Source organism: Streptomyces sp. B6B3 (assembly GCF_039871525.1).
GTDB lineage: Bacteria > Actinomycetota > Actinomycetes > Streptomycetales > Streptomycetaceae > Streptomyces.
In genome coordinates this window covers 57672-102176 of the sequence record NZ_JBDPLU010000027.1, presented here as the reverse complement: position 1 = coordinate 102176, position 44505 = coordinate 57672, and the positions used below count along the sequence as shown (strand labels likewise).

The following is a 44505-nucleotide window of genomic DNA, read 5'->3' as shown; positions in this document are numbered from 1 at the left end:
CACCCCCCGCGAAACCCGCCACCCGCTGGTCCGTGGGCAGTTCGGCGGCGTCGGTGCTGCCCACATCCAGGGCGGTCCGGCCGAAGTACTGCTGGTAGTCGGCGACGTGGCGAGACCGCAGCTCGTCATATGACCGGTCGCCCGCCGCCAGCAGGGGGTCGAGCGCACGGCCGTTCTGGTCGCCGGTCAGGTCCTGGTAGCTGGTGTAGTTGCTGCCGATCGAGACCAACAGGGTCACGTCGTCGGCACCGCTGACGGTCAGGGTCCCGTTCGCGCTGGTGACCGTGCCGCCGGTGTTCCGCACGGTGGCCAGTGCCCGGAACCGCACCTGCCCGGTGACTCCCTCCCAGTTCCCCGTGCTTCCGTCCAGCCCGATCGTCAGCGGGTCCGGCGAGTGGTCGGAGCTGGACTGAGGGCTGTCGAAGGCCGCCGAGAACGAGATGCGGCCGGCGGCGTCGGCCGTCAGCCGGATCACGATGACCTGGTCGGCGGCGCTGGCGAAGGTCTCCCGGGTGTAGGTGACGCCGTCGCGGGTGAAACGGGTCAGGGCCACGGCGGTGGTGAGGTCGAGCTCCCGCCGGTAGTCACTGGCCGCCCCGCCGGAGGGGAACGTCAGCACCAGGTCGCCGACCGTCTGGTAGGGCAGTTCGCCGAGCGGATCGCCCATGAAGCTGCCGTCGATCAGCGACTGGGCACCGCCCCAGTCCCCGGCGAACACCCGGCGTCTGATCTCCTCCAGGTTGCCCAGGCCGTTGGGGTTGGCGGGGTCGTACGGCCCGCCGGCCCAGATCGTGTCCTCGTTGAGCTGGAGCCGCTCGGCGGCGACGCCGCCGAAGACCATGGCACCCAACCGGCCGTTGCCGATCGGCAACGCCTCCAGCCATTCGGTCGCCTCGCCGGGGTACCACAGGCGCAGCTGATGCTCCTGGAGAGGCCGGCCGGTGCTGGTCGTGTCCGCGGGGGAGACGCCGGGTTCCGCGGTGTGCTCGGCCGTCGGCATGGCCGAGGCCGTACCCGTGGCCGCACCGACGCCGGCCACGCCGGCGGCGGAGAGGGCCAGGAAGTTCCTGCGATTCGTGCGTGGGGACATCGACGACTCCTCTGTCGGGTGGCGCGTCGGAATCGGTGCAGGACTGCGGGGCACGAGCCGGTCGGAAGCCGGGGCCGGGTGGTCGGACCTCTCGGCCTCGCGACAGACGTGTGAGGGCGCCCGCCCAGGGCCAGCCGCGGGTCGCTGGAGGGTCGACAAACTGACCCTGGGAGGCACCTCCGCCGTACCGCTGCGGTTCGCCGGCTCCGAATGCCGAGACGGCTCCCCCGGGCGGCCAACCGCACCGGCACGACGAGTTGTTGGAGCGCGTGACTACTCCATGACCGATTCCCAGCTGGTCCCGTTGGCGGTGGCGCCGGCGGGGAGGCGGTCGCGGGCGGCGGTGTCGCCGTACAGGCTCCACCGGAACCAGTCGAGGAAGGTGTTCTCGGTCTGGGCGTAGGTCGGGAAGCCCGGGACGAGGTACCCGCCGTGGTCCGCTCCGAGGTGGGTGAGGAACGCCTTGGGCGCGGCGAGTTCCGAGTACGCCTGGCGGGCCGAGGAGATCTGGCAGGTCGGGTCCTGGTCGCCGTGGATGAACAGCACGTTGGCGAACGCGCTGGTGGGGTTGCCCATGTCCACGCAGGCGATGGGTACGGCGGCGGCGATCCGGTCGTCCGGCCAGGCGCTGACCAGGCCGTGGGTGGTCATGCCGCCCATGGAGTGGCCCGAGACGCCGACACCGGCCGCCGTGTCGATGTGCCCGGCGAGCGGGTCGCCCGAGGCGTTGTTCAACGCCAGCGTCTGGGTGATGACCTCGGAGACGTCCCTGGACCACTCGCCGCCGTAGACGCTCCCGATGTTGGTGTTGTCCGAGAAGGACGGGGCGGGGCAGATGAATCCGGCGGAGGCCAGGCCGTGGGTCTGGGACGCGTAGCAGTCGGAGTTGCAGCCCATGCCGTGGCTGAACTCGGCGATGGGGAACACGCCGTCGGCGACGGGGGCGTTGGGGATCGGGTCGCCGCCGGGGCTGCCGGCCGTCGGATAGAACACCTTGGTGAACAGGCTGCGCCCGCCGCGGGACCAGGAGTACTCCCGTACTCCGATCGCGAAGGGCTGGGTGGGTGCCTGCCCGGCACTGCGGAACGCGCGTGCCTGCACCGGCGCGGCGCCGACCAGGGCCGCGCTCATGCCGACCACGCCGGCCGCGCCGAGACCCAGGAGCGTGCGTCGTCGCATCGTCATGGGTGACTCCTTCATGTGTGGGGGGATGCGTCACTCCGTGAGGCTCCGGCTGCCGGAGGCCCGAACCCACGAGAGCGTGTCAGCGACCGTCGTCGGAGTGGGTGACCACGACCACGCACCGCGGGCGTGAGCGGAAACGACGTGCGGAAACGAGCATGGCGACTCCGTGGCGGCTCTGCCGGAGGGCCCATCCACGGGAGCATCGCCTGTCCATGGTGTCCGGCACGGTGGCGTGTGGGGGGACCTCACCGGAACGAAAAACTGATGGTGCGCGTGCGTGTCGTGCCATGGCCTGTGGGACGGGCACAGGTCGGTACGACCAGTTCCGCACGACCGGCATATCGAACGCCGACTGACTGGTCGCACCGCCAGGATGCTAGACCCTCCGGGCAAGAGTCAACATACGTCGTACGGATTTTCTCCCAAGTCGCCTTTCCCTGGCCAATTTTGCGACCAGACAGGGGCAAACCCCACTGCAGCCCCGACATTACGGTACGCGTGCGCCCACGATGACTCTGACCCGTCATACGTCCTATTGCAGTTCGTTGGCCTTCGTGGTTTCGTTGGGGCGAGCAGGGGCGCTGCGAATCGGAGTTGTCATGGCCATGGACGTGGCCCGACGAAGGATCCCGGACCCGCGGGACATGAGTGCCGCCAGACCGCGTAGCTCACGCCGTCGGTGTCGGCGAAGCCGCCGGCTCACCGCGGGCCGACACCACGAGCTGCGGCCGGCGGGCCACGCGCACGCGGGCCGACGGGGCTGTCCCGCGGGCGACCGCAGACCCTCCCGACAGGTCGGGAGGAACACTCCCGCCGCCTGAGCTCAGCGGCCCGCGCCTCGCCGCACCGCGCTCGGTACCAACCCCCCACATCGCGCCCCCACGCCCCCGGCAGGCCCACGGCCGGTCACGCGGTGCGGTCAGGAGCCGCGGCGCCGTCACTCAGACCACCACTCCGGACAGGGGTCCTCCCCCTGTCTCCCCCACCGGAAGAAAGAGGTTCCACGTGATCAGCAGTTCGCCCATGCGGCGCGGGCGCCGGCTCGTCCGGCTCTCGGTCGCCGTCGTGGTGACCGGCGGGCTGGCGGCGGCGGGCGTCGTCATGTCCACCGGCTCCGCCACGGCCCAGGCCGACACCCTCGGCGCCGCCGCGGCCCAGAGCGGCCGGTACTTCGGTGCCGCCATCGCCCCCAACTTCCTCGGCGAGGCCGACTACGCGTCCACGCTGAACACCGAGTTCAACAGCGTCGTGGCCGAGAACGCCATGAAATGGGACGCCACCGAGCCCAACCAGGGCCAGTTCAGCTTCAGCGGCGGTGACGCGATCGTCGCCCACGCGCAGAGCCAGGGCATGTCCGTGCGCGGCCACACCCTGGTCTGGCACGCCCAGCAGCCCGGCTGGGTCCAGGGCCTGACCGGCGACAGCCTGCGCCAGGCGATGGTCGACCACATCACCGGCGTCGCCAGCCACTACGCCGGACAGATCTACTCCTGGGACGTGGTCAACGAGGCGTTCGAGGAGGACGGCAGCCGCCGGCAGTCCAACCTCCAGCAGCAGATGGGCGACGGCTGGATCGAGGAGGCGTTCCGGGCCGCCGACGCCGCCGATCCCGACGCCAGGCTCTGCTACAACGACTACAACCTGGACGGCGTCAACGCCAAGAGCGACGGGGTCTACGCGATGGTCGAGGACTTCCTCGCCCGCGGCGTGCCCATCGACTGCGTGGGCATCCAGACCCACCTCAGCCAGGACTCCGACCTCAGCACCTACCAGGAGAACCTGCAGCGCTTCTCCGACCTCGGCGTCGACGTGGAGATCACCGAACTGGACGTCGGCGGCTCCGGTAGCGCGCAGGCCGACGTCTACCGGACCGTCACCGAGTCCTGCGTGGCCGTCGCCCGCTGCACCGGCATCACCACCTGGGGCATCACCGACAAGTACTCCTGGCGCGGTCAGGACACCCCGCTGCTGTTCGACGCCAACTACCAGAAGAAGGAGGCCTACACCGCCGTGTTGGAGGCGCTGAACGCCGCCGGCGGTGCCAGCGGCGAACGGGACGACCAGCCCGACGCGGCCGCGTACGACCAGATGGCACGGCGGGAGAGCGTCCCGGTCCCCGGCCTCGTCTGAGCCCCGAACCGCGACCATCCCAGTCACCAGGGGCGGGCCACCCGCGTCCGCCACGCGGCGGTGCGTCCCGCCCCTGGTGCCCCGGCCGTCCCGCTCCCCCACCCCAGCCGTCCGGCCACCGTCACGCGCCGTCCCGGCGCTCGGCCGGCGTGAAGAAACAGGTGACCACCCGTCACCTGAGAACAGCCACCAGAGAACCCTTCTGAAAGGAAGGAACGCAATGAGCCGCACCAACCCCCCACGGCACCGCCGAGGTCGGCGGCCCGCGCTGTACGCGGGCGCGCTGGTATCCGCGGTCGCCCTCACCGCGGGCACCCTGAGCCTCGCCTCTGCCGACGAGGGCCCGGTCACCTTCGAGCGGGTGGACAACCCCTACCAGGGCGCGGGCGTGTACGTGAACCCCGACTGGTCCGCCAACGCGGAGGCCTCGGGCGGGTCCGCGGTCGCCGACCAGCCCACCGGAGTGTGGCTGGACCGGATCGCGGCCATCACGGGCGGCTCCGCCGGCAACAGCACCGGCCTGGAGGAGCACCTGCAGCGCGCCGTGGAGCAGGCCAACGGCGAGCCGTACGTGTTCCAGATGGTCACCTACAACCTGCCAGGCCGTGACTGCTCGGCCCTCGCCTCCAACGGCGAACTCGGTCCGGACGAGATCGACCGGTACAAGACGGAGTTCATCGACCCGATCGCGGAGATCGTCGGCGAGTACGCCACGGCGAACCCCAACCTCCGCATCGTGAACATCGTCGAGATCGACTCGCTGCCGAACCTCATCACCAACACGGGCTCCGCCGAGACGGCCACCGACGAGTGCAACGAGATGCTCGACAACGGCAACTACCAGGAAGGCGTCTCGTACAACGTCGGCACGCTCGGCGAGTACGAGAACGTCTACAACTACCTGGACGCCGGCCACTGGGGCTGGCTCGGCTGGGACACCAACTTCCAGCCGGCCGCCGACCTGTTCAACGAGGTCATCAACACCGCCCCGTCCAGTCCCGACAAGGTCGCGGGCATCGCGGTGAACGTCGCCAACTACGGTTCGCTCGAGGAGCCCAACTTCTCGATCGACGAGACGATCGGCGGCACCCCGGTCCGCCAGTCGGAGTGGATCGACTGGAACCAGTACACCAACAACACCGACTTCGGCCTGGACTTCGCCGCCGCGGTGGATGGTAACCACGGTCTGATCATCGACACCTCGCGCAACGGCTGGGGTCCTGAGCTCCCGGGTCCCGGCCCGGAGACCAGCGTCGACGAGTACGTCAACGAGGGTCGGGTCGACCAGCGGATCCACACCGGCAACTGGTGCAACCAGTCCGGTGCCGGCCTCGGTGAGCGGCCGCAGGCCGCGCCCGCCTCGGGTATCGACGCCTACGCCTGGATCAAGCCCCCGGGGGAGTCGGACGGCTCCAGCGAGGAGATCCCGAACGACGAGGGCAAGGGCTTCGACCGGATGTGCGACCCGACGTACGAGGGCAACCCGCTCAACCAGAACCACATGTCCGGTGCCCTGGGCGGAGCCCCGCTCTCCGGCCACTGGTTCGAGGCGCAGTTCCAGGAGCTCATGGAGAACGCCTACCCGCCCCTGTGATCTCCGCGATCGGCTGACAGAGCCTGGCTGAACCCGACGGAGGTCCGAGGATCCCCGCGCCACTCGCCTCCGGTGTCCCAGGCACCGGGGGCGAGACGCGTCGGATGCCACGCACCTGATCCCGCGTGACCCGCCCCCGCGCGCTCGCCGGCGTCTTCCGAGGGTCACCCGACGGCCTGTGTCCTTCCTCGCCTCCACAGGCCGTCGCACCGGTGGCCCGACAGGGGACGCGGGCCTGCCCAGAAGGCTGACCCAGAAGGAAGGGAAGACCATGTCCCATCTCCCCACCACACCCACGACCGGCGAGGGCCGATTCACCGCACCCGGCGCCCGTTCCCACCGCCGCCGGCGCCGCGCCCTGGCGGCCACGCTCGCCGCCCTCGTCGCCGTGCCAGTCGCGGCGCTGACGTCCGCGGCGGCCGAGCCCGACGCGGGGCCGGCGGCCGAGCCCGCTCCGTTGGCCGCCGCCGACTTCAGGGGCGTGAACTGGGCCATGCCCGGCGACAACTTCACCGACGGACCCGTCGTCCCCGAGGGACTGAGCGAGTCCGACAGCTACGACACCGTCAAGGCCAAGGCCGCCGCCGTCATCGAGGGCTTCGCGAGCACGATCGACGCCAACACCGTCCGGCTGCCCATCAACACCCAATCCGTCCCGGGCACCGCCTGGGGCGACCGCTACGCCGGAGCCGTCGACGCCGCCACCGAGGCCGGCTTCAACGTGATCCTCTCCTACTGGGAGGACGGCGCTTCCTCCGGCGGAAGGATCGTCGACACGGAGGCCTTCAACGCGATGTGGGACGCGGCCACCACCCGGTGGGAGTCCAACAGCCGGGTCCACTTCGAGCCGATGAACGAACCCCACGGCTACAGCGCCGGCGACTGGGCCAACATCGCCGCCACCTGGATCACCGACCGCCCGTCGATCCCCGCGGAGCGCGTCTTCGTCAGCGGTTCAGGATTCAACCAGGACGTCACCGGCGTCTGCGCCGACAGCCGCCTCGACGGGACCTACCTCTCGCTCCACTCGTACACGTTCTTCCACGGCGAGATGACCTACGACCAGTGGATGAGCACCCTCGCCGCCCGGATCGGGAACTGCGGATCACGCACCGTCCTGGACGAGTTCGGCGCCCCGACGGACGACGGCCGCAACTACAACGACGCCAACAGCACCGACAACTTCGTCCGCTACATCCGCGCCGCCACCGACACCGTCCGCAACCACGACATGGGCGCCGTCTACTGGCCCGCCCTCGGCGGCAAGCACACCCAACGCCCCGACTACGACTGGTACTCCCTCTACGCCCTCGAAGGCAGCGGCACCAACCTGACCCTCCGCGTACGCAGCACCAGCATGGTCGACCGACTCCACCACGCCTGGGGCATCTGACAACCCACGGCAACCACACCCCACACGGCCTGACCAACGCCCAAGCCCCCGCCCAACTCCGCCGAACGCCGCCGGGCACCCGTGCCGCGCCACGCCTCGGCACAGCGGTGCCCGGCGGTCCCGGCCCGTCCACGTTCGAGGGGATCGTCGAAGTGGTTGTCGAAGCGCTTCGACGCTAGTGGGAGCCTCGCCCGCGCCCCCGGGCCATCCGACAGCGGCCCGAAGCCCCCAGGCCCTGTCCGGCGGATCTTCGCGGGCCCGCGACTCCCCCAGACTCCGTCCGGGAGGTGCCCCCATTCGTACGAGTGGCGATCCGGCGCCTTGCGACGCACGGCGTCATGGGGGCACCTCCCAGGCCTCAAGGGCCTGGGGAGCCGCAGGCTGACCCTCCCCCAGCTTGGAAAGCTGGGAGGTGCCCCCATCGATCCACCGGACAGGACCTAGTCCTGCCGGTCGCATCGCGACCGGACCGGCTCATCCCACTTCTGCCTCAGGGCTTGTGCGCCCCGCGGTTCCGCCCTACTCTCGCCGGAATCGAAGCGCTTCGATCACTCATATGACGTCTGTCGCGCCTGCCGTCGGTTCCGTCGCCGAACGGCATGGAGCACCACGGCGGACGCGGCCGATCGGTTCACCCGTCACTCTCGCCACCGTCGACGGGCGTCACCCGTCTACCCCCACAGAAACGGGACGACTTGTGAAACCTCGAAAGCACAGGCTCCTGATCGCCCTCGTGGCGGTCCTCCTCGGTCTCGCGGCGCTGCCGGCGACCGCCCTGGCCTCGAAATCGGGCGACGAGACGGCCCCGAGGCCGCAGGAGATGTCCGCGGCGCAGGAGACGGTCGCGGCGATGCAGCCGGGCTGGAACGTGGGCAACACCATGGACGCCATCCCCGACGAGACGTCGTGGGGCAACCCGCGGATCACCCGTGAACTGCTCGCCGCCGTACACGAACAGGGCTTCAACAGCATCCGGCTCCCCGTGACCTGGACCGACCACCAGGGCGGGGCACCGGACTACACGATCGACCAGGCCTGGCTGGACCGGGTCGAGGAGGTCGTGAACATCGCCCTGGACGAGGGCCTGTACGTCCTGCTCAACACCCACCACGACTCCTGGCAGTGGATCCACCAGATGCCGGCCCAGCACGACACCGTGATGGCCCGCTACACCGCCACCTGGACCCAGATCGCCGAGAGGTTCCGTGACGCCCCACCGGAGCTGCTGTTCGAGAGCGTCAACGAGCCGCAGTTCGAGGGCAGTTCCGGCGAGGCGCAGGAGCACGAGCTGCTGGACGAGCTCAACACCAGCTTCCACTCGATCGTGCGCGACTCCGGCGGCACCAACGCCACCCGCGTCCTGGTCCTGCCGACCCTGCACACCAACGCCGACCAGGACAAGCTCGACCCCCTGGCGGACACCATCGCCGCCCTGGACGACCCCAACATCGCGGCGACCATCCACTACTACGGCTTCTGGCCATTCAGCGTGAACATCGCCGGCTACACCCGCTTCGACGCGGAGTCACAGGCCGACCTCACCGGCTCCTTCGACCGGGTCCACGACACGTTCGTCTCCCAGGGCATCCCGGTGATCCTCGGCGAGTACGGCCTGCTCGGCTTCGACAAGAGCCTCGACACCGTCGAGCGCGGGGAGATGCTGAAGTTCTTCGAACTCTTCGGCTCCTACGCCCGCCAGAAGCAGATCACCACCATGTGGTGGGACAACGGCCAGCACCTCGACCGCGACTCGTTCGCATGGCAGGACCCGGCCCTGTTCCAGCGGATCGAGTCGAGCTGGACCACGGACTCCGCCACGGCCTCCACCGACCAGGTCTTCGTCCCCGCCGGCGAGCAGCCCACGGACGCCACGGTCACGCTGAACCTCAGCGGCAACACCCTCACCTCCATCGCCAACGGGTCGGAGACGCTCACCGAGGGCCAGGACTACACCGTCAGCGGTGACCAGCTGACGATCACGGGCGCCGCGCTGGCCCGCCTCACCGAGGGCCAGGGCCACGGCGTCAACGCCACGCTGTCGCTGCGGTTCTCCGGCGGGCTGCCCTGGGACGTGAACGTCATCACCTATGACACCCCCGTGCCGCAGGACGCCACCGGCACCACCAGTTCCCTGGCCATCCCGACGGCGTTCAACGGCGACCGGCTGGCCACCATGGAGGCGGTCTACGCCGACGGCACCAACGCCGGCCCGCAGAACTGGACGTCGTACAAGGAGTTCGCCACCACGTTCGCGCCGGACTACGCCGCCGGCCGGATCACCCTGACCGAGGCGTTCTTCGCCGAAGTCACCGACAACTCCACCGTCAACCTGACGTTCCACTTCTGGAGCGGCGAGACCGTCACCTACACCCTGACCAGGTCCGGCAGCACCATCACGGGCACCGCGACCTGATCCCCCATGCGCCGGGCCCGGCGATCCACCTGGACGGGATCGCCGGGCCCGGTCCTTCTCGCCTTCTCGCCATGTGTCTTCCTCCCCGACCACCAGGCCCGGGAGGTCAGCCGGACCCCAGGGCCGCAGGCCCGGGATCCGCTCAAACAACCAGTTCGGCGTCAGCTACCAGTGACGACGTGTGGCTCCGGCGATATGCGAGAACGCCGGAGCCACACGAAGGGCGGCCAGTGGAGAGCGTGCGCGGCGAGAAGGTGCCCGGCCCTGGCGCCGGCGCGGTGCGCCGGCGCCGAGGCGGCTGTCACACGATTCTCGTCAGTACCCGAAGATCATCTTGTAGGCGACCTCCGGCAGGAACTGCCCGGCCGTGGAACCCCCTCCGACACCGCAGTCGCCGTCGGACTCACCGGGGGTCTTGATCCACAGCAGCATCTCGGCGCCGTTGCCCCCCTCCTGGGTGGGTGTGCCGATCTTCCGGCCGCCGGGGTTGCACCACTCGCCGTTGGCGCCGTTGCCGTTGCGGCTCGTGTCCACGACGAACGGCTTGCTGTAGCCGTGGCGCTGGCTCAGCACCTGGTTGACGCTGCCGGCGTAGGAGGCGTTCTCCGCGGTGGGGAAGTAGTTCGAGACGTTGAGGGAGAAGCCCCTGGCGAGGCTGAGCCCCGAGGCGTTGAGGCGATCGGCCATGGTCGAGGCGTCGACCCAGCCGGGGTTGCCCGCGTCGAGGTAGACCCAGGCGTTCGGCGCCTTGGACCGGAACTGCGAGAGGGCGTTGGTGAGCATGTTCTGGCGCTCGTTGATCTGGTCCTGGGTCATGCAGTTGTAGTCGCCCAGGGCGTCGGGTTCGAGGATGACGACGGCCGGTCGGCTGCCGATTCCGCTGGCGAAGGCGGAGATCCAGTTCGCGTACTCGGACGGGGACGCGGCTCCGCCTCCCGAGTGCCCACCGCAGGCGTCGCGGCCGTACATGTTGTAGGCGACGAGGATCGGCAGCTTGTCGGCGGACTGGGCCGCGCCGACGAAGGAGCCGGCGGCGGAGCCGATGTCGCCGCTCCAGGAGCCGAACCAGCGGGCCGCCGGGACGTTGGCGATGGAGTTGCGGATGGCGGAGGCCCGCCCGTCACCGGGGTTGGCTGCCGACCAGACGGCGGGGCTGGAGTTCGGGTCGACGTAGAAGCCGCTGGTCATGGCGAGCGGGTCGGGCGCCGCCTGCGCGGACGGCGACGAGCCGAGGAACAGTGGCAGGGCGAGAAGCCCCGCCACCGCCCCGCGTAGCAGTGTGCGCATCGATGTACCTCATTCGTGGGGAGGGAAGCGCCACGCGGCTCTCGTCCCGAGCCCGCGAGGCGGGGTGCGATGGCGCCGGGCCGCGGCACCAGGGCGTGTCGGACGCCGAGGGCCGAGAAGGCCGAGATTTGGGAGCGCTCCCAGCTCGCTGGGGCGACCCAAGGGGGTACGTCGGTATGGTGTGTGACCTGTTGAGCGCTGTCAAGACATGAAACACGCCGCCCTTCGCTCGCCTTCGGGAAGCCGTCAAGACCACCGAAACTGGAAGCGCTTCCACGCCCCGGGAGGTAGCATCTCGGCATCCACAGCGAGAGGGGGCCCGCCGTCCATGACAGACGTGCCGCGCCGGCAGCCCACACTGGACGAGGTGGCCGAGCGGGCCGGCGTCTCACGTTCCGCGGCCTCCCGGGCGCTCAACAACGCCCCGCACGTCAGCCGCGCCAAGCGCGAGGCGGTCCACCGTGCCATCAGGGAGCTCGGCTACGTGCCGAACACCACGGCACGGGCGCTGGCGACCCGCCAGCGGGGCGCGGCCGCCCTCGTCATCTCGGGAGAGACCCCGTCGATCTTCGCCGACCCGTTCTTCGCCAGGGTGATCGTGGGCGCCTCCGCCGCCCTGGAGGAGGCCGACCTGCACCTGATGCTGTGTCTGGCGGCCGCCGACCGCGGCCGACGGCGGCTGGAGGAACTGCTGCGCGCCCGAGGCGTCGACGGCGTCATGCTGATGGCCGTGCGGGAGAACGACCCGGTGTTGCACATCGCCCGGGAGACGGAGCTGCCCGTGGTCTTCGGCGGGCGCCCGGCGGGTTACGAACCGCCGTGGTACGTCGACGCCGACAACGTGGGTGGCGCACGCCAGGCCACGGAGCACCTGCTCGCCCGCGGCCGGAGGCGGGTGGCCCTGATCTGCGGGCTGCTGGACACCGAGGTGAGCCGTGCCCGCCACCGCGGCTACCGGGAGGCCATGATCCTGGCCGGGCTGGAGCCCTTCGCCCCGGAGATCGGGGACTTCACCGAGCCCAGCGGGGCCAGCGCCATGGCCGAACTGCTGAAACGGCACCCGGACGTGGACGGGGTGTTCGCGGCCAACGACAACATGGCGGCCGGCGCCCTCCGCGCGCTGCGCGGCGCCGGCCGGGTCGTCCCCCGCGACGTCGCCGTCGTGGGTTTCGACGACCTCGACATCGCGCGGATCGCCGAACCGTCGCTGACCACGGTGCACCAGCCCATCGAGGCGCTGGGCCGCGAGACGGCACGCATGCTCGTCGCGCTCATCGCCGGCGAGGCACCCAGTCCGCTGATCCTGCCGACCCACCTGGTCAGTCGCTCCAGCAGCTGACCAGGTGGGAAAGCGTGGCAGGAACTTCTGTGAGAACGTATGACGACTGATGGGAGCCAACGATGCTGGCAGCCAGAGGAGTTGGAACGCATGGTTGAGAGCCACGGCGAGCCGGGAACGGGCGAGGCGCACGACTGGAGCTGGGCCACCGCCGACCCCGAGCACGTGCCGCCCGAGGTCGACACCAGCAAGCCGAGCATCGCCCGGGTCTACGACGCGGCGTTGGGTGGCAAGGACAACTACGCGGTGGATCGCGCGGTCATCGAGGAGGCCCTGAAGATCTCCCCCGCTCCGATCGGGGCGGCACGTGCCAACCGCGACCTGCTCATCCGCGGCGTGCGCCACCTCGCCCGCCAGGGGATCGACCAGTTCCTCGACCTCGGCTCGGGTCTGCCGTCCGCGCAGAACACCCACCAGGTCGCGCAGGCGGAGAACCCGAACGCGCGGGTGGTCTACGTCGACAACGACCCCATCGTGCTCGCCCACGGCCAGGCCCTGCTGGCCCGCAACGCCAGCACCCGGGTCGTCACCGCCGACCTGCTCGACGTGACCGACGTGCTCGACCATCCCGATGTCGTCGGCTTCCTGGACTTCTCCCGCCCCATCGGCCTGGTGATGCTCTCGGTGGTCCACCACATCCTGGACGAGGAGGACCCGGTGGGCGTGGTCAACGCCTACAAGGCCCGCATCGCCCCCGGCAGCTACCTCTTCCTCTCCCACTTCTGCGACAGCTTCCCCGAGGCACGCGCCCTGAAGGACGTCCTGCTGCGCGCCATCGGCCGGGGCCAGATGCGCGGCACCGAGGAGATCACCGCCTTCTTCGACGGCTTCGAGCTCCTCGAACCCGGCGTGGTCCCGACGCCCCTGTGGCGCCCGGACACCCCCGTCACCCAACCACTGGACGACAGCGGCCTCCTCATCGCCGGCGGCATGGCCCGCAAACCATGAGTGGGTGTGCGGTCGGGATCATGCGGGAGCGGCGAGAGGAAGTGTGACGCGGTGAGTGTCAAGACGGGGGTCCGGTCGGTGAGTTACTCCGGGCTGCGTGCGGGGAGTGGGCCTCTGGCCTGGGGGCAGCGCGACATCTGGAACAAGATCGGGAATCTCGGTGAGCTGGGGAGCCGGTTCAACCTGGTGTGCGCCGTGGACGTCCCCGACGGCACGGCCGTCGAGAGTCTGCTGGCGGCCGTGGTCGGGATGGTGGAGCGCCACGAGTCGCTGCGTACGCGCTTTTCCGTCGGGCCGGACGGCGAGCCGCGACAGGAGCTCTCCGCGGACGGTGAGATCCCGGTCGGGGTCCGCACGTTGGAGCGGGTGGACACCGCCGCGGTCGCCACGGCATGCGCCGAGATGCAGGGCCAGAGCATCGAGCTCGATGATGTCCCCCTGCGCGTGGAGATACTCACGGACGGCACGGCCCCCCGGTCGCTGATCGTCTGCGTCTCGCACCTGCTCTGTGACGGGGTCGGCCTGGCGGTGCTCCGCCGTGAACTGAGCGACTTCCTGAGCTCCGGCGCGTTCCCGCGAGACGACGGGGCGGCGCGCCCGCAGCCACTGGACCGGGCGGCCTTCGAGCAGTCCCCCGCGGGGCGGCGCGTCAACGAACAGGCGCTCGCCTACTGGCGGTCCCAGGTGGAGCGCTACCCCGCGAGGCTGTTCCCCCCGCCCTCGCACACCGAGTCCGTTCCCCGGTACCGCTCGGGCGTGGTCCGGTCCCCCGTCATCTCGGCGGTGCCCAAGCTGACGGCCCGGCGTCACAGGGTGTCGCCCAACGCGGTCGGCGTCGCGGTCTGGGCCCTGCTGATCGGACTGCTCGCCGAGTCCGACCGCAGTGTGCTGCACCTCATCTGCGCCAACCGCGCCCGCCCCGGGGACAGGCAGGCGGTGGAACAGCTCGCGCAGTGCGTCCCGATCGTGATCGACCTGGACCACGGCTCCTTCGCTGAGCTCTTCCGGGACGTCCACCGGCAGTGCATCAAGGCCTACAGCCACGCCATGTACTGCCCGGTCCAGGCCGGACGCGTCGTCACCGACCTGGCTCCGCCCGGGACGCATCCCGACCGTTCGCGCTGTCTGGTCAATCCCCTGTTCGGCGTCTTCGACCCGTCCCCGGGCGGCGCGGACCTGCCCCCGGACGGCGCGGACGCCTCCCTTCCGGCCATGGCGGCGTCAGCCACGGTCGAGTGGTCCGGCGGGACCTCGCGCGACGACGTCACCGGCTTCGTGCGCCTGGGCCCGAACGACGAGGCTCTCCTCCAGGCCGACACCCGCGTCTTCCCCCCCGACCTCATCGAACAGGCGCTGCGCGCCGCGCCGGAACTCCTCGTCGCGGGATACCGGGACGACACACCACCCGCGGACGCCGCGCGGCGCGCGCTGACCGGCTGACGGCCGGCCGGCGGACGGCCACCGCCTCCCCTCGGTCAGGGCCGGCCCTGTTCAGCGGGTCGGGCTCAGGTGCAGGAGGCAGGCGGAGGGTGCCGCGGGGAGCGTGACGGTCAGTCGTCCGGAGGTCGGGTCCCAGCTGGCCGGCGTGGCCGTGCCGGTGGCCGTGCCGGTGGCCGTGCCGGGGTCGGGGAAGAGCTGGGTGACCTCGGCGTCCCGACCGGCCAGGGTGGGGAGCGGCAGTTCGGTCCGTTCCCGGCCGCCGCGGCGCCAGACGGCGAGGAGCAGTCCCTCGGTGTCGTCCAGGCCGAGGGCCGCCCAGTCGTCGTACCAGCCGGGCAGGCCCAGCGGCCAGCTCGGCAGCGTGGTGGGCAGCCGGTGGCGCAGGCCGCGGTACACGGTCAGGGCGCGGGCGACCAGTGCGCGCTGTTCGGCGTCCAGGAGGTCGATCCGGCCGCTGAGGTGCACCCGGCCGAGCAGCGAGCTGACCATGGTGAAGGCGTTGAGCTCGGGCGGGTAGTCGGGTTGGGGGTAGGCCCACACGGCGGCCTGTTCCGGGGTGACGCCCGAGGGCGCGGCGGCGGCGATGGGGGCGTAGCACAGCGGGTCCTGCTGGTCGCTGGTGGACTGCAGGGTGGCCCGGGCCAGCAGCGCGTAGTCCATGCGCATGCCGCCGGAGGAGCAGTTCTCCAACACCAGGCCCGGATGCCGGTCCAGCAGCCCGTCCAGCCAGGCGAGGAACGCCCGGTTGTGGCCCAGCAGCCCCGCGCCGGGCGCCTGGCCGCCGGTGTCGGTGCCGGGTCCGGTGGTGATGTTGTAGTCCAGCTTGAAGTAGCCCGCGCCGTGGTCGGCGACCAGCCGGTCGACGACCTCGTCGAGGTGGGCGATGGCGGCCGGGTGGCGGAAGTCGAGCTGGTAGCGGTCCCGGTGGACCACGCGCCGCCCGTCGCGCAGGAAGAACGCCTCGTCCGGGAGCCGTTGGGCGGTGGGGCTGTTGACGCCGACCACCTCCGGCTCCAGCCACAGGCCGGGCACCATGCCGGCGTCCCTGATCCGCCCGGTGATCTCCGCCAGGCCGCCGGGGAAGCGCAGGTCCGACTCGCGCCACTCGCCGACCGTGGACCACCACCCGGCGTCGTCCGCGTACCAGCCGGCGTCGATGACGAAGTACTCCGCGCCCAGCTCGGCCGCCGCGTCGATCAGCGGCAGCAGCTTCTCCCGGGTCGGGTCGCCCATCAGGCAGTTCATGTAGTCGTTGAAGATCACCGGCAGCCGCTCGGTGTCCGGATGCGGCCGGCGGATCGCCCGGCGGTGGGTGGTCAACTGCCGCAACGCGCCCTCAAGGCCCCGGTCGGAGGCGGTCACCGACACCGGCACCGTACGAAAAGCCTCCCCGGGCGCGAGCGTGGCGGACCAGGAGTGCTCCGCCTCGGCCGGCCCCGACAGCCGGACGTGCACCGCGCCCCGGTCATCGTCCAACGACCAGGTCCACGCCCCGTTGTGCTCGATCTGCCACGCCCACGTGTGACCCGAGACGGTGTCGGTGACCGCGCCCATCGGCAACTGCCCGCCGCTGGAACGGCTGTCCGGCATCACCGCCCGATACGCCACCTGGGTGCAGCCCAGCCAGTGTCCGGGGCCGTCGTCGACCAACCCGAGCTGCTCCAGGCTGAACTCCTGCCAACGCAGCTCCGACACCCAGGCGTTGAACGGCAGATGCACCCGCAGGTCACGATGGAGGCGCTCCGCCGTCACCGGCACGTTGAGACTCGCCGCGTGCCGCAACGTGACCGGCCGAGTCCCGTCGTTGACCACGTCGTTGAACGCCTGGACCGTCGCCGTGCCAGGACGGTGCCGCAGTGTCGTGGCCACCACCAGACCCGTCACCGGATCCCGCTGCTCGATCACCAGATCCCGGACACCGTCCTCCCCCACCATCTCCCGGTGACCCACAAGCCGCAGCCGGGAGGCGGTCAGCCACTCGCTCTGCCGCGGCGAGGCGCCCTCCCCGGTGTGCCGCTCGGCGTCCGCGGCCAACTCCACCAGGGCGCTGCCCGCCGGACGCACCCCCGGATCAGCCACCCCCTCGTGGGCCAACCGCTTGACCACCACCGGCCCGTCCTGCGGAAGATCCAGCTCCAACAGCAGCGGCCCCGCCCGCCACACCAACGGATCAGTGGCAGGGGCATCGGTAAAGCGACTCACAGCGTCCTCCGGGACGATGGTGCGGACGAACAGTCGGGCAGGTCAGCGCCCGCCCGGACAGACAACCATGCCACGGCCGGCGGAACTATCCCGGCCCGCGGCTCAGTCCGGACGCCTGGGCGTCCGGCGCTCGGTGCCGCCCGTGGCGGGGTCAGGCTCCGCTGGACGGCGCGCGTGGGCGAGTTCCTCGTTGAGTGCCTGCAGGAAGTCGGCGACGACGGCGAGTTCCTCGTCTGAGAAGCGGGCCTGCGCGGCCCTGGTGCTGCGCGAGAGGGGTTCGAAGTGGCTGCGCGCGAACTCGCGTGCCGCCGGCAGGTAGTGCAGATGGACGACCCTGCGGTCGGCGGCGTCCCGGGACCGGGCGATGTGGCCGGCGCGCTCCAGCCGATCGAGGCAGGCGGTCACGGCCCCCGAGGTCAGGTCGAGTTCCTCCCGCAGGCGACTCGGGGTCATGGCCGTCCCGTCGCGGGCCGGGCCGTCCATGATCGCGGCCAACGCGTGAACGTCGGTGGCGTGCAGGCCCTGGGCGTTGGCGAAGACGTGCGCGAGGCGATTGACCTCCGCGTTGAGTCGGCGCAGCTGCACGGCGAAGAACCGCAGGTCGGGCCCTGCGGCCGGGGCCTCGGGCGAGTGCGCTTCGGAGGTCATGCGCCGATCCTAATATGCCTCAATGATCAAGATACTCAATCGTTGATATATATTGCGGTGCGCACGCGCCCGTAACGTCGACCGGGGACCGGGGACCACCATGAACCGCACGAGCCGACCCGCCCGATGGCTGATTCCGTTGCTCCTGGTCATCACCTGGCTGGTCCTGGGCGGAGTCTTCGGCCCCTACGCCGGGAAGCTGGGCGAGGTGTCAACCAACGACCAGGCCTCGTTCCTCCCGCGGAGCGCCGAGTCGACCCGGGTCATCGAGGCGCAGGAGGCCTTCGACCAGGAGGAGACCCTGCCGGCGATCGTCGTGTGGCTCGCGGACGACGGCGAGGTAACCCCGGCCCAGCGAGAGGCCGCCACCGCCTCGCTGGCCGAGCTGAGGTCCGCCGAGTGGGTGATGGACAGCCCCACTCCCGCGCTGCGCGCCGACGACGGCATGGCGCTGCAGGGCGTCGTCCCCCTGAGCCCCGAGTCGGGGGACGAGCTCGCCGCCGTGCTCGACCAGATCCGCGCCGGCGCCGAGGCGGTCGACGGAACCACGGTGCACATCGCGGGCCCCGCCGCCTCCCAGGCCGATCTGTCCGACGCCTTCGCCGGCATCGACGGTCTGCTGCTCGGCGTCGCCCTCGCCGCCGTCCTCGTGATCCTGCTGCTGGTCTACCGCAGCGTCCTGCTGCCGTTCACGATCATCATCAGCTCGGTCCTCGCCCTCGGCATCGCCTGCGCCGTCGTCTACCTCCTCGCCGACGCCGACGTCGTGCGCGTCGACGGCCAGGTGCAGGGCATCCTCTCCATCCTGGTGATCGGCGCCGCCACCGACTACGCGCTGCTGCTCACGGCCCGCTTCCGCGAGGAACTCGGCCCCGCGAACCCCTGGGCCGCCGCCGTCAAGGCCGTCCGAACCTCCTTCGGGGCCATCGCCGCGAGCGCCGCCACCGTCGCGATGGGCCTGCTCGCCCTGCTGATCAGCGACCTCACCAACAATCGCGCCCTGGGCCCGGTGGGCGCGATCGGCATCGCCTGCGCGGTCATCACCACCGTGACGTTCCTGCCCGCCGTCCTGGCCCTGGTCGGCAGGGCCGCGTTCTGGCCGGCCCGCCCCCGCGCCACCGAACAGGAGACCGGCGGCCACGGCCTGTGGCGCCGCGTCGCCCACTGGGTCGACACCAGGCCCCGACAGCTGTGGGCCGGCACCATCGTGGCCCTGGCCGTCGGCGCCGCCTTCTTCCCCACCCTCAGTTCCGACGGGGTGCCGCTGGACGAGACGTTCGTCCACGACGCCCCCTCGGTCAGCGCCCAGGAAGCCCTCAGCGAGCACTTCCCCGGCAGCTCGGGGCAGCCGGCCGTGATCATCGCCGCCGCCGACCGCGCCGACGAGGTGGTCGCCGCCGCCCGGAACGTCGAGGGCGTCGCGAGCGCCGCGCCCGTGACCGCCGAAGGCCGTCCCGGAGGTGGGGAGCCCTTCGTCGTCGACGGGCTGGTCCGCGTCGACGCCACCCTCGCCGCGAACCCCGACAGCGACGCCGCCAGGAGCACCGTCCGGGACCTGCGGACCGCCCTGGCCGAGGTCGAGGGCGCGGACGCCCTGGTCGGGGGCTACACCGCCCAGCAGTACGACACGCAGCGGACGGCGGAACGCGACCGGCTCGTCATCATCCCCGTGATCCTCGTGATCATCCTCGCCATCCTGATGATCCTGCTGCGCTCGGTTCTGCTGCCGCTCCTGCTGGTGGCCACCGTCGCCCTCAACTACCTGGCCACGCTCGGCATCGCCAGCCTCGTCTTCCAGCACGGGTTCGGTTTCAGCGGCACCGACGCCTCCGTGCCGCTGTACGGGTTCGTCTTCCTCGTCGCGCTCGGCGTGGACTACAACATCTTCCTCATGTCGCGAGTCCGCGAGGAAACCCTGCGCCACGGCACCCGCCAGGGCGTGCTGCGCGGCCTGATCGCCACCGGTGGCGTGATCACGTCGGCCGGCGTGGTCCTCGCGGCCACGTTCGCGGCGCTGATCGTCATTCCCCTGGCCTTCCTGGCCCAACTGGCGTTCATCGTCGCCTTCGGGGTGCTCCTCGACACCATCGTCGTGCGGTCGCTCCTCGTCCCCGCCCTGGTGCGGGACATCGGCCACCTGACCTGGTGGCCGGCCGCGCCGAGAGGTGACCGTGGCGACGGTGCGGGCCGGGGTGGGGTGGACGTAAGCCGTGGCTTACCCGGCTTGACCGGCCGCCTTGCCGACAATCAGAGTTCCCCTGGCTAGCCGAGCACTCACGTCCTTTCCCCACATTCCCACCCGGAGGTCATGGTGAGTGAGCATCGTCCCGCCCGCAGGAGCATTCTGAAGGCCGTCGGCGGGATATCCGCGGCAGCGGCAGTCGGCGGCGGGAGCATTCTGCTGACGGCGTCGTCGGCCGGCGCGGCCGACGACGGATTCGGGCTGCACATCGTGGATCGCGGCGAGAGCGACCCCAGGATGTGGTACTACCGTTTCGCGACCGACGCGATCGAATGGGACCCGGCGATCAACGTCCTGCTCCCCGACGACTACCACACCAGCGGGCGCGCCTACCCCGTCCTCTACCTGTTCCACGGCGGCGGCACCGACCAGGACTTCATCTCCTGGGACCGGGTGGGCATCCGCGCCTGGACCGCCGGCAAGCCGATCATCGTCGTGATGCCCGACGGCGGCCACGCGGGCTGGTACTCGAATCCGGTCAGCTCCAACGTCGGCCCGCGGAACTGGGAGACCTTCCACATCGACCAGATGCGCCCGTGGGTCGAGCAGAACTTCCGAACATTCGCCGAATACGACGGCCGCGCCGTCTCGGGATTCTCGATGGGCGGTTTCGGGGCGCTGAAGTACGCGGCCAAGTATCCCGACCTCTTCGCCGCCGTCAGCGCCCATTCGGGACCGCCGAGCCTCCGGCGCGATTTCGGTGCGGTCGTCCACTGGGCCAACGTGAGCTCCGCCGCGGTCGAGCTCGGCGGTGGCATGGTCTACGGCGCGCCGTGGGACGAGGCGAGGGTCAGCGCCGACAATCCGGTCGAGAACATCGAGAGCTACCGCGACAAGCGGGTCTTCATGGTCGCCGGCGACAGCCCCAATCCGGTCGACCCGTTCGACGTGCTCAACGAGTCCGAGGTGCTGGCCGGCCAGCGGGAGTTCCGGGCGCTGCTCGGGGAGGCCGGCATCCCGCACGAAGGGCTCGAGGAGCCCGGCGGACACGTCATCCGCGAGGACGTGTTCCGCACCGACCTCGACGGCATCATCGGCCGGCTGCGCAAGGCGTGAACGCCGCGACGGCGGCGCGGGACGGCGGCTGATCCGCCGAACGTGACGCCCGTGGCCCGTCGCCCGTCACGGCGGGCCCGGGCGGCGGGCGTCGCGGACCGCACTCGGGCCTCGGTGGTCGAGTTGACACTCCTCGCTATCTTGACGTGAAGACAACTGGTGTTTAGCATCCGGAGAGCCTCACATTTCGCTCCCAAACTCGTATCTCTCGGTAGTCCGCACTCCTCCGGCCACCGTGCCCGCGGCTTGTTCGACGCGTCTCCCTAGTTCCTGGGCTTCCCGTTCCCGGGTGTTCCCGGGGCGGTTCCCCGGGTGACGTGAGCGAGATCCGTCCGCCGCGGCACCGCCCTCGTCACCCGCCGGTCGGGTGCGGTCCACGTGGGAAAGGGCGGTGTCATGAGCCAGCCGGGCCCCCAACGCCTGGGCATCGTCGCCGAGTCGACCCCCGGCGAGACCCGCGTGGCGGCCACCCCGTCAACCACGCGTCAGCTGCGCGCGCTCGGCTACGAGGTGGTGGTCGAACCGGGCGCCGGGACGGCGTCCGGCTTCTCCGACGCCGCCTACGTGGCGGAGGGCGCCCAGCTCGGCGACGCCTGGACGAGCGACGTCGTGCTCAAGATCAACGCGCCGGACGACGCCGAGGTCCGCCGTCTGCGGGACGGGGCCACCCTGATCGGCCTCCTCAGTCCGGCGCTCAGACCCGAGCTCATCGAGTCCCTGGCCGACCGGTCGTTGACCGCGCTCGCCCTGGACGCGGTGCCGCGCATCTCGCGCGCCCAGTCGATGGACGTGCTCAGCTCCATGGCCAACATCGCGGGATACCGGGCGGTCATCGAGGCGGCCCATGTCTTCGGCCGGTTCTTCACCGGACAGGTCACCGCGGCCGGAAAGGTGCCGCCAGCCAAGGTCCTGGTGGCCGGCGCCGGGGTGGCGGGCCTCGCCGCCATCGGTGCGGCGGTCAGCCTGGGCGCGGTCGTGCGCGCCACCGACCCACGCCCCGAGGTCGCCGACCAGGTCCGCTCGTTGGGCGGCGAGTACCTCGCCGTCGAGCCGGCGCGGGAGGCGCAGGCGGCGAGCGGCGACGGCTACGCGAAGGCCACCTCGGCCGAGTACGACCGGCGCGCCGCCGAGCTCTACCGGGCGCAGGCCGCCGAGGTCGACATCGTCATCACCACCGCGCTGATCCCCGGCCGCCCCGCGCCCCGGCTGCTCACCGAGGCGGACGTGGCCGCGATGAAACCGGGCAGCGTGGTCGTGGACATGGCCGCCGCGCAGGGCGGCAACGTGGCGGGCACGGTGCCGGGCCGCGCGATCGTCACCGACAACGGCGTGACCCTCATCGGCTACACCGACCTGCCGGGCCGCCTGCCCGCCCAGGCGTCCCAGCTCTTCGGCACCAACGCGCTCAACCTGCTGAAGCTCCTCACGCCGGACAAGGACGGGCGGCTCGCCCTGGACTTCGACGACGTCGTGCAGCGGTCCGTGACGGTCGTCCGCGACGGCGAGAAGACCTGGCCGCCGCCGCCCGTGAGCGTCTCGGCCGCCCCCACCCAGACCCCAGCCCCGGCCGCCGCGCCCGTGCGGCGGACGTCGCGTTCCACCGCCGCCGTCAGGTACGGGGTGGCCGCCCTCGGGGCCGTGGGACTCTTCCTGCTGACCGCCTTCTCGCCGCCGCAGCTGATCGGGAACTTCACCGTCTTCGCGCTCTCCGTCGTGATCGGCTACTACGTGATCGGAAAGGTGCACCACGCGCTGCACACCCCCCTGATGTCGGTCACCAACGCCATCTCCGGGGTCGTCGTCGTGGGCGCGCTGCTCCAGATCGGCCACGCGGACACGACCGTCACGGTGCTGTCCTGCATCGCGATCCTGCTGGCCAGCATCAACATCTTCGGGGGTTTCGCCGTGACCCGCCGCATGCTCAGCATGTTCTCGAAAGGCTGAGGAACGATGACCGCCACCACGGCCGCCGACGCGGCCTACATCGTCGCCGCACTGCTGTTCATCCTGAGCCTGGCCGGCCTGTCCAGGCACGAGACGTCCCGTTCGGGCGTCGTCTTCGGCATCGCCGGGATGGCCATCGCCCTGGCCGCAACGGTCGGCCTCGCCTCCCGCAGCATCGCCGCCACCGGCGTCACGCTGCTGCTCGCCGCGTTGGCCGTGGGCGCCGCCCTGGGCATCTGGCGGGCCAGGCGCGTCGAGATGACCGCCATGCCGGAGCTCATCGCGCTGCTGCACAGCTTCGTCGGCGCCGCGGCCGTGCTCGTGGGCTGGAACGGCTATCTGGAGGTCGAGCACTCCGGCAGCGCGCAGACCGCCGTCGCCGAGGAGCTGCTGCGCATCCACCACGCCGAGGTCTTCATCGGCGTCTTCATCGGCGCCGTCACCCTCACCGGCTCCGTGGTCGCGTACCTGAAGCTCGCGGGCCGGATCGCGTCCCGGCCGCTGATGCTGCCGGGGAAGAACGCCCTCAACCTCGGCGCGCTGGCCGCGTTCGGCGTGCTGACCGGCTTCTTCGTCGCCCAGCCCTCGCTCGGTCTGCTGATCGCGGTCACCACCCTCGCCCTGCTGCTCGGCTGGCATCTGGTCGCCTCCATCGGCGGCGGCGACATGCCCGTCGTGGTCTCCATGCTCAACAGCTACTCCGGCTGGGCCGCCGCCGCCTCCGGCTTCCTGCTGAACAACAACCTGCTGATCGTGACCGGCGCGCTGGTCGGCTCCTCCGGCGCCTACCTCTCGTTCCTCATGTGCAAGGCGATGAACCGCTCGTTCCTGTCCGTCATCGCCGGCGGCTTCGGCCTCGAGGCGCCCGCCGGGGCGGACGCCGAGACCGGCGAGCACCGGGAGACCAGCGCCGCCCAGACCGCCGACCTGCTGGCGGGCGCCTCGTCCGTCGTCATCGCCCCCGGCTACGGGATGGCCGTCGCGCAGGCCCAGTACCCGGTCGCCGAACTCACCCGCCTGCTGCGCGAGCGCGGCGTGACCGTGCGCTTCGCCATCCACCCGGTCGCCGGCCGCCTGCCAGGACACATGAACGTGCTGCTGGCCGAGGCCAAGGTGCCCTACGACATCGTCCTGGAGATGGACGAGATCAACGACGACTTCCCCGGCACCTCGGTCGTCCTGGTCATCGGCGCCAACGACACCGTCAACCCGGCCGCGGAGGAGGACCAGACCAGCCCGCTGGCCGGCATGCCGGTGCTGCGCGTGTGGGAGGCCGAACACGTCGTCGTCTTCAAACGCTCCATGGCCCCCGGCTACGCGGGCGTGCAGAACCCCCTGTTCTTCCGCGACAACAGCGAGATGCTCTTCGGCGACGCGAAACAGCGCGTGGAGGAGATCCTGCACGCGCTGGGCCCCGCCCCCGCCACACCCGACGAGCCGGACGGCCGCGAACTCGTCTCCACCCGGAGGAGCTGACCCCGCACCGCTCCCCCGCACCGCTCCCGCGCACCGCGCTACCGCCAGGTCGCGGTGTCGGGGTCGAGGCCGTGGGCGCGGGCGCTGGCGTCGATGACGCGCCGGAACCACGCGGCCAGGCCGGCGCGGATGCCGTCGTAGTGCGCGGCGAATCCGGGATCATCCTCGAACATGCGGCCGAGACAGACCTGCATCTCCCGGGTGAGGGGAAAGTACGAGGCGAAGACCTCGCGGTGCCGCTCGACGAGGTGGTTCGCCTCCGGGCTGCCCGGCGTGACGCCGGCGTCCATCGCGTCCCCGAGGGCGCGGTCGAGACGGGCAACGGCGTCGGAGACGGCCTGCCACTCCGCCGGGCCGCGCGAGGCCGAGCGTTCGACGTACTGCGCCCACTGCGTCGTGTCCCCGTAGCGCTGACGCGCCTGGGCGGGCCAGTCCGGGTTCCAGCGGGGGCCGAAGATCTCGGCCTGCTGCTCGGCGGTCAGCAGCAGGCCGCGCTCGTGGGCCTCGATCATCCGGTCCAGTCCGACGCCGAGCTGCTGGAGGCGGTCGATCCGCTCGGCGACCCGGGCCCGCTGCGCGCGCAGCGCGCCCGGCACGTCGGCGGCCGAGTCGTCCAGGACGGCCCGGATCCTGTCCAGACCGAGGCCGATCTCACGGTAGACGACGACGCGGTGCAGGCGTTCCAGATCACCGGCGGTGTAGAGCCGGTATCCGGCGGCCGTGCGCAGCGACGGTCGCGCCAGACCGATCTCGTCCCAGTGGTGCAGCGCGCGGACGGTCACGCCCAGCCGCTTCGAGACCTGTCCGACGGTCAGGCCGTCGGCCTCCTCACTGGCATCAGCGGCATCAGGCATGCCCGTCATTGTCACCGCGACCGACGCCCGGCGGGGTGATCCCGACGGCCGCGAGGTTCCGCGCCTCCTGACTGGCCGGATCGAAGGGCTTCGCCGCGGTGAGGACGATCCGGGCGTTCTCGGGGGTGATCACCGTGACGTCGCGGGTGTTCCAGGGAGTGTCCCGCGGACCGTCGACCGAGTCCGGTCGCAACGCACGACAGTCCTCGACAACGGCATCGAGCTGGCTCTGCAGGCACGCGAAACTACAGCTCATCTCCGGCGCCCGCGCCGGAACGCGCTCCGCCGAGACGAGGAGTACGTCCTGGAACGCCCACCGGCGCAGATGCACGAGCCGGTCGGGGATGCCGAACAGCTCGATGAACCCGAGCCCACGAACCCAGAAGTCCACCGACGCCGCCAGATCGTTCGTGGGGATCGTCACGAACGCGGGCATCGCGTAGATGCCGCGGAACGGCTCCGGCGGAACCGCGTCCGGGCCGGGATCGGGCACGGGACTCATCTCGAACGCGTCGTAGTAGTCGCTCATGCGCCCCACCTTCCAGCCTCACGCGGCGTGAGGGTCAAGCCGAGCCCGCGCGTCTCGCACCCACGACCTCCCGCTCCCGTGAGCGGGAGGTCGTCCGGGGTCCCGAGGGGTCACCCCGCCCAGGGTGGGGCGATGGTCCAGGTGGCGTCCTCGCGGAAAAGAGTGCGGCTGTCGTAGGGCTGCGGGCCGCCGTTCGCCGCGATCCACAGCGCGCTGTCGTAGTGGCGCAGGTAGCGGTGCGGGAGGTTGTAGGACCGGAACGACACGCCGGTGCCGCTCAGGCCAGGGACGGCGGACCAGGTGGCGTCCTCGCGGAAGAGCTCGGTGCCGTCGGGGCGGCCCCGCTCCACCCGTGAGTTCCGGTGCCGCAGGTACTCGCCCGGGAAGTTGCGGGACTCGATGGAGTAGCAGGTGGGGTCCGCGAGGCCGGGCACGAGGCGCCAGGTGGCGTCCTCCCGCAGCAGCTGCGGGCTGGCGGCCGTGACCGGTTCGGTGAACGCCAGGGCGTCCTGGTGGCGCAGGTACCGGTCGGTGTGCCCCGGAGTGGTGACGCGCAGGGACTGCCAGGTGTTCACCGGCACGGTGGCCTGTCCGCCGATCCGGCGGCCCGCCAGCAGGTCGGCGTGGGCGGCGGCGATGCGGGCGCGGTCCACCTTCAGGACCTGCCGGTCGTAGGTGTACAGGCCGTTGACCTCGTTCTCCACGTCGGTGATCTCCGTGTAGATGGCGCGGGAGAGGCCGTTGTTGCGCTGCAGCTGCTGGACCCCGACGAGCAGGCCGATGTAGCGGCCCGTCAGCTCCTGGCCGTCCGACACCATCTCGTAGCCGAAGCCGTCGCCCGGGCTCCACTCGTGGTCGGGTGTCCGCAGGCCCAGGCCACCGTACTCGCCGAGTGCGGAGATCCTGGTGTCGCTCGGTCCGGTGGGGTGGCCCGGGCCGACGTAGATGTGGGAGTCGACCACGTCGCCGTTGCCCGGATCGTGCCAGCCGGAGGCCGCGGTGACCAGCCGCGTGGGGTCCCAGCTCTTGACCAGGTCCGCGATGCGCCCGGCGTCGTACTGGCCCCAGCCCTCGTTGAACGGGATCCATTCGAGGATGGACGGGAAGCTCCGGTGTTGGTCGACCAGCTCGCGCAGTTCGAGCTCGTACTGCGCGCGGTCGGCGGCCGCGGGCTCGGCCGGGGTCCGCATCGCCGGCATGTCCTGCAACACCATCAGGCCGAGCCGGTCCGCCCAGTGGTACCAGCGGTCGGGTTCGATCTTCACGTGCTTGCGGATGGTGTTGAAGCCCAGGTCACGATGGGCCTGGACGTCGAAGCGCAGGGCCTCGTCCGTCGGCGCGGTGTAGATCCCGTCCGGCCAGTAGCCCTGGTCGAGGGTGCCCATCTGGAAGACCGGCTTCCCGTTGAGGACGGGCCGGAGCACGCCGTCGACCATCGCCTTGCCGATGGAGCGCATGCCGAAGTAGCTGGTGACGATGTCGCGCGTCTGCCCCCCGCTGACGAGGGAGACGTCCAGGTCGTAGAGGAACGGGTCGTCCGGCGACCACAGGCGGGCGTCGGGCACGTCCACCCGGAGGGCCGTGCCGGGGCTGCCGGAGGCGGTGGCGACCACCTCGCCGTCGTTGCGGACGGTGACCTGGACGGTGGCTCCCGCGGCGCCCGAGGCGTGCGCCACGATCTGGGCGCGCCCGTTCGCCACGTCGGGGGTGATGTCGAGGCGGGTGAGGTGGGCGGAATCGACGGCCTCCAGCCAGACTGTCTGCCAGATTCCGGAGGCGGGGGTGTAGAAGATGCCCTCCGGGTCGTTGCTCTGTTTTCCGACGGCCTGGCCGCCGGAATTGGTCAGGTCGAGGACGCCGACGATCAGTTCGTTGTCACCGGCCCGCAGGGCGTCGGTGATGTCGAAGGAGAAGCGGTCGTACCCGCCCTGGTGATCGCCGATCTTCTGGCCGTTGACATGGACGTCGGCCCGCCAGTCGACGGCGTCGAGGTGGAGCAGGACCCGACGCCCGGCCCATTCGCCGGGAACACTGAAGGCTCGCTTGTACCACATGCGCGGGTGCGATTCGGCGATGCCGGAGAGTGCGGACTCCACCGGGTACGGAACGAGGACGCTCCGGTCCAGGGTCCGACCGGTGGGCGGTGCCTCGCCGGCGGCGGCCGGCGACCACTCCCAGACGCCGTTCAGGTTGCGCCACTCCGGCCGGACGAGCTGCGGCCTGGGGTGTTCGGGCAGGGCGTTGTCCGGGGAGACCTGGCTGGTCCAGGGAGTCGTGAGCGGCGGGGTGCCGGGAACCCACGCGGCCGCGTGAGCCGGTGGGGCGGCGGTGAGCAGGCGCAGTGGGGCGGCGACGAGTACCGCGGCGCCCAGCACGACGCCGCGGCGCGAGGGATGTCCTGGGGTGGGGGATGAGGGCCTCTGGCGCACGTTTACCTCCGAAGGTGGCATACGAGTGCGTGGGGCATTGTGGGTTCGACTTGATAAATGTGTGAACATGACAGCACCCACCCGGGCCGCCTGTCGATGAGTTCGACACGGCGGATTACGGCCGGCCGGCGCGTTTTCCCGAGACCAAGGCGATGAACTGGCGTTTCTCGAAGGCGGACCAGTTCCGGAACTCCAACGCCTTGACACGCTCCGGAAAGGGTGTCTGGACTCCGCACCCGTCTGCCCGTGCAAATACAAGAAACCAAACATTCCGAACGTTCCCGGTTCACCGGGAGATGACGCGGCGGCAGCGCCAGTTGAGGTAGTGCACCACGAGCCACAGGTTGCGGAAGGCGGGGTTGCGGGTCTGCCTGTGGTGGTAGCGGTAGTAGATCTGCTGGGCGATCACGGCCAGCCGGAACAGGCCGAAGGCCTCGTAGAAGGGCCAGTTGCCGGCGTCCAGGCCGGTGCGGTCGCAGTAGCGTTCGACGATCTCGGCGCGGGTGTGCATGCCCGGCAGGTGGCTGGGCTGGCGCCGAGTGGAGCGCGCCACCCGGTCGTCGTCGGCCTGCACCCAGTAGGCCAGCGCGCCGCCGAGGTCCATCAGCGGGTCGCCGAGGGTGGCCATCTCCCAGTCCAGAACGCCCACCAGGCGCAGGGTGTCCGGGTCCAGGACGATGTTGTCCAGCCGCCAGTCGTTGTGGACCACGCGGGTGGCCACGTCGTCCGGCTGGTTGGCGGCGAGCCAGGCGGTCACCCTGGCGAAGGTGGGGGTGTTGAAGGTGCGCGCCTGGGCGTAGCGGCGGGTCCAGCCCGCCACCTGCCGTCGCACGTAGCCGGCGCCTCTGCCGAGCCCGGTGAGGCCGGCGGCTTCGACGTCGACACTGTGGAGGTCGGCGAGGGTGTCGACGAAGGTCTCGGACAGCCGGCGGGCCCGCGCGCGGTCCAGCGTGAGGCCCTCGGGAGGGTGACCGCGCAGCACGAGCCCCGGCACGCGGTCCATGACGTAGAAGTCGTCGCCGATGACCTCCGGGTCCCGGCACAGCGCGCGGACCGTGGGCACCGGGGGGAAGACCGGTTTCAGCCGGCGCTGGACCTCGTACTCGCGGCTCATGTCGTGCGCGGAGGACGCCCTGCGCCCGGCCGGCGGGCGGCGCAGCACCAGTTCGACGCCGGGGTAGCGCAGCAGGTAGGTGCGGTTGGAGGCGCCGCCGGTGAACTGGGTGGCCTCCGGCACGCCGGTGAGTCCGTCCAGGCGCTCCTTGAGCCAGGCGTCCACGCGGCCGGTGTCGAAGGCGTCCTCCGCGCGCACGGCGCCGCGCCGCTCGGCATGGCGCGAGAGGTCCTTCTCGTTCATCTCAGCCGGCCCTGGTGACCAGGCGGAGAGGCAGGTGGCGCAGGGCGAACCCCAACGGCACCCAGGGCCAGGCGGGGACCTTGGCCTGGACGCGTTCGGCCTCGATGGCCCGCACCATGGCGCGCACGCCCTTGGCGGTGGAGACCATCAGCGGGGTCCGGGCGGCTCTGGCGCTCATCTCGGAGGCGATGTAGCCGGGAAAGAGGGTGGTGACGCTGATCGGGGTGCGCAGCAGCTCGGCGCGGATGCCCTCGGCCAACGCGGCCACGCCGGCCTTGGAGGCCGCGTAGGCGGTGAGGTTGCGGGGCATGCCGCGCATGGCGCTCATCGAGGAGACGACCACCAGATGCCCCGCGTTCTGCTCGCGGAAGATCTCCACGGCCGCCTCGCACTGGGCGAGCGCGGCGGTGAAGTTGGTCCGAGCGGTGTGCAGGTTGGCGTCGAAACGTCCGGTGCCGACGGGCTGCCCCTTGCCGAGTCCGGCGTTGACGATGACCCGGTCGAGGCGGCCGAGGTCGGCACGGAAGGCGCGGAAGACCTCGAAGACGTGGTCGTGGTCGTTCACGTCCAGGGCGCGCACGGAGACCGTGACGCGCGGATGGGCGGCGACCAGTTCCTCCCGCAGCCGCTCCAGCCGGTCGGTGCGGCGGGCGCACAGGGCGAGGTCGCGCCCCACGGCCGCGAAGTCGCGGGCCATCTGCTCGCCGAGTCCGGCGCTGGCTCCGGTGATCAGTATCTTCTGTCGGGTGGTCCGGGTGGTCCGGGTGGTCATCCGGGCGGCTCCCTGTCGGCGGATCGTTCCCTGTGTCTGCCGAGCTCGTGTCTGGCGACGAGCCCGAGGTGCACCTCGTCGGGGCCGTCCGCCAGGCGCAGGGCCCGCGCGGCGGCCAGGAAGCCGGCCAGGGGGGTGTCGTCGGACAGGCCGAGGCCGCCGTGCAGCTGGATGGCCATGTCGACGACCTCCTGCGTCATGGCCGGGACCGACGCCTTGACCGCGGACAGCGCGGTGATCGCCCCGAGCGGGCCGGCGGTGTCCAGCAGCCACGCGGTGTGCAGGACGTGCAGGCGGGCCTGGTCGATCGCGATGCGGGCCCTGGCGATGCGTTCGCGGTTGCCGCCGAGGTTGGCCAGGGGCTTGCCGAACGCGGTGCGTTCGGTCGAACGGCGGCAGGCGAGCTCCAGCGCCCGCTCGGCCATGCCGATGAGACGCATGCAGTGGTGGATGCGGCCGGGACCCAGCCGGCCCTGGGCGATCTCGAAGCCGCGGCCCGCACCGGCGATGATCGCGTCCCGCGGCAGCCGCACGTCGGTGAAGGACACCTCGCCGTGGCCGTACGGCTCGTCGAGGTAGCCGAGGACGGGCAGCATCCGCTCGATGCGCACCCCGGGGGTGTCGGTGGGCACGAGCACCATGGAATGCCGCCGGTGGCGGTCGGCGTCGGGGTGCGTCAGCCCCATGAAGATCACGAACCGGCAGTGGGGGTGCCCGATCCCGGTGCTCCACCACTTGCGGCCGTTGAGCACCACCTCGTCGCCGTCCAGGACCGCGGTCGCCTCCATGGTGGTGGCGTCCGAGGAGGCCACGCCCGGTTCGGTCATGCAGAACGCCGAGCGGATCCGCCCCCGCAGCAGCGGCTCCAGCCACGTCGCGCGTTGTTCGTCGCTGCCGTGGTGGAGCAGGACCTCGGCGTTTCCGGTGTCGGGGGCGTTGCAGTTGAACACCTCGGGTGCGATGGGCGACCGGCCCATCAGCTCGGCCAGCGGCGCGTACTCCGTCACGCTCAGCCCCGCGCCGTGTCGGGGGTCGGGCAGGAAGAGGTTCCACAGGCCCTGCTGGCGGGCCCTGTCCTTGAGCTCCTCGATCAGCGGCGGGACCGCCCAACGGTCGGCCTGGGCACGCAGGGCGCCGAGGTACTCGCGTTCGCGGGGCAGGATCTCGGCGTCGACGAACGCGGCGACGCGGTCGACGTACTCCCGTCCCCGCGCTGAGTGGGCGAAGTCCACGGCCCGCTCCCTCGGCTCGGACGACGTGGTTGTGACCCGACAGTAACCACCGGACGGGCGCGGCTCAATAGGCGCGTTCAGTGCACCTGGCGCGGCGCGCGGTCGTCGGCCAGGGGCTGGGTGCCGATGACGTCGAGGAGCTTGAGCCGGTCGGCGCTGTCGCTGCCGGGGGCGGCGGTGTAGGCGAGGATGCGCAGGTCGCTGCCGGGGACGGTCAGGGTGTCGCAGTCGAGGGTGAGCGTGCCGACGTCGGGGTGCCGGATGGTCTTGGTGTGCGAGGCGTGGACGCCGACGATCCCGGTGTCCCACTGCCGCGCGAAGTCGGCGCTGGCCGCCCGCAGGTCCTTGATCAACGCCCGCAGGCCGGCGTCGGCGGGGTAACGGGCGGTCGCCGTCCGGAGGTCGGCGATGACGGCCGTCTCGAACTCACGCTGCCCGCCGCGCATGGTGATGGCCGAGCGCGGCGCGAGGACGAAGAGACGCCAGGCGACGTTCCGCTCGCGCCCACGCCACGTGGCGGCGTCCCCGTGCAGGGCGGCGGCCCACAACGGGTTCCACAGGATGAGGTTCCACATCGCGTCGTACACGCTCAGCGGCGCCCCCTCCAGCTGGTCGAGCAGCCGCCTCACGCTCGGCGGGATGTGCGACGACACCTCACCGGGTCCCGGCACGGCCTGACCAGCCAGCAGGTAGAGGTGCTCGCGCTCGGCCTGCGACAGCCGCAGCGCGCGGGCCAGCGCGGACAGCACCTGCGCCGAGGGAGTGGTGGCGCGGCCCTGTTCCAGGCGGACGATGTAGTCCACCGAAACGCCGGCCAGCCGTGCCAGTTCCTCCCGCCGCAGACCGGCGGCCCGCCGCACGCCGCCGGCGGGTATGCCCACCGCGGCGGGGGAGGTGCGGTCGCGCCAGCCACGTAACGCCCTGCCCAGTTCCCCGGATTCGCTCACGCCCTCAGTATGTGGCCGCGGCACCCGCGACAGCCTGGTACTGACAGTCCCTGGGAAACGCGGGGCACTGTCTGCCCGTCGGCGACGGGAGGAGGGTGAAGGCGTCGCACCTCACCGACGACCGACGAACCGACGAAGCCGCACAGGGTGGATTGGTGCAGCGCGTTCTCCTCGGGGATCGGGCGGACGGGGGGCGCCCGATCCCCCACTCCCCCGCGAGCGGCACCGCCGCGGGACGTGTACCCGCCCGCCTCACCCGCCACCGGCCGCACCGGGCCGGCGGCCTCCGTTCACCATCAAGGTCAGGAGCCCCATGACTGCCTCCGCGTTCCTCACCCGTCGCCGACCGTGGGCGGCGTTCGCCCTCGTGGCCGCCGTCGCCGCCGCCGTCTCCTTGCCCGCCGCCGCCCCTGCCTCCGCCGCCGAGCCGGCCCCGTTCATCGTGGGCGGCACGCCCACGACCACCGACGCGTATCCGTTCACGATGCAGGTCGGCACCGAGTACGTGCCGAGGTGCGGCGGCACCCTCGTGGCGCCGTCCAAGGTCGTCACCGCCGCCCACTGCGTGGACGGCGATCCGACCAGCGAACTGTCGACGTACGTCGTGGGCGGGCGCACCGAACGACTGGGCTCCGACGGCACCGTGCGGGAGGTGATCGACGTCTGGCTCCATCCGGACTACGACGCCGACACGAACGTGGCCGACATCGCCGTGCTCACGCTCGCCGACGAGATGCCGTACGAGCCGTTGCCGTTCGCCGCGCCGACCGACACCCACCTGTACGCCCCCGGCACCATGGCCCGCATCCTGGGGTGGGGCTGGACCGCCTACCCCGGGACCAGCGCCGACCAGCTGATGACCGCCGAGGTCCCGATCGTCGCGGACGCCGACTGCGAGGCGGCGTACGCGTCGCACAGCACACAGGTCGACGCCTCGATCATGTTCTGCGCCGGCTTCCCCGAGGGCGGCGTCGACGCCTGCAACCGCGACAGCGGCGGCCCGCTGGTGGTCGACGGCGTGCTCGCCGGCGTCGTCTCCTGGGGGCACGAATGCGCCCGACCCGGCTACCCCGGCGTCTACGTCCGGATGACGGCGTACGCCGCCGACGTGCGCGAGCAGATCACGTCCTGAGGTCCCGGACCCAACTGCCCGGCCCCTGCGCCTCCGAGGGCGCCGCTCATCGCACGGGCTGGGCCGGGACCGCCGACTCGCTGACCGCGCCGGCCTTGCGGACCCGGAACCGTACGCACGGTTCGGCCGCGGTCAGCTCCGGCTGGAGGGTGCGCTCCTCCGACCAGCCGGCCAGGCGGAACTCGCCCGAACCGACGTGGACCAGCCCGAACGCCGGGGCGCCCGACACGTTCAGGACGGGTCCGTGGCGGTCGTCGACCGTGAGCTCCGCCGGCACCGTCTCCGCCGGGCCGGCCACCGGCTCCTCCTCGGACCACTCCGCGAACCGGGCGGGCATGGCGAACCGGCACCGCAGCGCCCGCAGCTCCGCGGCGGACAGCGGAACCGGCTCCCGGGCGAGCACGACGCCCCGGTCGGCCAGCCCGTCGCCCACGTGGTCCGGGAAAAGCTCCAGCAACGCCCTGCTGACCAGGCAGTCCAGGACCAGGTGGACGCGCGCCTCGGCGCCGGAGTTGCCCACGTGGTGCGGACGGTCGAAGTCGCCGAACCACAGCCGCCCGGCGTCCCAGTGGAACCGTTCGCCGCCGATGACGACGTACGCCTCCGGGTTGGTGATGACCGGCACGTGCAGCCGCACCAGTCCCCACGGCATCCCGAACTTGCCGTCCCGGTGCTCGCGGACGCGCGCGCCCGGTCCCAACGCCATCAGCCGCACGCCGAGCAGTTGCGTCGGGAACCCGCGCAGGATCTCGGCCACGTACGGCGCCCGGGCCAGATGCGGCGTGGCCGCGTGCTCGACCGGGCCGGCGCCGCCGGCGTCGGTGCGCGCGGGGTCGCCGCCGGGACTGCGCAGCGGAAGGATCGTCCAGTCCACCGTGGATTCGCGGATCATCCCGTCCTGGCCGATGGAGCGCTGCGACCGCCACGGGCTCGCGCGCAGGGCGCGGATCTCGGCGGCGAGCCGGTCCGCGTCGTACCGTCGGTTCAGGGGCGTGGCGGCCGGGAGCACGCCCCGAGCCGGGTCGAGAGTCTGGCCGGTCATCTGTTCCGCTCCTTACGTTTCCGCTCCTCGGGTCGTTCACCCCTCATCGTGCGGCGCCGTCGTGCCGGGCCGTCGTGCGGGGGGCCGTGGCCCGGCGACGAGAACGCCGGGCCACGGCCGCGTTGGTTCAGCGTTGGTTCAGCTCGTTGGTTCATAGCCCGTTCAGTAGATGTAGCGCATCCGCGCCTCCTCTCGTCGGATGGTCGTTCGCCTCACACAGGTAGGCCTTCGTGCCGGGCGACCAGCGTGCCCCTGTCGCTCAACGGCGTCCGTTCGTCGCCCAGCGCCGAGCCGCCGACGACGGCGAGCCCGGCCGCGCGCAGGTCGGCGATCACGCCGGGCGGCCGGTGCAGGTGATGGTCGCGTTCCACGGTCTCGGTCGCCACCAACTCGTCGCCGTGATAGGTCCGGTACACGTGCCGGACGCGGCCGAGATCCGGACCGAGGGGCCACGCGGCCGAGGACAGCGCGTACCGGCACGCGCCGACGCGCGCCGACCGCGTCTCGCGCTCCGGCCGGTCCGGGACCTCCTGGTCGTGCACCATGTCCATCGCCAGCACGCCGTCCGGCGCGAGGTGCTCCGCGAGCGTGGCGAAGAGCGCGGGCCGTGCCGCCGCGGGCACGTGCTCCAGCACGGCCGCGAGGTAGACGTAGTCGAACCGCCGGCCGAGCCGGAAGCCGGGCGCGGCCACGTCGAGCACCGTCACCCGGTCGCGCAGCTCGGGACGCCACACCAGCTTGGTCAGCAGCACCGCGCGCATGCTGGGCGAGCGTTCGAGGCCGAGCACGCTCCCGGCGCGCTCGGCGACCGCGAGCGTCATCCGGCCCGTACCAGGGCCGATCTCCAGCGCGTCCCCGCCGGGCGGCGCCAGGTCGACGAAGAACGACACCAGCCCGGGCGAGGCGGACCCGATGTGCAGCAGGTCGTAGTATCCGGCGACCGCGCCGTACGGATCGGTGTCCGACGAGACGGTCAGGTCCGGTGCGGTCATGGATCTCCTCGGTGGTCCGCGGGCAGGGCGCCGGCCCGTTGGGCACGGTGGAGGTACTCGTCGGTGGTGTTGACTCGGGGAAACGCCGTGGCGGGCACCGGCACGCCGAGTCCGGCGCACAGCGGTCCCCAGCCCTGGCCGACCTCGAACTCGACCAGCCGGTCGGCGGGCACGGTGGCCCGCACCTCGGCCTGGTGGGCCCGGTAGACGGCGATGGCGTGCTCGCGGTCGTCGAAGCGACCACCGAACGTGCCCTGCCACACCACCCGTTCGATCAGCTGGTCGGCGACCGCCCGCCCGTCGTCGCGCGGCCGGGTGCGGTACAGCGTGCGGGCCATGCTGGCGTACCACGCCTCCGGATCGCGGGTCACCAGCAGCACCCTGGCCGTCGGGTACGCGGCGATGAGCTCGCGCCAGTAGAACGTGGCCGGCCATGCCACGGTCGACCGGTAGGCGCCGAGCAGGCCGTCCCAGTCGGCGTGGGCGCCGTCGGCGCGGTCGGCCAGGCGCAGCCACCGCCGCGCGTGCGCCGGATCGTCGAACAGCGCCTTCATCCCATGGGTCGGCCCGAGTTCCAGCGTCTCCAGCGCGAGCCGCACGGAACTCGTCCCGGTCCGCCCGAACGCGGCCCCGATCACCCTCACCGGAGGGTGGCCTCGAACCGGTCCAGGCTGCGCAGGGTGAGGTTCGGCAGGAACGCGGGGTCACCGAGCGGCCGGACCGACGGATGGCGGTCGGCGAGCGTGCCGAGGACCACCCGGGCGAAGACCGCCATGAACGGCGAGCCGAGACAGGACTTCGGGCCACGGCCGAAGCCGAGATGCGGGTTGGGGTGTCGGTCCGGGAGCACCGTCTCCGGTCGCGGGAACCGGGCCGGATCGCGGTTCGCGGCGCCCAGCAGTAACGTCACGCCCTGCCCGGCCCGTACGGACGTCCCGCCCACCTCGGTATCGGTCACGCAGGCGCGGGCGACGGCCTGAACAGGCCCGGCGAAACGGACGAGTTCGTCGACGGCCCGGACGATGTCGGCGTCCCTCAGCTCCGCGAGACCGACGGCCCGGTCGTGGAGGATCGCCACCAGGGCCAGCGCGAGCAGCTTGCTGCCCGAGCTGTACCCGCTGAAGAACAGCGCCCGAACGGTGTTCGCGATGACCGGGGCGGGCACGTCGCTCTCCGCCGCCCGACGGACGACGTCACCGACGACGCCGTGCTCCGGCGGATCGGCCAGCCAGCCCGCCACCAGTCCCGCCAGCTCGCCGTACGCCGCGCCCATCGGCTCCGCCCGCTCCGGCCACAGTCCGGCGTCCATGGCGGCGCCGACCACGCCGGCGATCCGACTCGTCGACGCGGCGTCCGGCACCGGGACGCCCAGATATCCGCAGGTCGCCGACAGGGCCAGGGGTTCGGCGAGTTCGGCGCGGACGTCGAACGACGGGCGGCGCGCCAGCTCCGACAGCAGTTCCTCGGTCCGCGCCGCGATCGCCCTCTCCAGGGCCTCCCCCGCGTGGTCGCGCATCGCCTCCAGGAACAGGCGCCGCACCGCGGTGTGCTCCGGTGGGTCCATCGTCAGCATGCTGAGGGCCTGCGGCGGCACCTGCTCGCCGACCCGGCGCCAGTCCGCCGCGAACCGGGCGCTGTCCCGGAGCACCGCCACGCAGTCGGCGTGCCGGCTGAACATCCACGAGTCCAGCGGCTCGTAGAAGAACGGTGGCCGCTCGCGCAGCCGGGCGTAGGCGGGGAAGGGATCGGGCAGCGTTTCGGGGTGGGCGAGGGAGAGGATCGGATCCGCGGAGAGCGCCTCTGGCATCAGGTCACCTTTCCGTTCGCCCTGTTGCCGCTCCTTCGATGGTACCCGCCTTGACGCGATCATGTCAATCCCCTGGCGTCGATCGGCCGCCGACGCACCTCCCCCTCAGGCCGAACCCGGTGGCGCGCCCCGGGTTCGGTCACAGCATCCGGCGACGCACGAGGACCGAGAACGCGAGTACCCCCGGCAGCAGGGGAAACCAGACGGTCAGCACGCGGTACCCGATCACGGTCGACGTGGCCAGGGCCATCGGTGCGCCGAAGGTCGCGAGGGTGAGGACCAGCACCGCGTCCACCGAGCCGATGCCGCCGGGCGTCGGGATGGCACCGACCGCCGCGTTGGCGACGAGATGCACGAAGACGGCGTGGTGCCACGGGAGCGGCAGCCCGAGTGCGGCCCCGACCGAGGCGAACGCGGCGGCCTGGAGCAGCGGGAAGGCGGCCGCCCCGCCCCACAGGGCGAGCACGCGGCTGGGCCGGGTGTGCAGATGCCGCGCGTCGGTCAGGGCGGTGCGCAGGAACGCGCGTGTCAGGCGGCGCAGCGGGGCTACGGCCGCCACCAGCGGGACGACGGCGAGGCAGGTGACCACGCCCGCGAGGGTCAGGAGCAGCATCCGCGCGTCCAGGACGAACTCGTCGAGTCGCATCGTGCCGGGAAAGGTCATGAGGAAGGCGAGGATGACCAGGAGGCGCGTGACCGGCTTGACCAGCGTGTAGAGGGCGAGGGAGGCGGTGGCCCGCGCGAGGGGTATGCCGCGGCGCCGGAGGAAGCGCAGCATGATGGCGTGCGGGCCGAGGCCGGCCGGAAGCACCTGGTTCGCGGCGCCGGCGGCGATCTGTGTCGCGAGCAGTGGGCCCAGCGGGAGCCGTTCCGCGATGGCTCCCTGCCGGATGCAGGCGGCGCTCGCCCAGTACAGGAAGGTGAAGAGGGCCCCGGCCAGCAGCCACCCGGGGTCGGCGGACGCCAGCAGAGCGGCGCCGTCGTACATGACGCGCCAGTTGACCGCCGCCCATACCCCGATCACCAGCAGCGGGAGCAGGCACAGCAGGTGGCGGACGTGGGCCACGGTGACGGGGAAGCGAACCCGGAGGGGAGCGGGCGCGGGTGTGGGAGCGGGAGCGGCGGCGAGGGGCGGGGGGAACGACGTTCGGGGCAGCTCGTCGAGCCGGAGCGGGAACATCGGTCAGGTCATCCTTCTGTGTACGCCCGCGCCGAGCGGAGCGTAGGGGCATGAGGGAAGTGGGGACACCCGGTATATGCCCACCCCGTGTGACGGGACGATGTCCGGCGGCCGAAGTGGCGCCAGCGGCAGGTGGGCGGGAGGAGAGGCGGGCTCGGTCCTTCCGCGACGAAACGCGTGGGTAGGCTCAACTTCCGCCGTGCGGCGTGGCGTCCCTCGGTTCGAGAAGGGGCCGGTGCCCCACCATCCACAGGGAGGCGACCGCGTGGACACTGCGCGCGACATCGAGGGCGCGGACAGGACGGACGTGTCGGACGGCGCGGACGGGCCGGACGGCCCGGACGCCGCCAAGGGCGTGGCGAACGACGAGCCGAGCGCCTGGAAGGTGCTGCTCGGCTATGTGCGGCCGCACCGCGGCGCGCTGGTCGGCGGCGCCCTCCTGTCACTCGCCACGGGAGCCACCGGCCTCGCCCTGCCGCTGGTCGCCCAGCGGCTGATCGGCGACCTGGCCGACGACCGTGCGATAGGCGCGACGCTCCTGCTGATGTGCCTGCTGGTGGTGGCCAACGCCGGCATCGGCGCGCTCGGCTCGTACGTGCTGCAACGCACCGCCGAGTCCGTGGTGCTGACCGCCCGCCGCTCGTTGACGTCGTATCTGCTGCGGCTGCGGATATCGGCGATGGACACCACCGAGCCCGGGGACCTGCTGGCCCGCGCCACCTCGGACACCACGCTGCTGCGCGCGATGACCACCGACTCGCTCATCGGCCTCGGCACCGGCGGGCTGACGCTGCTGGCCACCCTGGTCGCGATGGGACTGGTGGACGTCGTGCTGCTGGGCGTCACGCTGGGCGTGATCGCCCTGGCCGCGGTGGTCATCGGGCTGATCGTCCCGGCGATCAACAAGGCGAGCCGCCGGGCCCAGGAGTCGGTCGGGAAGATGGGCGCCGCGCTCGAACGGGTGCTGGGCGCGATGCGCACCGTGAAGGCGTCGGGCGCGGAGGCCAACGAGGAGCGGACGCTGCACGCGGCCGCCGAGGACTCCTGGCGACAGAGCGTTCGGGCGGCCAAGTGGTCGGCGCTGGCCGGGAACACGGCGGGCCTGTCCATGCAGGTCGCGTTCATCACCGTGCTCGCGGTCGGCGGGGCGCGGGTGGCCACCGACTCCATCGAGGTGGGCGCCCTGGTGGCGTTCCTGCTCTACGTCTTCTACCTGATGAGCCCGATCCAGCAGGTCGTCAGCGCGGTCACGCAGTACCAGGTGGGCGCGGCGGCGATCTCGCGCATCCAGGAGGTGCGCCGGCTCCCCGCCGAGCCCTCCCCCGGGCCGGCGCTCGCCGCCGCCTCCTCGGCCGCCCCCGTCTCCGTCACCTTCGAGGACGTCCGCTTCCGTTACGCCGCCGAACTGCCGTACGTCCACCACGGGGTGTCGTTCACGGTGCCGCCGCGCGGCATGACCGCGTTCGTCGGCCCGTCGGGCGCGGGCAAGACCACCGTGTTCTCGCTGATCGAGCGGTTCTACGACGCCGACGCCGGCCGCGTGCTGCTGGACGGCCGCGAGGTGCACGACTGGGACCTGGGCGAACTGCGCGCCGCCATCGGCTACGTGGAGCAGGACGCGCCCGTGCTCTCCGGCACGCTGCGCGAGAACCTCCTGTTCGGCGTGGCCGAGGCGAGCGAGGAGGAGCTGCGGGAGGCGCTCGACATCACGCGACTGGCGGCCCTGGTCGGCCGGCTGCCCGACGGCCTGGACACCGTGGTCGGACACCGCGGCACCAAGCTGTCGGGCGGCGAGCGCCAGCGCGTGGCGATCGCCCGGGCGCTGCTCCGCCGCCCTCGGCTGCTGCTGCTCGACGAGGCGACCTCGCAGCTGGACGCGGTCAACGAGGCCGCGCTGCGCGACACGGTCGCCGACGCGGCCCTGGAGACCACGGTCCTGGTCGTGGCGCACCGGCTGTCCACGGTGACCACGGCGGACCGGATCGTGGTGATGGACGCCGGCCGGGTGCAGGCGGTCGGCACCCACGCGGACCTGGTCGGCGAGAGCCCCCTCTACGCGGAACTGGCCGCCACGCAGTTCCTGGCGGAGGTCCGCTGACCGCGATCGCGCGCGTGGCGCCGGACGGGCGGGGCACGCCGCCCGTCCGGCGCGGTGGTCGTCAGGGCACTCGGTCGTACGTGTGGTCCGGGGGTTCGGGCGGCCAGGCGACCGGATCGTCCTTCTCCCAGATCCGCTCGCAGTCCCCGGTGTCCGCGCACTCCTCGGCCCGTTCGCGCCAGCCGGCCAGGTTCGTCAGACCGGCCTTGTCGCCGACGGTCCACACGTCGTTCCAGCTGGAGACGTCGCTGGTCAGACGTATCGACGACATCAGGGTGTTCTCGCCGTCGCACCCGGGCGCTCCGGGCGGCCCCGGCCGTCGACGACTCCTTGGCGGAGGCCGACGCGGCCGTGCGCCCCTCGAAGAGGCGCTCGAACTGTGCCGGGACCAGGGCGACCGGGCCAACCAGGCCAACGTGCTCTCCGGCCCGGCCGAGGCGTTCAGGAGCCTGGGACGCGACGAGCAGGCGTTCGACCGAATCCACCGGGCGCTGGCCCTCGCCCGCGAGACGGGCTACCGCCTCATGGAGACGCACTGTCTGCGCACGCTCGGCGACCCGCACCGGAACCGGGGCGATCTGGAGCGGGCCCTGAGCGTGCACGACGAGACGCTGACACTCGCCCGTGCCTTGGGCAACGCCGGGCTGATCATCACCCGTGCTGAACGCGCTCGCTGCCACCCGAGCGGCCTGCGGACGCACAGCCGAGGCGCTCAGCGCACACGACGAGGCATTGGCCCGAGCCACCGAGGGGGACCATCGGCAGTGGCGGGCGGACACCCACGCGGGCATCGGCGCCGTCCACGCCACCCTCGGCGACCGCGCGTCGGCCCGCGCCCACTGGCGCCAGGCGCTCGGCCACTACGAGGCACTCGGCCTGCCCCAGGCCGCCGAGATGCGTCGACGACTCACCGACGACTGAGCGCCGCCGCGCCGCCCGTCCCCTTCGGCAACTCGGCGTGGCGCACGTCGATGTCTCCGGCGATGACGGGAGCGAAGGGCGCGGGCGCCAGGCAGGCTCCCCCCACGTCGACGGTGTCGACAGCGAGCGCCCAGGAGAAACCGAGGCGGTCGCCGCGCCCGTCGCTGTCGCCGTCGTGAAGGCTGACGCCCACGCGGTGGCCGATCCAGTCGGCGAAGTCGTCGGTGGCGTGTGTGACAACGGCCGTGAGGCTCGCCGTGCCGCCGCCCGTGAGCAGGCAGTCCACCTCCCCCTCAACCCGGGCGGTCTGCCCGGTGGCGGTGAAGTCGTGCGTGACCGCGAACGTGCCCCGCGCGTCGGTGGGCAGACCGTCCGGCAGCCCCGGCAGCGGCCGGGAGAACGGATCGCCCTCGGCGTCGATGCTGAAGTGGATCTCGTCGTCGGGCGCGTAGACGTAGAAGATGCGGACCTCGGCGTCCGCGCTCGCAACTGCCGCGTCCGCAGCCGAGGACGTGGTAGTAGCGGTGAGAGCGGTGACGGCGGCAAGCGCGAGGGCGTGGGCGCGGCGGAGCATCAGGTCCTCCTGCGGAGACGGCGTAACCCGTCAAGCCTGCGCCGCCGTCCGGCGCGCCGCCATCACCCAGCCGGGCGGACCGCGCACCGTCACTCCGGCGCACGACGTCGGCCCGCCGATGGCCGAGCCCGCGGGGTGAGACGGACGGGCCACCGGCGTCTCGTGGTGGCCCGTCCGTCGGTTCACGCCGTGTGCAGGGTCAGGCCGTACGCGGCCAGGATCTCGTTGACCGGCCGGTACCAGGTATCACCGCCGCCGGAGCAGTTGCCCCAGCCGCCCGAGGTGACGCCCTGGGCCTGGTCGCCGCTGTTGTAGGAGCCCCCGGAATCGCCGGGCTCCGCGCAGACGGGCACCAGCGCGTCGGAGACCGTGTCCCGGCCGAGGACGACCGGCTCCGTCCACCAGCCGTTGCCCACGCTGACCCAGGCGTGGTCGTTGTCGGGGAACGCTGACCTCGGTCGCCCGTGATCGGCTCGGCCCCCCGGTCAGGCGTGGTGGCTGCGGGCGAAGTCCCAGGCATCCCGCACCATCCGCCGGAGTCCCGGGCGTTCCGGATCCCAGCCGAGTTCCCGGCGTGCCCTGTCCGCCGACGCGACCAGTACGGCCGGATCCCCCTCCCGGCGAGGCTCGTCCCGGGACGGGATCGGGTGTCCGGTCACGTCTCGCGCCGCCTCCAGTACCTGGCGAACCGAGTGGCCGGTGCCGCTGCCCAGGTTGCAGACGAGATGCCGGCCGGCGCTCGCCGCACGGAGGGCGCGGTGATGGGCCTGGGCGATGTCCACCACATGGACGTAGTCGCGCACGCAGGTGCCGTCGTCGGTGGGGTAGTCGTTCCCGTACACCGACATCGTCCCCCGGCGTCCGAGGGCCACCTGCAGCATCAACGGGATGACGTGGGATTCGGGACGGTGCCGCTCGCCGTGCTCGCCGTACGAGCCCGCGACGTTGAAGTAGCGGAGCGACACCGCCGCCAGGCCGTGGGCCACGCACTCGTCGCCGATCATCCGATCGGCCGCGAGTTTCGACGAGCCGTAGGGATTGATGGGCAGAGTGGGGGTCTCCTCGGTGATGGGCATGCCCCGGGGCTCGCCGTAGACGGCGCAGGTCGAGGAGAAGACCAGGACGCGGACGCCGGTCCGGCGCATCGCTTCGAGGAGGGCGAAGGTGCCGAGCGTGTTGTTCCACCAGTAGCGCTCAGGTGCGTGGACCGACTCTCCGACCTCGGCGAACGCCGCGAGATGGACGACCGCCGAGTAGGACGCGTCCAACACCCGTCCCGCCTCGTGGACGCGCCCCTCCACGAACTTCGCCCCGTCCGGCACCGCGTCGCGGAATCCGGTGGACAGGTCGTCCAGAACGGTCACGTCGTGGCCGGACTCCAGCAGGCGGGCGGTCACCACCGAGCCGATGAACCCGGCCCCACCCGTGACGAGGATTCTCCCCGCGGTGTCACTCATCCGTTCCGCCCGCCTTCCCGCCTCTCATCGCGCGCCCGTCACCGGCGCGGACGACGCTCATTCTGACCATGGCATCGGGGACACGTCGGAGAACCGGGTCGATGGACGAAACACCTCGCCGTTCGATGACGCGGTGATCGCCATCGTCAGCTCCAGCACGTGAAGTGAGTGGTCGATGGGCAGATGCCGGCTGCTGCCCCGGACGACCCCCGACGCCAGCTCCGCGACGCCGCGGCTGAAGTCCATCGTGTGCACCCCCTCGTAGCGGTGCGGGTAGTCGCAGGGGCGCACCAGCGGGATCGTCTTGACCTCGTCGCCTCCCTCGTCCGAGAGGGTGACCTCCGCTCCGTAGTCCCAGAGGTCCGACACCGACAGCACACCCTCGTCCCCGATGATGCGCAGCGACCGGTCGGTGGGGGCCACGATGCTCGCCGTGAAGCGCCCGACGACGCCGCTGGTGAAACGAAGCCCCGCCGACGCGTAGTTGGGGGCCGCCGTCTGCTCCACCCCGGTCAGGTGGGGGTTGTCGCCGATATGCGCCGCATGAGCCACGACCTCCTCGACCGGTCCGAGAACGGCCGTCAGCCAGCTCAGGGCATAGGCGGCGTGCTCGACCGTGCATCCGGTTCGGAACTCGTCCGCATAGGGCCACGGCGCTCCGCTCACGCTGATCCAGTCCCGGAAGGGCATCCTGAGTATCGGCCCGTCGTCGAGCTGGGCGTACACGAGCCTCGGAGTCCCCACGAGCCCGTCCCGCACGGCCCGCCACACGGTCTGGGCGCTCTCGCCGAGCAG

General features: G+C 71.8%; 35 protein-coding genes and 1 pseudogene (1 of these 36 cut by a window edge). 14 read left to right on the top strand and 22 right to left on the bottom strand.

The window, feature by feature from the left end; all coding sequences use genetic code 11:
• Positions 1-1090 (bottom strand): glycoside hydrolase family 95 protein (locus ABGB06_RS35025; protein WP_347598091.1); only part of this gene is annotated, 1090 nt, incomplete at its 3' end.
• 273 nt (positions 1091-1363) lie between these two features.
• Positions 1364-2275, bottom strand: a complete 912-nt coding sequence (locus ABGB06_RS35020) for an alpha/beta hydrolase (RefSeq protein WP_347598089.1) — start codon at positions 2273-2275, stop codon at positions 1364-1366.
• A gap of 1005 nt (positions 2276-3280) precedes the next feature.
• Here ABGB06_RS35020 and ABGB06_RS35015 point away from each other — a divergent pair.
• The 4 genes from ABGB06_RS35015 to ABGB06_RS35000 all read left to right on the top strand — a co-directional run bounded on the left by ABGB06_RS35015 (position 3281) and on the right by ABGB06_RS35000 (position 9805).
• Entirely contained in the window at positions 3281-4405 is a 1125-nt protein-coding gene (locus ABGB06_RS35015) for an endo-1,4-beta-xylanase (RefSeq protein WP_347598087.1), read from the top strand.
• A 220-nt stretch (positions 4406-4625) separates the two neighbouring features.
• Positions 4626-5999 (top strand): glycoside hydrolase family 6 protein, encoded by a 1374-nt coding sequence (locus ABGB06_RS35010; RefSeq protein WP_347598085.1) that lies wholly within the window; start codon positions 4626-4628, stop codon positions 5997-5999.
• Between the two features lie 271 nt (positions 6000-6270).
• Complete coding sequence (locus ABGB06_RS35005) at positions 6271-7392, top strand: cellulase family glycosylhydrolase (RefSeq protein WP_347598083.1); 1122 nt, start codon at positions 6271-6273, stop codon at positions 7390-7392.
• Between the two features lie 733 nt (positions 7393-8125).
• Positions 8126-9805 (top strand): cellulase family glycosylhydrolase, encoded by a 1680-nt coding sequence (locus ABGB06_RS35000; RefSeq protein WP_347598081.1) that lies wholly within the window; start codon positions 8126-8128, stop codon positions 9803-9805.
• A 315-nt stretch (positions 9806-10120) separates the two neighbouring features.
• Here ABGB06_RS35000 and ABGB06_RS34995 read toward each other — a convergent pair whose 3' ends face one another.
• Positions 10121-11092 (bottom strand): glycoside hydrolase family 6 protein, encoded by a 972-nt coding sequence (locus ABGB06_RS34995; protein ID WP_347598079.1) that lies wholly within the window; start codon positions 11090-11092, stop codon positions 10121-10123.
• A gap of 328 nt (positions 11093-11420) precedes the next feature.
• Between ABGB06_RS34995 and ABGB06_RS34990 the strand changes: the two genes are divergently transcribed.
• From ABGB06_RS34990 to ABGB06_RS34980, 3 genes are all read left to right on the top strand, one after another.
• A complete protein-coding gene (locus tag ABGB06_RS34990; RefSeq protein WP_347598076.1) occupies positions 11421-12431 on the top strand; it encodes a LacI family DNA-binding transcriptional regulator in 1011 nt (336 codons plus the stop codon).
• Positions 12432-12521: 90 nt separating this feature from the next.
• The gene (locus ABGB06_RS34985) at positions 12522-13379 is read left to right on the top strand and encodes an SAM-dependent methyltransferase (RefSeq protein ID WP_347598073.1); all 858 of its coding nucleotides are present in this window, start codon (positions 12522-12524) and stop codon (positions 13377-13379) included.
• Positions 13380-13430: 51 nt separating this feature from the next.
• The gene (locus tag ABGB06_RS34980) at positions 13431-14819 is read left to right on the top strand and encodes a condensation domain-containing protein (RefSeq protein ID WP_347598070.1); all 1389 of its coding nucleotides are present in this window, start codon (positions 13431-13433) and stop codon (positions 14817-14819) included.
• 51 nt (positions 14820-14870) lie between these two features.
• On the opposite strand, the gene ABGB06_RS34975 is transcribed toward ABGB06_RS34980, so the two are convergent.
• Together ABGB06_RS34975 and ABGB06_RS34970 are read right to left on the bottom strand one after the other, a co-directional pair.
• Positions 14871-16982 carry a glycoside hydrolase family 36 protein gene (locus ABGB06_RS34975; protein ID WP_347598103.1) on the bottom strand — a complete coding sequence of 704 codons (2112 nt, stop codon included), beginning with the start codon at positions 16980-16982 and terminating at the stop codon, positions 14871-14873.
• Between the two features lie 141 nt (positions 16983-17123).
• Positions 17124-17669 carry a MarR family winged helix-turn-helix transcriptional regulator gene (locus ABGB06_RS34970; protein ID WP_347598067.1) on the bottom strand — a complete coding sequence of 182 codons (546 nt, stop codon included), beginning with the start codon at positions 17667-17669 and terminating at the stop codon, positions 17124-17126.
• 100 nt (positions 17670-17769) lie between these two features.
• On the opposite strand from ABGB06_RS34970, the gene ABGB06_RS34965 reads away from it, so the two are divergent.
• The 4 genes from ABGB06_RS34965 (at position 17770) to pntB (ending at position 24387) form a co-directional block, all read left to right on the top strand.
• Positions 17770-19935 (top strand): MMPL family transporter, encoded by a 2166-nt coding sequence (locus ABGB06_RS34965; RefSeq protein ID WP_347598064.1) that lies wholly within the window; start codon positions 17770-17772, stop codon positions 19933-19935.
• 42 nt (positions 19936-19977) lie between these two features.
• Positions 19978-20967, top strand: coding sequence for an alpha/beta hydrolase-fold protein (locus ABGB06_RS34960; RefSeq protein WP_347598061.1), 990 nt, complete (start codon positions 19978-19980; stop codon positions 20965-20967).
• Between the two features lie 396 nt (positions 20968-21363).
• Positions 21364-22911, top strand: coding sequence for a Re/Si-specific NAD(P)(+) transhydrogenase subunit alpha (locus ABGB06_RS34955; protein WP_347598058.1), 1548 nt, complete (start codon positions 21364-21366; stop codon positions 22909-22911).
• Positions 22912-22917: 6 nt separating this feature from the next.
• Complete coding sequence (gene pntB, locus ABGB06_RS34950) at positions 22918-24387, top strand: Re/Si-specific NAD(P)(+) transhydrogenase subunit beta (protein WP_347598055.1); 1470 nt, start codon at positions 22918-22920, stop codon at positions 24385-24387.
• Between the two features lie 38 nt (positions 24388-24425).
• Here pntB and ABGB06_RS34945 read toward each other — a convergent pair whose 3' ends face one another.
• The 7 genes from ABGB06_RS34945 to ABGB06_RS34915 all read right to left on the bottom strand — a co-directional run bounded on the left by ABGB06_RS34945 (position 24426) and on the right by ABGB06_RS34915 (position 32507).
• Positions 24426-25241: a MerR family transcriptional regulator gene (locus ABGB06_RS34945; protein ID WP_347598052.1), complete on the bottom strand. Its 816-nt coding sequence runs from the start codon at positions 25239-25241 to the stop codon at positions 24426-24428.
• Entirely contained in the window at positions 25234-25770 is a 537-nt protein-coding gene (locus tag ABGB06_RS34940) for a VOC family protein (RefSeq protein ID WP_347598049.1), read from the bottom strand. The genes ABGB06_RS34945 and ABGB06_RS34940 overlap by 8 nt, the downstream gene beginning before the upstream one ends.
• A gap of 110 nt (positions 25771-25880) precedes the next feature.
• On the bottom strand, positions 25881-28199 hold the full coding sequence (locus ABGB06_RS34935) for an AbfB domain-containing protein (protein WP_347598046.1): 2319 nt from the start codon (positions 28197-28199) through the stop codon (positions 25881-25883).
• Between the two features lie 286 nt (positions 28200-28485).
• Positions 28486-29556 (bottom strand): phosphotransferase family protein, encoded by a 1071-nt coding sequence (locus ABGB06_RS34930; protein WP_347598043.1) that lies wholly within the window; start codon positions 29554-29556, stop codon positions 28486-28488.
• A 1-nt stretch (position 29557) separates the two neighbouring features.
• Entirely contained in the window at positions 29558-30328 is a 771-nt protein-coding gene (locus ABGB06_RS34925) for an SDR family oxidoreductase (protein ID WP_347598040.1), read from the bottom strand.
• Positions 30325-31560: an acyl-CoA dehydrogenase family protein gene (locus tag ABGB06_RS34920; RefSeq protein WP_347598037.1), complete on the bottom strand. Its 1236-nt coding sequence runs from the start codon at positions 31558-31560 to the stop codon at positions 30325-30327. Before ABGB06_RS34920 ends, ABGB06_RS34925 begins: the two co-directional genes overlap by 4 nt.
• Before the next feature lie 77 nt (positions 31561-31637).
• Positions 31638-32507 carry a helix-turn-helix transcriptional regulator gene (locus ABGB06_RS34915; RefSeq protein ID WP_347598034.1) on the bottom strand — a complete coding sequence of 290 codons (870 nt, stop codon included), beginning with the start codon at positions 32505-32507 and terminating at the stop codon, positions 31638-31640.
• A gap of 313 nt (positions 32508-32820) precedes the next feature.
• Between ABGB06_RS34915 and ABGB06_RS34910 the strand changes: the two genes are divergently transcribed.
• Entirely contained in the window at positions 32821-33639 is an 819-nt protein-coding gene (locus ABGB06_RS34910) for a serine protease (protein WP_347598031.1), read from the top strand.
• Positions 33640-33685: 46 nt separating this feature from the next.
• On the opposite strand, the gene ABGB06_RS34905 is transcribed toward ABGB06_RS34910, so the two are convergent.
• The 5 genes from ABGB06_RS34905 to ABGB06_RS34885 form a co-directional block, all read right to left on the bottom strand.
• Positions 33686-34681 carry an aspartyl/asparaginyl beta-hydroxylase domain-containing protein gene (locus tag ABGB06_RS34905; RefSeq protein ID WP_347598028.1) on the bottom strand — a complete coding sequence of 332 codons (996 nt, stop codon included), beginning with the start codon at positions 34679-34681 and terminating at the stop codon, positions 33686-33688.
• 212 nt (positions 34682-34893) lie between these two features.
• On the bottom strand, positions 34894-35673 hold the full coding sequence (locus ABGB06_RS34900; protein WP_347598025.1) for a class I SAM-dependent methyltransferase: 780 nt from the start codon (positions 35671-35673) through the stop codon (positions 34894-34896).
• Positions 35670-36317 carry a sulfotransferase family protein gene (locus ABGB06_RS34895; RefSeq protein ID WP_347598022.1) on the bottom strand — a complete coding sequence of 216 codons (648 nt, stop codon included), beginning with the start codon at positions 36315-36317 and terminating at the stop codon, positions 35670-35672. The genes ABGB06_RS34900 and ABGB06_RS34895 overlap by 4 nt, the downstream gene beginning before the upstream one ends.
• On the bottom strand, positions 36314-37480 hold the full coding sequence (locus ABGB06_RS34890; RefSeq protein WP_347598019.1) for a cytochrome P450: 1167 nt from the start codon (positions 37478-37480) through the stop codon (positions 36314-36316). The genes ABGB06_RS34895 and ABGB06_RS34890 overlap by 4 nt, the downstream gene beginning before the upstream one ends.
• A gap of 139 nt (positions 37481-37619) precedes the next feature.
• Positions 37620-38660 carry a lysylphosphatidylglycerol synthase transmembrane domain-containing protein gene (locus ABGB06_RS34885; RefSeq protein WP_347598016.1) on the bottom strand — a complete coding sequence of 347 codons (1041 nt, stop codon included), beginning with the start codon at positions 38658-38660 and terminating at the stop codon, positions 37620-37622.
• Between the two features lie 355 nt (positions 38661-39015).
• Here ABGB06_RS34885 and ABGB06_RS34880 point away from each other — a divergent pair, with 355 nt between their 5' ends.
• A complete protein-coding gene (locus tag ABGB06_RS34880; RefSeq protein WP_347598100.1) occupies positions 39016-40758 on the top strand; it encodes an ABC transporter ATP-binding protein in 1743 nt (580 codons plus the stop codon).
• 61 nt (positions 40759-40819) lie between these two features.
• Here ABGB06_RS34880 and ABGB06_RS34875 read toward each other — a convergent pair whose 3' ends face one another.
• Complete coding sequence (locus tag ABGB06_RS34875) at positions 40820-41029, bottom strand: hypothetical protein (protein ID WP_347598013.1); 210 nt, start codon at positions 41027-41029, stop codon at positions 40820-40822.
• Between the two features lie 386 nt (positions 41030-41415).
• Between ABGB06_RS34875 and ABGB06_RS34870 the strand changes: the two genes are divergently transcribed.
• Positions 41416-41679, top strand: coding sequence for a tetratricopeptide repeat protein (locus ABGB06_RS34870; RefSeq protein WP_347598010.1), 264 nt, complete (start codon positions 41416-41418; stop codon positions 41677-41679).
• Here ABGB06_RS34870 and ABGB06_RS34865 read toward each other — a convergent pair.
• From ABGB06_RS34865 to ABGB06_RS34850, 4 genes and pseudogenes are all read right to left on the bottom strand, one after another.
• On the bottom strand, positions 41666-42253 hold the full coding sequence (locus ABGB06_RS34865; RefSeq protein WP_347598007.1) for a hypothetical protein: 588 nt from the start codon (positions 42251-42253) through the stop codon (positions 41666-41668). The genes ABGB06_RS34870 and ABGB06_RS34865 overlap by 14 nt on opposite strands.
• 182 nt (positions 42254-42435) lie before the next feature.
• Positions 42436-42705, bottom strand: a pseudogene (locus ABGB06_RS34860) (trypsin-like serine protease); the annotation flags it as partial.
• Positions 42706-42738: 33 nt separating this feature from the next.
• The gene (gene galE / locus ABGB06_RS34855; RefSeq protein WP_347598004.1) at positions 42739-43710 is read right to left on the bottom strand and encodes a UDP-glucose 4-epimerase GalE; all 972 of its coding nucleotides are present in this window, start codon (positions 43708-43710) and stop codon (positions 42739-42741) included.
• A gap of 57 nt (positions 43711-43767) precedes the next feature.
• Positions 43768-44505 carry the 3' portion of a Gfo/Idh/MocA family oxidoreductase gene (locus ABGB06_RS34850; RefSeq protein ID WP_347598001.1) on the bottom strand. It continues 366 nt past the right edge of the window, so 738 of the gene's 1104 nt are visible here — the last part of the coding sequence; its start codon lies off the right edge, out of view; it ends in the stop codon at positions 43768-43770.

Coding starts and splice junctions, on each gene's coding strand:
- ABGB06_RS35020 (WP_347598089.1), bottom strand. CDS start 2,275: ATGACGATGCGACGACGCACGCTCCTGGGTCTCGGCGCGGCCGGCGTG.
- ABGB06_RS35010 (WP_347598085.1), top strand. CDS start 4,626: ATGAGCCGCACCAACCCCCCACGGCACCGCCGAGGTCGGCGGCCCGCG.
- ABGB06_RS35005 (WP_347598083.1), top strand. CDS start 6,271: ATGTCCCATCTCCCCACCACACCCACGACCGGCGAGGGCCGATTCACC.
- ABGB06_RS34995 (WP_347598079.1), bottom strand. CDS start 11,092: ATGCGCACACTGCTACGCGGGGCGGTGGCGGGGCTTCTCGCCCTGCCA.
- ABGB06_RS34990 (WP_347598076.1), top strand. CDS start 11,421: ATGACAGACGTGCCGCGCCGGCAGCCCACACTGGACGAGGTGGCCGAG.
- ABGB06_RS34985 (WP_347598073.1), top strand. CDS start 12,522: ATGGTTGAGAGCCACGGCGAGCCGGGAACGGGCGAGGCGCACGACTGG.
- ABGB06_RS34970 (WP_347598067.1), bottom strand. CDS start 17,669: ATGACCTCCGAAGCGCACTCGCCCGAGGCCCCGGCCGCAGGGCCCGAC.
- ABGB06_RS34965 (WP_347598064.1), top strand. CDS start 17,770: ATGAACCGCACGAGCCGACCCGCCCGATGGCTGATTCCGTTGCTCCTG.
- ABGB06_RS34960 (WP_347598061.1), top strand. CDS start 19,978: ATGGTGAGTGAGCATCGTCCCGCCCGCAGGAGCATTCTGAAGGCCGTC.
- ABGB06_RS34955 (WP_347598058.1), top strand. CDS start 21,364: ATGAGCCAGCCGGGCCCCCAACGCCTGGGCATCGTCGCCGAGTCGACC.
- pntB (WP_347598055.1), top strand. CDS start 22,918: ATGACCGCCACCACGGCCGCCGACGCGGCCTACATCGTCGCCGCACTG.
- ABGB06_RS34945 (WP_347598052.1), bottom strand. CDS start 25,241: ATGCCTGATGCCGCTGATGCCAGTGAGGAGGCCGACGGCCTGACCGTC.
- ABGB06_RS34940 (WP_347598049.1), bottom strand. CDS start 25,770: ATGAGCGACTACTACGACGCGTTCGAGATGAGTCCCGTGCCCGATCCC.
- ABGB06_RS34930 (WP_347598043.1), bottom strand. CDS start 29,556: ATGAACGAGAAGGACCTCTCGCGCCATGCCGAGCGGCGCGGCGCCGTG.
- ABGB06_RS34925 (WP_347598040.1), bottom strand. CDS start 30,328: ATGACCACCCGGACCACCCGGACCACCCGACAGAAGATACTGATCACC.
- ABGB06_RS34910 (WP_347598031.1), top strand. CDS start 32,821: ATGACTGCCTCCGCGTTCCTCACCCGTCGCCGACCGTGGGCGGCGTTC.
- ABGB06_RS34905 (WP_347598028.1), bottom strand. CDS start 34,681: ATGACCGGCCAGACTCTCGACCCGGCTCGGGGCGTGCTCCCGGCCGCC.
- ABGB06_RS34900 (WP_347598025.1), bottom strand. CDS start 35,673: ATGACCGCACCGGACCTGACCGTCTCGTCGGACACCGATCCGTACGGC.
- ABGB06_RS34890 (WP_347598019.1), bottom strand. CDS start 37,480: ATGCCAGAGGCGCTCTCCGCGGATCCGATCCTCTCCCTCGCCCACCCC.
- ABGB06_RS34885 (WP_347598016.1), bottom strand. CDS start 38,660: ATGTTCCCGCTCCGGCTCGACGAGCTGCCCCGAACGTCGTTCCCCCCG.
- ABGB06_RS34875 (WP_347598013.1), bottom strand. CDS start 41,029: ATGTCGTCGATACGTCTGACCAGCGACGTCTCCAGCTGGAACGACGTG.
- ABGB06_RS34865 (WP_347598007.1), bottom strand. CDS start 42,253: ATGCTCCGCCGCGCCCACGCCCTCGCGCTTGCCGCCGTCACCGCTCTC.
- galE (WP_347598004.1), bottom strand. CDS start 43,710: ATGAGTGACACCGCGGGGAGAATCCTCGTCACGGGTGGGGCCGGGTTC.